A 57,533-nucleotide genomic window follows, 5' to 3' on the forward strand; every position below is an offset into this window, starting at 1 on the left:
GATCGTCGCAACCGTCGCCACCATGCGCAAGCTGCTCACTATCCTCAATGCCATCATCAGGGACGGACGACCATGGCAAAACGCTTGACAAAAAAGACAGTCGCTCTCCCCGAGGGGGAGAAGGGGATATGCCGCAAGGTCTCGACGCCCCATTTCGCGTGCCAACCTGCACTGTTTTGCCGGAGGTTTCACACCTCACGCGGTCGCGCCCCCTCAGCCCGCTCCGGCCGGAGCTCGGAAGCAACCACCAGGTCCCGCAGGAAGTTCTCGCACCAGAGCGAGACGTCGTGTGAGAGCAGATGCTCCATCATCATGCTCCAGCGCTCGCGGCGCTCCTCGAGCGACATGGCGAGGCCCTTGGCGATGGCATTGGCGGTGCCTTCGACGTCGTAGGGATTGACCAGCAGCGCGCCCTTCAACTCGCGTGCGGCGCCGGCGAAGCGTGATAGCACCAAGACACCCGGGCGATCCGGATCCTGGGCGGCGACATATTCCTTGGCGACGAGGTTCATGCCGTCGCGCAACGGCGTGACCAGCCCGATCGTCGCCAGCCGGAAAAGCCCGGCGAGCACGTTGCGGCTGATCGATCGGTTGACATAGCGGATCGGCACCCAGTCGACCGTTCCGATGGCGCCGTTGACGCGGCCGGCCTGTTCGGCGACCATCTTCTGCATCTGCTCGTATTCGGGAACTTCCGATCGCGATTTCGGCGTGATCTGCAGGAAAGTCACCTTGTTCTGGTAGGCGGGATTGCTGGTGATGAAACGCTCGAACGCTTCCAGCCGCTGAATGATGCCCTTCGAATAATCGAGACGATCGACGCCGATGATCATGTCGCGGCCTTCGATGCTGCGCCGGGTCTTCTGGACCATGACGTTGTCGGCGGCTTTTTTGGCGAATTCGGCGAAGGCTGCGGTCTCGATGCCGATCGGATAGGCGCCGGCCTTGAATATCCGCCCGTGTGAATCGAACAATCCGTTGCCGAGGTCGTCGCCAATGCCCTCGCGGCGCAGATAGCCGGCGAAATTCTGCAAATCATAGTCCGTCTGGAAGCCGACGAGATCGTAATGCGAGAGCCCACGCATGATTTCCTCGTGGACCGGCATGGTGACGAGGATGTCGGCCGGCGGCCAGGGAATGTGCAGAAAGAACCCGATCCGGTTCTTCAGTCCCATCTGGCGCAGTTCCGCCGCCAGCGGGATGAGGTGATAATCGTGAACCCAGATAATATCATCAGGCTCGATCAACGGCGCCAGTCGGTGCGCAAAGAAGCGGTTGACGCGGAAATAACCGGCCATTTCCTTCCGGCCATATTCGGCGAGATCCAGGCGGTAGTGGCAGATCGGCCAGAGAACGCGGTTTGCAAAGCCGCGATAATATTCCTCGACGTCGGTGTCGGTGAGGTCGGTCAGGGCATAGGTGATGTTGCCCTTCTGCTGCAGCGACAGCGCGCCCGGTTCCCTGTCGCCGCTCGATTCTCCCGACCATCCCATCCAGATGCCGCCGCGCTCCTGCAGGGCCGCCTGCAGCGCGACGGCCAGCCCGCCGGCAGCAGCACCCCCATCCTTGCTCGGCACGGGAACACGATTGGAAACGACGATAAGACGGCTCATAAGCTTCCTTCAGTTGAGATGAAACATGAGAACGCGATGTGACGAGCGTCCTGGAGAACCTCCGGAATCTGACGGGGGCGATGCCGGGCAGGCACCGACATCGAACGAGCCATCCGGACGAGGGGCCGCCGCATAGGCCGGCAGGAACAATGGAACGAAGCGTCGTTCCGGGCTTGATAGGCCATGTCGTCGGAAATACCCATTGCACAGAATTTGCTTGAATCTAGGGCGATTCCAGCGGAATGGAAGAATTCTTTCTACAACTTTCCATTAGAAGAACGTTTCATCCGGTTCCGCACGATGAACCCATCGCGCGGCAGGGGCTCAATCAGATCCTGCCGATGTCCGTTTTGGCAATGATGATGTTGGCGCCGATCGCGGCGTCGGCCGGTCAATGGGCGCGCCGGTCGCAGCCCACCGGCTCTAGCCACACAGATCGCCGGAGGACGGGCAGGGACAGTTGCCCGGCCTCACGGATTAAGGGTCGGCGCGCCGCCCCTCGATCGCTATTTTGCGAGTTTCGCCAGCGCCGCGACCAGCCCTTGCGTCGAGGAATCATGGCCTGCCGCGCTCTCCTTGCCCTCGACGACAGGCAGCAGGCCCGTCGCCAGTTCCTTGCCGAGCTCGACGCCCCACTGGTCGAAGGAGTTGATGCGGAAGAGCACGCCTTCGACGAAGACGCGATGTTCGTAGAGCGCGATCAGGCGGCCGAGCGCATAAGGGGTCAGCTTGTCGTAAACGAAGGTAATCGACGGCCGGTTGCCCTGGAAGACACGGTGCGGGGCGATGAAATCGGCCTTCTCGTCGTCCATGCCCTTGTCGGTCAGCTGCTTCTTGGCTTCCGCGAAGCTGCGGCCCTTCATCAGCGCTTCCGACTGGGCAAGAACGTTGGAGATCAGCAGCTGGTGCTGATGGCGCAGCTCCGGTTCGAAGGCATTGGCGGCGATCATGAACTCGGCCGGGATGATGCTCGTGCCCTGATGGATGAGCTGATAGAAGGCGTGCTGGCCGTTGGTGCCGGGTTCGCCCCAGACGACCGGGCCGGAATTGCCTTCGACCGGCGTGCCGTCGACGGTGACACCCTTGCCGTTCGATTCCATGTCGAGCTGCTGCAGATAGGCAGGAAAGCGCGACAGGCGCTGGTCGTAAGGCAGGATGGCGCGGGTCGGATAACCAAGCACATTGCGGTGGTAGAAGCCGATCAGGCCGAGCAGCATCGGCAGGTTTTCGGTAATCGGTGTCTTACGGAAGTGATTGTCGACGGCATGGGCGCCGTCAAGGAATTTGCCGAAATTCTCCGGCCCGATCGCGATCATCAACGGCAGGCCGATCGCCGACCAGATCGAATAGCGGCCGCCGACCCAGTCCCAGAAGCCGAAGACGCGGGCGCTGTCGATGCCGAAGGCGGCGACCTTGTCGAGCGCGGTCGAGACGGCGGCGAAGTGGTGCTGCACGGCCGCTTCGCCGAGCGCCTTGGCAATGAAATTGCGCGCCGTCTGCGCATTGGTCATCGTCTCGACGGTGGTGAAGGTCTTCGAGGCGACGATGAACAGCGTCGTTTCCGGCTGCACCAGCTTCAGGATATCGGCGATATGAGCGCCGTCGACGTTGGAGACGAAATGCGCGCGCGGGCCGTCATGGAAGGGGGCAAGCGCCAGCGTCGCCATGACGGGGCCGAGGTCCGAGCCGCCGATGCCGATATTGACGACGTCGGTGATCGCCTTGCCGGCGGCGCCCTTCAGCGCGCCGGAGCGGATCTCGTCGGCGAATTTGCCCATGGCGGCAAGCACCGCGTTGACATCGGGCATGACGTCCTTGCCGTCGACCAGAACAGGCGTGTTGGAGCGGTTGCGCAAGGCCGTGTGCAGAACGGCGCGCTCCTCGGTGAAATTGATCGCCTTGCCGGAGAACATCTCATCGCGCTTCTTCTCGACACCGCCTTCTTCGGCGAGCTTGACCAACAGCTTCAGGATGTCGTCATTCACCGCCGTTTTGGAAAAATCCATCAGGAGATCGTCGAGCGCGACGGAGAAGCGGGAAAAGCGCTGCGAATCGGCGGCGAAGGCGGCCCGGAGATCGGTCGCCTTGGTGGTGGCGGCCGTGCTTTTCAGCTGTTCGACGATGGCGTTCATGGGAGTCTCCTTTGGAGGCGGAAAGGGTTGCGGAAACTATTCGCTTTATCGGCCGCAAATCAAGTTCGGCCGCCGCTCCAATACGAAAAAAGCCACCCGCGGCAAGCGGATGGCCTTAAATTTCATAAGGTTGTCAAATTAGCCGCGCAGGTCCTTGCGCAGGATCTTGCCGACTGGCGACTTCGGCAGCTCGGTGCGGAATTCGATGAAGCGCGGGCGCTTGTAGTTGGTGAGATTGGCGATGCAATGGGCCTTCACCTCGGATTCCGTCAGGTTAGGGTCCTTCCTGACCACGAAGAGTTTGACCGCCTCGCCCGAATGCCCGTCCGGCACGCCGACCGCCGCGGCTTCGAGAATGCCGGCATGCATGGCGGCGACCTCCTCGATCTCGTTCGGATAGACGTTGAAGCCGGAAACCAGGATCATGTCCTTCTTGCGGTCGACGATCTTGGTATAGCCGCGCTCGTCCATGAAGCCCATGTCGCCCGAGCGGAAATAGCCGTCGGCCGTCATCACCCGCGCCGTTTCCTCCGGCTTCTGCCAATAACCGGCCATCACCTGCGGCCCGCGGATGCAGATCTCGCCGATTTCGCCGAGCGGCAGCGAATTGCCCTCCTCGTCGCGGATATCGAGGTCGGTGGAGGGCATCGGCAGACCGATCGAGCCGGTAAACTCGATCGAATCGAAGCGGTTGGCGGTGGCGACAGGCGACGTCTCGGAAAGCCCGTAACCCTCTGTAATTGCCGTGCCGGTCATCTTCAGCCAGCGTTCGGCGACCGGGCGCTGCACGGCCATGCCGCCGCCAAGCGACATGATCAGCGGGGAGAAATCGAGCTTGGCAAAATCGGCATTGTTCATCAGCGCGTTGAACAGCGTGTTGAGGCCGGGAAAGATATGCACATCAGAGTTTCCGAATTCCTTGACGAGGCCGGGAATGTCGCGCGGATTGGCGATCAGGATATTGTGGGCGCCGAGCGATATGCCCATCAGCGAATTCACCGTCAGCGCGAAGATGTGGTAGAGCGGCAGGGCGCAGAGGAAATTCAGCACTTCGGGCTGTTTCTTGCGCTCGAAGGCCGATCGCAGCCAGAGCGATAGCTGCAGCTTGTTGGCGAGCAGGTTCTGATGGGTGAGCACCGCGCCCTTGGCAACGCCTGTTGTGCCGCCGGTATATTGCAGGAAGGCGACGTCGCCACCGGCAAGCGCCACCGGCTGAATGCTCTTTTTCGCGCCTTCGCGCAGCACCTGGCTGAAGCTCTTGTGCTGCGGGATCGACCAGGAGGGGACGAGCTTCTTCACCTTGCGCACAACGAAATTGACGATCAGCCCCTTGGGGCCAAGCATCTCCCCAAGCGAGGTGACGACGACGTGGCGCAGATCGGTCTTGTTCAGGACCTGCTCGACCGTACGGGCGAAATTCTCCAGGACGAAGATCGCCTTGGCGCCGGAATCGCGCAGCTGGTGTTCGAGTTCACGCGGCGTATAGAGCGGGTTGACGTTGACGACGACGAAGCCGGCTCTGAGGATGGCATAGGTCGCGACCGGGTTCTGCAAGACATTCGGCATCATCACTGCGACGCGGTCGCCCTTGTCGAGCCCGATGCTCTGCAGCCAGGCGGCGACCTTGCGCGTCTGGTCGTCCAGCTCGCGGTAGCTCATCGCCTTGCCCATGCTGGAAAAAACCGTGCGATCGGCATAACGGGCGCAGGATTTTTCCAAGAGTTCGGCAAGCGAGGCATGTTCCAGCGGCGGCAGTTCGGCCGGAACCATATCGGGATAGGTGGCAAGCCAGGGCTTGTCTGCTTTTGCTCCGTTCGGATGGACGGAAATGCTGGTCATCGTATCTCTCTCTCCCTTGCGGCCGCCGCGCCGGCCGAGCCGCTGTCGGCTGGCCTGCAATTGACCGGAAGCATCCTCCATCTTCCTGGCCGGCAGCTTATGCCATTGCCTGAACGGTTCAAGCTGAATGACGCTATACTAACCTTGACGTAAACGTCAACATTTGCGGGTGGATTGACCGGGAACTTTGAGTCCGCCGTGACGTTGATTCTGCATACTCACCATGAGGAAACACCAAAGGAGGTGCACAATGTTGAACGAGGAAACCGACGCCACTCGCCGCGATCCGAATGTGAAGGATACGCCGTCGCTGATCGCCAGCGACCGCGTTGAAGGCACCCGCGTCTATGGCCCGGATGGCAGGCATATCGGCTCGATCGAACGCCTGATCATCGGCAAGCTCGATGGCCGCGTAGCCTATGCGGTGCTGAGCTTCGGCGGCTTCCTGGGCATCGGTGACAATCACTATCCGCTCCCCTGGGAAAAGCTGAACTACGACACCCAGCTGGACGGCTATCGCATCGACCTGACCAAGGAGCAGATCGAAGGCGCCCCGAGCTATTCGGACGATGACGACACCTGGTACAACGATAATGGCCGCCGGGTCTATGACTACTACGGCGTGCCGCCTTACTGGATGTAATCTCGTCCGATAGGCCGAACTGGAAGGGCCCCGTTGGAAACGGGGCCTTTTTGGTGTGGTATTGGTGATGGCGGGTTCTAAAGAAACCGCCCGTGGCGCTGCAGCACTTCGATCTTGTAGCCGTCGGGATCGCTGACGAAAAAGAACAGGCCGAAGAGCCTGCCGTCACGGTTGAGCTCGACCAGCTCGCCCGGTTTCAGCCCGAGTTTCAGCATGCGCTCGCGTTCCACCGCCACCTCGTGGACCGAGACGGCGAGATGGCCATAGGCATTGCCGAGATCATAGGGCTCGGTCCGGCCCTTGTTGACCGTCAGCTCCAGTTCGAAGCCGGTTTCGGCACTACTGAGATAAATCAGCGTGAAGGTTTCGAAATCGACACGGTCGGCGACCGAGAGGCCGAAGGCTTTGCTGTAGAATTCGACCGAACGCGCCTCGTCGAGAACACGGATCATGGAGTGGATCATCTTCGCCAATTCTGCCTCCCATTTTTTCGGTCACGGTAGCGGTCCCCTTACGCCGCGCGCAAGCCGATTCTTCGCGTGATCGCCGCTTCGACGAGGCCCATGGCGTCATAGATCAGCACCGCCATCAGGCCGACGATCAGCCCGCCCTGCAGGATGAAGGCGGTATTGTCTGATATCAGCCCGGCGATGATCACCTCGCCGAGACCCTTTGCCGCCACCGTCGAGCCGATCGTCGCCGTGCCGATATTGATGACGGTCGCGACCTTCAGCCCTTCGAGGATCAGCGGCAGGGCAAGCGGCAACTCGACGCGCAACAGCCGCTGCGTGGCGCTCATGCCCATGCCGTCGGCGGCATCGAGCACCTGCGGCGACACCTGCTTGAGACCGGCGACGGTGTTTTCGAAGATCGGCAAGAGGCCGTAGAGAAAAAGTGCGATCAGCGTCGGCATGGCACCGAAGCCGGTGGCGGGAACGGCAAGCGCCAGCACAGCGACCGGCGGAAAGGTCTGCCCGGCATTGGCAATCGCCCGCGACAGCGGCAGGAAGTCGGCGCCGCTGCCGCGGGTGACGAAGATGCCGCCGAGAACGGCAAGCACGGCGCTGCAGGCGATCGAGCCGATGACCAGTTGCAGATGCCCGAGCGCAAGCGAGGCAAGGCTGTTCTGCGTATAGACGGCGGGCGCATTGTTGCTGGTCAGCGGCGTCAGCAGGAAGGAAAGCCACTCGGTCCTGAACAGCAGGATCAAGAGCAGGGCGAGCGCCGCCAGGCGGAAGAGATTGGCGACGAGGAGTTTCATGCCTTGCGGCCCAGTTCGAGCAGCCGGCTCATCGAGATCGACCCGACAGCGGCCTTCTCGCCATCCTGCACGGCCGCCTCGTCGACCCCCTGCCAGATCATTTCGGCGAGCGCGTCGCGGAGACTCAGCGACTGCGGCAGGGCATAGGCGAGCCCGCTCTTGGCCGGCTCCATGCTCTCCTTCAGCGGCAGCAGCGACATCAGCTTCAGCGCCCGGTCGGAGGTGCCGGTCAGTTGCTGAACGAAGGGATCGGCGGGTTCGGTGAGGATCTTTTCTGGCGTCGAGCATTGCAGCAAGCGGCCTTGGCTCATCACCGCGATCTGATTGCCGAGATGGAAGGCCTCGTCCATGTCGTGGGTGACGAGGATGATGGTCGTGCCGAACTGTTTCTGGATCGCCAGAAGGTCGTCCTGCGCCTTGCCGCGGATGACGGGATCGAGGGCGCCGAAAGGCTCGTCCATCAACAGCAGTTCCGGTTCGGCCGCCAGCGCCCGGGCGACGCCGACGCGCTGTTGCTGGCCGCCGGAAAGCTGGTGCGGATATTTGTCGGCGAAAGTCGCCGGATCGAGGTTGAACAGTCCGAGCAGCTCTTCGACGCGCGCTGCGATGCGCGTCGAATCCCATTCGAGCAGCTGCGGCACGGTGGCGATATTCTGCGCCACGGTCCGATGCGGAAACAGCCCGTGCCCCTGGATCGCGTAGCCGATCCGGCGGCGAAGCTCCGTCACCTCGACGTCCATGACATTCTGGCCGCCGACGAAGATCTCGCCTTCGGTGATCGGCACCAGCCGGTTGACCATCCGCATCAGTGTCGATTTCCCGGAGCCCGACGTGCCGACGACGACGGTGATCGAGCCCTTTTCGACCTGCATCGAGACATTGTCGACGACGGTGGCAGCACCATAGCGCTTGGTGACGTTGCGGATTTCGATCATGCTCATGCGGCAGGCCCCCGGATGCTGTCGATGACCGCATCGAGGATGACGGCCGATGAGAAGGCGAGGAAGACGGTCGGCACGGCGCCGAGCAGGACGAGGTCCATCGCCGTCTGGCCGAGCCCCTGGAAGATGAAGATGCCGAAGCCGCCGCCGCCGATCAATGCGGCGATCGTCACCATGCCGATCGCCTGCACCAGCACGATGCGGATGCCGGTGAGAATAACCGGAAAGGCGAGCGGCATGTCGATACCAACAAGGATCTGCCGGCGCGTCAGCCCCATTCCGGCTGCGGCGTCGCGCACCGAGGGATCGACGCCCTGCAGGCCGACGACGGTATTGGCGACGATCGGCAGCAGCGAATAGAGCACCAGTGCGATCAGCGCAGGCGCCGTGCCGATGCCGCGGATACCGGCAGCGGCTGCCAGCGGCACATGGGTGGCGAGATAGCCGAGCGGCAGCATCAAGAGGCCGAAGAGCGCCAGGCTCGGGATCGTCTGGATGAGGCTCAGGCCCTGCAGCACGACCGCGCGCAGCCTGGGCACCCAGAAGCAGAGGATGCCGAGCGGCAGGCCGAGGATAATGGCGATGGCAAGCGAGCCGAGCGCCAGCAGCAGATGCGAAATCGCTTCCGTCTCGAATTGCGGCGCCCGCGTCGAAAATTCCTTCATGATCGACAGGCTGTCGAGCAGGCCGGAGGCGAGCGAGATGAAGAGCAGCGCCGTATAGGCCGCAAGCGCCGCCACCCGCATCCATGGCGCCAGCCTGATCTTCACCAGCGCATCGGAGATGACGAGCCCGATCACCGCGAACAGCACCCAGAAGCCGCCGCCGGGCGTCATGCGCGCCACGGTGCTGCCGGGCGGCGTCGCCGCACTCGAGACCATACCGATCGCAACGACCAGCGCCGCAAGGCAGAGTGTCGCGATGACAAGCCGCGCCACGGCGTTGCGAAGAAACAGCGTCGCCAAGGCCGTGAGAATGAGGAGGGCGGTCAGGATGACGACGGAAGGCTGGGGAAGCAGCTGAGCCAGCAGCATCGGTTTGCCGGCGGCGATGCGGTTGGCCTTGACGTAGATGAAGGGCATCAGTGCGGTGGCCGCAATGCCGCCGGTCACCAGAACCACGCCGAGCCGGTCCAGCCTGCGGACCGCTGAGGTTTCGTCCATCGATCCAACCTTATGGGGAAAGGACGCTCCGCCCGCTGCCGGGCGGAGCGGGCGATGATTACTTCAGGAAGCCTTTTTCCTTGAGATAGGCCTCGGCGACGGACTTTGCCGGCTCGCCGTCGACCTGGATCTTGGCGTTCAGCTTGCGCAGCTCATCGGCGCTGAGGCTCTTGAAGATCGGCGAGAGGATTTCCTCGATCTTCGGATTGGCCTTCAACACCGCTTCGCGGATGATCGCGGTCGGCGCATAGACCTGCTGCACGCCCTTGTCGTCTTCGAGAACGGTCAGTTCGGCCGCTTCGATCGCGCCGTCGGTGCCGTAGACCATGGCGGTGTTGACGCCGTTCGTCTGGTCGGCGGCCGCCTTGATCGTCGCCGCCGTGTCGCCGCCGGAGAGAACGACCATCTGGTCGGGCTTCAGCTGGAAGCCGTAGGTCGTCTGGAAGGCGGGAAGCGCGCCGGCCGAATTGACGAATTCGGAAGACGCCGCAAGCTTGGCGGTGCCGCCGCCGGCAACCCACTTGCCGAAATCCGACATGGTCTTCAGCTTGTTCGGGCTGGCGACGTCGTTGCGCACGGCGAGCGCCCAGGTGTTGTTGGCGGGCGACGGCGTCAGCCAGACGATCTTGTTGGCGTCGTAGTCGAGCTTCTTCGCCAGCTCGTAACCCTGGTCGTTGTTCTTCCAGGCGGCGTCATCGGCCTTGTTGAAGAAGAAGCCGGCATTGCCGGTATATTCCGGGTAGATATCGATTTCGCCTGCAGTAATCGCCTTGCGAACGACGGGTGTGGCGCCGAGCGCGATGCGGTCCTGCGTCTTGATGCCGTTTGCTTCGAGCGCCAGTGCGATGACATTGCCGAGCAGCGTGCCTTCGGTGTCGATTTTCGACGAGACGACGACGTCTGCGGCCTGAACCGCACCCGCCGCAAAGGCGGAGAGCGAGACGGCAAGTGCGAGTTTCTTCAGCATGGAATATCCCCTGTTTTAACACCGTTGACGTGGCGCAAGCCCCCGGCGGGAGGCGTATGCGCAGGAAATCCGCCGGCGAAGGCGACAAGGCCGCCATCATGCCGGAATTGCGTGCGTGATGGAAATAGCGTGCACGCTCGAAAAATCGATGCAGGCCCCCTCCAGTATTTGCGTCCGCGCCCTTGATTATGGCGGCGAACACGGTGCGGCGCGCGGAAAGCCATTCCCTTTTCCAGGGCCGGCGCGACTTGTTTTTGTTCCCTTGCGTGTTTCCGCGATGCTTCCGGTGCTCTTCTGCGGATAACCGCCGCCCGGATTTTTATGACGACGACGATAACCCGGCTCTGTCGAGGCAGGGATATCTTTTTTCGCGAACACATCATATCGTCCGGTTTTTAAAGCGCTTTCCGGAGCCAGCCTTTGCATCTCGGCGCCCTGTTCATAATCGGCCACGTCCTGACCTCGGCTTCGGTCCGCGAGACCGCGCGCCGCTTCCAGTTGTCGCCCTCGACCGTGTCTGCGGCCATCCGCAATGCCGAGACCGAGCTGGCGATGAAGCTGACGGAACGCGCTTCCGGCGAACTGGTGACGCTGATCGCAGGCGGCGGCGTGCTCGAGGGCCTGGAGCCGATCACGGTCGCGATCGGCGAACTCTGCCAATTCGCCGGCCAAGTCGGCGCCAGCGGGATCAATGAGGCCTGGGCCGCCCGCATTCCCGTCAAGATCGTCGCAATCGAGCGCTTTCTTGAGGTCGCCGACCAGGGCAGCATCAACCGCGCTGCCCGCCGCCTTCATCTCGGTCAGCCGCAGCTTTCGCTTCAGCTTGCCAATCTTGAGAAATTTCTCGGCTGTCGGCTGTTCGAGCGGCAGGCACAAGGCTCTATTCTTACGGAGGAGGGCAGGCGGGCCTACCAGATTTTCATGGCGATCAGCCAGGCATGGAACGATCTGAAATCGGCAGCCGACGAACGCTACCGGCGCACCGCCCGGTCGCTGCGCATCGGCTCGATCATCCCGACCGGATCGGAAAGCTGGGTGGCGCGTTGCCTCGGCCTGCTGGTCTCCGAATGGAATGCGCGCCGGAGCAACAATGCGATCTCGCTGGTCTCGATGACCGCCGACGATCTGCGCGAGGCGCTGAAAAGCGGCCGCATCGATGTGGCGATCCTGGATTCGGTCTTCGGCCTGGAAGACTTCCGCCATCGCGAACTGCTGCAGACCGATATGGTGGTGATCGCCCCGCCGCACAGCACGGAAACGACGGTCGCCGATCTCGTCGCCGGTCATGCGATCTGCATGCCGAGCCCGCGCACCGGCCTCGGTCATGCGGCCATGGCCTTCAGCGCCGAGCGCGCGCCCGACCGGCGCCTGCGCAGCCGCGATATCACCGCGGCGGATTCGCTGCCCGTGATTGTCGACCTCGTCGCCAATCACGGTTACGTTTCCTTCCTCGGCCGCGTCAGCGCCATGCCGATCGCCGGCAAGGTGCGCATCGTCGATCTCGACGAGCACCTGCCGATGTCCTATCACGTCGCCTTCAACCACCGCAAAGCCGCCGCCGATGCCTGCGCCGTCATCATCGCGGCGGCGGCAAGAATAACGTCGGAAGCCGCCGCAAATACCGACGCAGTCAGGGAGAGCGCAGCATGACGATCCTGCTGGAAGTCTGCGTCGATAGCGTCGAGGGCCTTGCCGCCGCGATCGAGGGCGGCGCCGGCCGCATCGAGCTCTGCTCGGCGCTGGAGCTCGGCGGCCTGACGCCGCTGCCGAGCCTGATGCGGATCGCCGCCCGGGCGCCGATCCCCGTCTACGCGATGATCCGCCCGCATGCCGGTCCCTTCATCTTCGGCCGCACCGACGAGGAAGCGATGCTGCTCGATATCGACGCCGTGCGCGCCGCAGGCCTCGCCGGCGTCGTCATCGGCGCCAACCGGCCGGACGGCAGGCTCGACATGCCGCTGATCCACCGCCTGAAGGCGCATGCTTCAGGCCTCGGCTCGACGCTGCATCGGGCCTTCGATCTGGTGCCGGATGCCGATGAGGCGTTGGAACAGGCGGTCGAGCTCGGCTGCGAACGCATCCTGTCCTCGGGCTGCGCGCTGAAGGCCGCGGATGGCATCGAAACGCTGAAACGCCTGTCGGCAAAGGCGGCCGGCCGCATTTCCATCATGCCCGGCAGCGGCATCCGCCCCGCCGATGTCGGCGCGATCTTGCAGGCAACCGGCGCCCGCGAGGTGCATGGGTCCTGCAGCTCGCCTATAGAAAGGGCCGACCCCCGTGCGGTCGCCTTTGGTTTCGAGGCGAAAAGCGCGAACCGGACGGATAGTGCGGTGGTCAGAGAGATGTGCAGGGCGATTGCGGCAATGGAGCGTTAGCGGTTCCGCAATCTCGGACGGAAAGCGTTTTGCGCTTTTGAAACGCGAATGCAGTGCTTTGCCGCATGGGTCCTCGGGTCAAGCCCGAGGACGACGGAGGGTGGGGGAACCTATGCGGAAAGGACCCCAAGGGCGTGGTGATTTTGTGGGAATTGCCGTCTTTATTTACGCGATTCCCACGCAAAACCGCCCCGCATTTTGCTGGAATTCTCCGAACGTCCCGCCTCTTGCCGCACGGGTTTCCCCACCCTCCGTCATACTCGGGCTTGACCCGAGTATCCACGCCGAGCACTCCACGCCCATGTTATTCGTTGTCTCCTAACCCCCAACCCGGATTACCGCCTTGATCAGCCCGCTCTTCTCATGCGCCCAGCGGGCGAGATCGCGCGGCGCATCGGCAAGTGTCGTGCGATGGGTGATCAGTTTATCCACCGGCACCAGTCCCTTCGCGATCGAATCCGCCACATGCTCGAAATCGGCCTGGGTGGCGTTGCGGCTGCCGATCAGCATCATCTCGCGTTTGTGGAATTCCGGGTCGGAGAAGCGGATGTCGTCCTTGACGACGCTGACCAGCACCAGCGCGCCGCCATGGGCGACGAAGGAGAAGGCTTTTTCCATCGACGGGCCGTAACCCGTCGCGTCGAAGACCACGTCGAAACCGTCGCCATCGGTTTTTTCCCGCACGGCCTCGGCTGTCCCTTCATTGGCGACGATGCCGGAGGTAAAGCCGAAGCGTTCGGCCGCCATCTGCAGCCGCTCGGCGCTGGTGTCGAGCAACGTCACCTCATGCCCGGCGATGCGCGAGAAGATCGCCGTCCCGAGGCCGATCGGCCCGGCGCCGATGACGAGCGACCGCGCGCCGGCGCCGGCCAGCGAGCGGCGCACGGCATGGGCACCGATCGCCAGGAACTCGACTGTCGCCACAGCCTCCAGGCTCAGCCCCTCGGCGGGATAGAGATTGCCTGCCGGAACCGAAATCTCCTCGCAGAAGGCGCCGTCGGTATGGACGCCGAGCACCTTGATGTCGGTGCAGCAGTTCGGCTTGCCCTGGCGGCAGGCGATGCATTGGCCGCAGGAGAGATAGGGGTTGACGATGACCGGTGTGCCGGCCGCCCAATCCACGCCGTCGCCGGCTTCCAGCACGGTCGCCGAGATTTCGTGTCCCATCACCCGCGGGTATTCGAGGAAAGGGTGTTTGCCCTCGAAGATATGATAATCCGTGCCGCAGATGCCGACATGGCTGACGGCAAGCCGCAGCCAGCCGGGCGCCGGTGCGGCGGGGGATGGCCGTTCGACGACCTCGAGCACGCCGGGCTCCCGGCAAATAACTGCTTTCATGACAGGTCTCGCATTCCTGGAAATTAAAGAAGCCGGCCTGCTCGACCGGCTTCTCGATGTTTCTCAACTGCTCTTGCGGCGGCGCAACTGGTCGAAGAAGACGATCACGATGATCAGCAGACCGGTGATGATGCGCTGCCAGAAGGAGTTGACGTTCAGAAGATTGGCGCCGTTGTTGATGGTGGCGAGGATGAAGGCGCCGATCAGCGGGCCGTGCACCGAACCGACCGCGCCGAACAGGCTGGTGCCGCCGATGACGGAGGAGGCGATCGCCTGCAGTTCCCAGCCGTCGGCCTGCGTCGCATTACCGATGGCGATGCGCGAGGCGAGCAGCACGCCGACGAAGGCGGCGAAGCCGGCCGAGAGAATATAGGCAAGGTAGATCATGCCCTTGACGTTGACGCCGGAGAGGCGCGCCGCTTCGGCATTCGAGCCGACGGCGAAGAGATAGCGGCCCCAGCGGCTCAGATGCAGGAAGACGAAGGAGGGCACCGCCACCAGGATGACCATCCAGAACAGGCTCGGAATGCCGAGGAAATCGGCGCGGGCGAAATTGCTGAAGCTTTCGTCGGTGATGCTGATTGTCGAGCCGTTGGTGATCAGCAGGCCGATGCCGCGCAGCGACGTCAGGGTCGCCAGCGTGATGATGAACGGCGGCAGGCCCATATGGACGATGCCGAAGCCGTGGAAGGCGCCGATCGCGACGCCCATGGCGAGCGTCAGCAGGATCGCCGCCCAGAGCGGCACGCCCGCCTGCAACAGCCAGGCGATGATGACGGTGCAGAAACCGACGATCGCGCCGACCGACAGATCGATGCCGGCGGTGATGATGACGAAGGTCTGGCCGAGCGCCAGGATCGCCGTCATCGCTCCTTGACGCAGCAGGTTGGAGATGTTGAGCGGCGTCCAGAAGCTGGCGGTGACGAAGCCGAGCACGATCCAGAGGAAGATCAGCAGGCCGATCAGGGTCAGGCCGAACAGGATGTTCATTTTCCGGCGTGGCGGTGGCGCGACGATTTCGGTGGGGGTGGCAGTCATGAATTTTCTCCCTCTTAGAGAATTTCCGTTTTCCGAATGACCGAAATTCTCTATCTCTTTGTTCTCACGCAATTTCCGAACGCAAAACCGCAGCGCACTTTTGCTGGAATTGCTTGTGCTCAGACGCCGATCGCTTCGCTGAGCACTTGCTCATGCGTCGCCGCGTGGAAATCATGGCTGGCGACGAGCCGGCCGCCGCGGAAGACGTGCAGCCGGTCGGCCAGTTCGTAGACCTCGGGCAGGTAGGAGGAAATCAGAATGATGCCGGCCCCCTCCTTCAGAAGTTTGGCGAACAGCCGGTAGATTTCCGCCTTGGTACCGACGTCGACGCCGACGGTCGGCTCATCGAAGATGAACAGCCTTGCGCCGTGGCTCAGCCACTTGCCGATGACGATCTTCTGCTGGTTGCCGCCGGACATGCTGGAGGCCGGCACGCGCCGGCTCGGCGTCTTGATGCTGAGATCGCGGATCTGCCTGTCGGCATTGGCCGATTCCCGCGTATGACTGATCACCGGTCCTTGGCTGAGGCGCCCGAAGACCGGCAGGTTAATGTTGAGGCCGATCGGCAGGTTGAGGCAAAGCCCCTGATCGCGACGGCTTTCCGGCGCCAGTGCAATGCCGAGCTCCATCGCCGTGCGTTCATTGCGGATATCGACACGTTTACCCATCCAGTGGATTTCGCCTGAACTGATCGGCTGGCGTCCGTAGAGGCCGAGCGCAAATTCGCTGCGGCCGGCGCCGATCAACCCGTAGAGACCGACGATCTGTCCGGCCTTGACGCTGAGCGACACGTCCTCGAAACCCGGACCCGAAAGACCCTTGACCTCGACGATCGTCTCGCCGAAGCCGATCTCTTCCTTGTGGTAGATCTGCTCGATCGAGCGGTTGATCATCAAAGCGATCAGCTCGGCATCGTTGGTCTCGCCGATCAGCCGCGTGCCGACATGCGTGCCGTCGCGCAGCACAGAGACACGGTCGGCCAGTTCGAACACTTCCTCCATGCGGTGGCTGATATAGACGATGGTGACGCCTTCGCCCTGCAGGCGGCGGATCAGCTTGAACAACTGCGCCGATTCCTGGCGCGTCAGATAGGCGGTGGGTTCGTCGAAGATCAGGAACTGCGTGCCGCGCATCGCCGCCCGTGCCGTTGCCACCAGCTGCTGCTGGCCGATCGTCAGCGAGCTCAGGAGCGCGCCGGCCGGCAGACCGAAGCCGAGATCGTCGAGCACGGCCTGCGCCATCTTCTCCATCTGCTTCTTGCGCATCAGGCCGTAACGGTTGACCTCGTCGCCGAGGAAAAGGTTGGCGGCGACCGTCAGGTGCGGGCAGAGGACGACTTCCTGGTGCACGGCGTTGATGCCGCGGGCAATCGCCTCGTTCGGCGTCGACAGCGCGACCGGATGGCCGCACCACAGCACTTCGCCGGCCGTGCGGGTGATGACACCGGTGAGCAATTTGATGAGGGTGGATTTGCCGGCGCCGTTTTCGCCGACGATGGCGTGGATCTCTCCGGCCAGGAAGGTCAGCGTCGCCGGCTTCAGCGCCTGCACATGACCGTAATTCTTCTGCAGGCCTTTCAGTTCGAGGATAGCCGATCCGGCGGGAATGCGATTGGCTTCTTTCAGCGTGGCGCTGTCATCATGGCGATGACTGACCTCTTCCAGTCCGATCATGGACCTCTCCTCCTCTTGTCGCGTCTGCTCCATCCCTGCTGAACCATACCATGGCCCCTGATAACCTGGATAGAAAAGGCCGCGCCGGTTTTTGAGCCGGCGCGGCCGCTTGTCGCCTTACTTGATCTTCGGGTTCAGGAGCGCGTCGATCTTCGGATCGGCCATGTTCGCCTTGGTGACGAGATTGGCGCCGGTATCGACATTCTCAGGAACCTTTTCGCCCTTGGAGACGGCAAGCGCGGTCTTGATGCCGTCATAGCCCATGCGATAGGGGTCCTGAACGACGAGGCCGGCGATCGCACCGTCCTTGAGGAAGCCGACCGTCTTGTCGTCGCTGTCGAAGCCGATGACCTTGATCTTGTCGCCGAGCTTGTTTTCGGCGATCGCCTGGCCAACGCCCTGCGCCAGGATGAGGTTCGAGGCGAAGACACCGACGAGGTTCGGATTGGCGGTGATCAGGTCGGTCATCATGTTGAGGCCGGTCGTTGCCTGGCCGTCACCATACTTGTCGGCGATGACCTTCAGGCCGGGATGCTTGGTCTTGATCTGATCCAGGAAGCCTTCGCGGCGCTGCTCCAGCGAGCCGACGCCGGGAAGATTGGTGAGGATGACGATGTCGCCTTCTTCCTTGCCGGTCATCTCCTTGATGGCGGCGGCAAGACCATCGGCGGCGATGCGGCCGCCCTGGACGTTGTCGGTCGTCAGGAACGACTTGAACGCCTTGGAGTCGGCGCCTGAGTCGATGCCGATGATCGGAACCGACTTGGCGGCTTCATCGATCGGCTTGCCGAGCGCCTTGAATTCCGTCGGCGAGATGACGATGGCGGCCGGCTTGCCGGCAACGGCGTTCTCAAGAATGCTGATCTGGCCGTTGATGTCGGATTCGGCCTGGGCGCCGAGTTCCGGCACGTTGACGCCGAGATCCTTGCCGGCCTTGCGGGCGCCGGCCAGAACGATCTGCCAATAGAAGGACGTCGTGTCCTTGACGATGATCGGGATCGTCACATCGGCGGCAAAGGACGTGACCGGCATCGCCGTGGCGATGACGGCGGCGCCTGCCAGCGCGGTAAAGGCGCGGCGGGACAGAAGGGATTTCACGATGCTCATAAGGGTTCTCCTCTCAGGATGCGTTCTCCTCCAATAAACCGAACCGCTGAACGCTGGCGGATGGTTTTTATCGATAAAAAACATTTGCAGGGAGAAGCTAGCCGAGGCGCAAACAAATTGCAAGTGCGTCAACAGGGCTTTTTTGTTTCCGTAAACTCCCTACAAATAGCTGATTTCATTTCAATACAACCATAACCTAAAATAGGTGTCAGGCGAGATCGACCTCGTGCGGATGCACGACGCCCTTTTTCAGAATCAGGTTGCCATACAGCCGGAATTCCGTCGTCGCGACGATATAGGCGGCCTTGCGGGCCATCGCATAGAAGGCGAAGCGCTCCACCGGCACGATGGTAAAATCGCCGGCGCGCCTGGAGACGATCTCTTGGAACTCGGCGCAGACCACGGGCACGGCCCGGGGATCGCCGACCACCTCCATCCGCCATGCGGTCTCCGGCACGAAAGTGTCGAGCGGCATGTGGGTCAGGATGGCCTCGGCCATGTCGGTGGCGCTGACGCCGTCGGCGCGAATGACCGGCGGGCCCATCGAGCCCGAGGGAAAATTGGCGTCCGCTATGACGATATCGTCGCCATGGCCCATGGTCTTCAGCGCATGAAGCAGGTCGGGACCGAGCAGCGGATGAATACCCTTGAGCATGGCGTCTCCTTCAGACTCTGACCGCATCGGCGCCGAGCGGCGGCGCGACCAGCGTATAGGGCTCAAATTCGCCGTAGATGCTATCGGGCAGCGGCGGCTCGACGGTCTCCATGTTGCGTGTCAGGCTCGAAGGCTTCGCCGTGCCGATCAGCACCGAGGCGACGATCGGATCGCGCAACGGAAACTGCATGGCGGCAGCGGCGAGCGGCGCCCCATGCCGCTTGGCGATCGCCTCCATCGCGCCGACCTTGGCAAGCACGTCCTCGCTTGCCGGCATATAGTCGAAATGCGAGCCGGGCACAGGGCCGGTGGCGAGAATGCCGGAGTTGAAGACGCCGCCGATCACGAGCGAGGTCCCCTTCTGCCGGCAGAGCGGCAGCAGTTCGGCGACCGCCGAACGGTCGAGCAGCGTATAGCGGCCGGCAAGCAGGATGCAGTCGAGATCGGCATGGCGCATCACGTCGAGGCAGACCGGCACTTCGTTGACGCCGAGGCCGAAGGCGGAGATCGCACCGGAAGATTTCAGTTCTTCCAGCGCCTTCACGCCGGAATCGAGCAGTTGCTTCTGGTAGACCGCGTTCTTTGCTGCACCATGCGTATAGACGCCGATATCGTGCACATAGAGAATGTCGATGCGGTTGAGGCCGAGGCGGGCATAGCTGAACTCGACCGAGCGCATGATGCCGTCATAGGAATAGTCGTAATCGGCATCGAAGGAGAGCGGGTCGACATAGCTGTAGTCAGGCACGGTTCCCGTCGGCACCGGCCGCAGCAGCCGGCCGACCTTGGTGGAGAGCACGTAGGACCGATCCGGCTGAACGCGCAGGAAATCGCCGACCCGCCGTTCCGCAAGGCCGAGCCCATACCAGGGGGCGACATCGAAATAGCGGATGCCGCTGTTCCAGGCTGCCTGCAGCGTTTCCATCGCCTGCTCGCGCGGGCAGGCCCGGTAGAGACCGCCCAAGGGCGCCGCCCCATAGCTGATTTCGGTCACTTCGAGCTTGGTCCTGCCGATCCGTCTCGTCTTCATCACGCCTCCTCGCCAAGCTTTCGGGATTTTCTATTTCAGATCAGAGCGTTGCGCCGAGATGCCAGGGCACGAATTCATTGTCGCCGTAGCCGAAGAGTTCGCTCTTCGTCCTTTTGCCGGAGGCCGTCTCGATGATCAGGTCGAAGATCTCGCGGCCCTTGCCGCTGATCGTCGCATCGCCGGTGGCGATCGTGCCGCAATCGATGTCCATGTCTTCTTCCATTGCCGCATAGAGCGCCGAATTGCTGGAAAGCTTCAGCGACGGCGCCGGCCGGCAGCCGAAGCAGCTGCCGCGGCCGGTGGTGAAGGCGATCATATTCGCCCCGCCCGCCACCTGGCCAGTCGCCGAGACAGGATCGTAGCCTGGTGTGTCCATGAAGACGAGGCCGGGGGCGGTGACCCGCTCGGCATAACCATAGACCGCCGTCAGCGGCGAGCGCCCGCCCTTGGCGACGGCGCCGAGCGATTTTTCCAGAATGGTGGTCAGGCCGCCGCGCTTGTTGCCGGGCGAGGGGTTGTTATCAAGCGAGGCGCCGTGCAGCGCCACATACTCCTCCCACCAGGCGATTTTCTCGTCGAGCTTCTTAGCTACTTCGTCGCTCACTGCGCGACTGCGCAGCAGATGTTCCGCACCATAGATTTCCGAGGTTTCCGACAGGATCGCCGTGCCGCCGGCCGCCGCCAGAAGATCGGCCGCCACGCCGAGCGCCGGATTGGCGGTGATGCCGGAAAACCCGTCCGAACCGCCGCATTGCAGGCCGATGATGATCTCGCCGATCAGGATCGGCACGCGTTTTTCCCTGCCGACGTCGGCCGCGATTTCGCGCAGAACGCCCATGGCGCGCTCGACCGCCCGGCGCGAGCCGCCGGCATCCTGAATGTTGAAATGCCGTTTGGAGGCGCCCGCACCGCTCTGGCCGTACAGCGTCAGCTGGTTGACCTCGCAGCCGAGGCCGATCATCAGCACGCCGCCGAAATTCACATGTCTGGTATAGCCGGCCAGAGTCCGGTGCAGCACGTTCATGCCGTCGCCGGTCGAGCTCATGCCGCAGCCCTGGTCGTGCACGATCGGCACGAAACCGTCGATGCCGTCATAATGCGGCAGGATCGTCCGGTTCGCCTCGTCGGCGATCGCCCGGCAGACCGTGGTCGAACAGTTCACGCTGGCGATGATGCCGATATAGTTGCGCGTCGCTGCCCGCCCGTCGGCGCGGCGATAGCCCATGAAGGTGCGCGCCTTGTCTTCGCCGGTCGCTGCTTCCGGCGCCGAATTGGCGGTCGCGGCAAGCCGGTCGTTTTCGAAATGCAGATTGTGGCTGTGCACATGGTCGCCGGCCTTGACCTCGGCCGTAGTGCGGCCGATCGCCTGGCCGTATTTCACGACGGGGGACCCGAGCGGAATATCCGCGATCGCCACCTTATGGCCGGGATCGATTTTCTGAGAGGCCACGATGCCGGCAACCGTCGAACCCGGCGCGATGGCGGCCGTCGCGACCGCGACATTGTCGCCCGCCGACAGGATGATCCAAGGCTGTTTGTCCAAACTCATCTCTCCAGAAGCATCACGCGGTTTTCGAATGGCACATGCGCATTGATTTTGTTTTTTATCTACAATAAACATTTTCAAGTCAACGGGAATATTGATCCTGTGGACGAGGACGGCGATGCGCCGCAGGCGCGTGGAAATACGCTAATGGTCGTTTGAACACGCTGCGGTGTCTAACTCTCTTCCGCCTTTCGGCGGAATGGCGTTCTGGCACGCGGGCGGAAAGCGGGGGTCGGATGGCAAGGCAGAACACGGTCTTCAAGGAAGCCTATAACAGGTATGCTGTGGCCCTGCGCACGGATACCGCGCTGCCCTCGGAGCCGGAGATCGCCGCCCAGCTCGGCGTCAGCCGTTCCACCGCGCGCGCCATCCTCACCCGTCTGAGCGAGGAAGGTATCATCCGCTGGAACAAACGCCAGAAGACCGTGCTGCGCCAGCCGACCGACCGCGACCTCTTTCCCTCGGAAGAAACGGATTCCCTGCACGACATCATCGAGCGCAGCTTCATGCAGCGCATCCTTTCCGATGATGCCGCGCCCGGCATGCAGATCAACGAGCTGGAGCTTGCCCGAGAGATCGGCACCGGCACGACGAGCGTGCGCGAATTCCTGATCCGTTTCTCCCGCTTCGGCCTCATCGAGAAGCGGCCGAACAGCCATTGGACGCTGAAAGGCTTCACCCGCGAATTCGCGCTCGAACTCGCCGATGTGCGCGAGATGTTCGAGCTGCATTCGGCTGCCGAATTCGGCCGGCTTCCCCGCGACAATCAGGCCTGGACCGATCTCGCCACTATGCGCGAGGAGCATCTCGCCATGCTCGCCGACATCAACCAGCGCTTCAAGGATTTCTCCGTCCTCGACGAGCGTTTCCACCTCTTGATCCACCGCGCCTCGAAGAACCGCTTCATCGCCGATTTCTACGACGCGATCGCCATCATCTTCCATTATCACTACCAGTGGAACAAGACTGCTGCCCGCGAGCGCAACGAGCGCGCCATCCACGAACATCTCGATTACATCGCCGCACTCGAATCCGGCGACCAGGCGGCCATCGAGAAAGCCTGCCGCGTCCATCTGCGCTCCGCCCGCCAGACCCTGCTGCAATCCCTGCCGCAGATCGCGACGGAGAGCGTGTGAGGAGCGTAAGAGAAGGGCAACCAAAGCCGTGCCGTGCAGCCCCCTCATCCGACCCTTCGGGCCACCTTCTCCCCGAGGGGAGAAGAGGGAGAATGCCGCTTCGCCACGGGTCCCATTAAACGGAGTGCCTTTAAGCAGACAGGTTTTTTTGGGCAGTGTCGGCACGCCTTGCTCCCTCTTCTCCCCTCGGGGAGAAGGTGGCCCGAAGGGTCGGATGAGGGGGCCACACGGCAGGACCAACGACGATTAGTCTATCTCACATTTATAATTCCACCATGCCATGTCGGCAAAACTCTGGGTTGATCCCGCTGCAGTGTCAGCGCTATTGAAATAATTCCTCGATACGCCTGGTCGACGCATCCACGCCCGCGATCAGCGATGGTCATCAATGGAAAGCAGGTTCCGATGGAAAACACCTCTGCCTCCGCCAGCGATACCGAATGGACGCTGGCTGATTTCCTCAGCACCTATCGCTATTGGGCAGTCTTCCTTTCCTCGCTTCTCATAGCCGTCGCCGGCCAAGGTCTGAGCACGGTCTTTCCCGTGATCTCGCAAATGGCGGGCAGCAGTGCTCAGACGATCGGGATCTTCTATTTCGGCTCCACCCTCGGCTGGGTCGTCGGCGCCTTTCTGGCCTTTATCGTCGCGGGCCGCCATGGCCGGTCGGCACTGATCACTCCCATTCTCGTCTGTGCTGTCGTCGCCGTCGCTTTTCTGCCGGCGCCTGCCTTGTGGGGGTCGCCGGGCTCTTTGCTCTTCTTTGGCCTGATTCTCGGCGCCCTCCGGGCGGTCTTCCCGCTCGCGAGCGCGATATTCCTGGTGGGCGGGCGACCGGGCAAAATCGACTTCGGCTGCGCTCTCACGCTGATGTCGACGACGATCCTGATCTCGGCCTTTGCGCCGGTCGGCGCGTCGTGGTTATACGGGCTCGATCTCGGCGCCGTGCCGGTCGTTTCTGCCTTTCTGGCCTGCCTGCTCCTCGCCGTCGTCTTGCTGGTGCCGGCCGGCAACCTCGCCTTCGACGACGCGCCGCGTCCCCGCCACAAGCCGATTGCGACGCGGCGACGCTCGCCTCTTCTCGTTGCCGTCATCCTGATCACCCCGCCGATCCTGATTCTGCTGGCGGCGGTCGGCATTCGTCTGTTTCAGGCAAATGATGTCGGCATCAGCGGTTCTTCGATCGCGCTGCTCCTGACACTTCTGGTCTTCGCCATTGCCGTGGCCGGTTTTATCTATCTTGCTTATTGGGTCTATCGCATCCACGGCGAGCTTGCGGGCGCAGCACCATCGCCGCGACTGCTGACGCCGCTTGCCGCCATGCTGATCGCGATCCTCGTACCGCTCGGATTGCCGGTTCTCGTCATGACCCTTGGCGATCTCCTCAACGAGCGGGCTCGCGACAGAGGCCGGGGAAACGTCGTTTCGATTGCCTGGCTCGGCATCTGGAGTTTCATCGTTCCGCCGGTCGCCATCGCGATGATCCAGAACGCGGCGAATGACAGCTATGTCGTCGGCGCGGACAAGGCGTCGTAACAGCGCCCGTGCGGCTGCTGCGCCTCGTCCCCTTGAGACCTGCGATGCCGCCTCCGGCATCGGCCTCATGAAACCTTTCGAATTGTAAGCCGTTGTCTGGCTTATGACCGACGCTAAACTCAACCCGAAATCGGTCGACGGCACCGAGGAGCACGGTGCCGAGAAGTCGCGCCCCGAGAAGGCATCGACTGTCGAGGCCGCGCCGCCGCCAGCCATCGAACCCAGTCCGGAGCTCACGCCCGAGGAGGCCGAGCAGGCGCGCAAGCGATATTTGCTGAAACGTTTCTGGATCAGCGCCCGCCATTACTGGGGCAGCAGTGGCGACAGGCTCGCCTGGCCGTGCTCGATCGGTCTGCTGGTAATGATCTGCATGAATGTCGGTTTCCAATATGGGATCAATCGCTGGAACCGCGGGATCTTCGACGCCATCGAGCGGCACGACGCCGGCACCGTCTATTACCTGAGCGCCGTCTTCGTGCCGCTCGTGCTCGGAAGCGTCGCCCTCGTCACTGCGCAAGTCTATGTCCGCATGATGATCCAGCGCCGCTGGCGCTCCTGGCTGACGGCGGCGGTGATCGCGCGCTGGCTCGCCAACGGCCGTTATTATCAGCTGAACCTGATCGGCGGCGATCACAAGAATCCCGAGGCGCGCATCTCGGAGGATTTGCGCATTGCCACCGAAGCGCCGGTCGATTTCATCGCCGGCGTCATTTCCGCATTTCTGGCGGCCTCGACCTTCATCGTCGTGCTGTGGACCATCGGCGGAGCGCTCGAGCTGCCGGTCGCAGGGGCGACCATCACCATTCCCGGCTTTCTCGTCGTCACTGCGGTTCTCTATGCCGTGATCACCTCAACCGTGATCGCGATCATTGGCCGTCACTTCGTCCAGGTCTCCGAGGTCAAGAACCAGGTGGAGGCCGAGCTCCGCTACACGCTGACCCGTGTGCGCGAAAATGGGGAGAGCATCGCCTTGCTCGGCGGCGAGGAGGAGGAGCGGAGCGATCTCGACAAGACATTTTCCAACGTGCTCAAGCAATGGGCGCTGCTTGCGCGACAGCACATGCGCACGACCTTCGTGTCGCACGGGTCGATGCTGATTGCGCCCGTCGTGCCGCTCCTGCTGTGCGCGCCGAAGTTTCTCGCCGGCGGCATGACGCTCGGCGAGGTCATGCAGGCCGCCTCCGCCTTCGCCATCGTTCAGCACGCCTTCGGCTGGCTGGTCGACAACTACCCGCGTCTTGCCGACTGGAACGCCTGTGCGCGGCGCATTGCCTCGCTGATGACGTCGCTCGACGGCCTCGAGCGCGCCGAACAGAACGATGCGCTGAGACGCATTAAGCACAGCGAAACCCAAGGCAATGCGATCCTCAATCTGAACGATCTCTCCGTGTCGCTCGACGACGGCACCGCCGTGGTCAAGGAGACCCATGTCGAGATCGTGCCGGGCGAGCGGGTGCTGGTGGCCGGAGAATCCGGCTCGGGCAAGAGCACGCTGGTGCGCGCCATCGCCGGTCTCTGGCCGTGGGGCCACGGCAGCGTCGATTTCCACGCCGACCGGCGCTTGTTCATGTTGCCGCAGCGGCCCTATATCCCGTCCGGCACGCTTCGCCGCGCCGTCGCCTATCCCCGCGCCGCCGACAGCTGGACGCCGGAGGAGATCACCGCGGCGTTGACCAAGGTGGGACTGGATTATCTCAACGAAAAGATCGAGGAAGACGCGCCATGGGATCAGATCCTGTCCGGCGGCGAAAAGCAGCGGCTCGCCTTTGCCCGGCTGCTGCTGCACAATCCCGATATCATCGTGCTCGACGAAGCCACCTCGGCGCTGGATGAGAAGAGCCAGGACAGCATGATGGAGATGGTGATCGACGAAATGCCGACAGTGACCATCATCAGCGTCGCCCACCGCGCCGAGCTCGAAGCCTTCCATAGCCGCAAGATCACCCTGGAACGGCGCGAGGGCGGCGCGAAGCTCGTCAGCGATATCGATCTTGGCCAGCGCAAGGGAAGGCGCAACCTGATCCTGCGCGTTCTGGACAGCCGCCGCTCGGCGCTGCCATGAAGAACGCAACGGTCAATGCGAGGCCGCTTCGCTGGCCACCGCCGGCTCTTCGCGTTTGCGGCCATGGCCGACCGGGATCAGCCAGGTGGTGAAGAATGTCAGGACGGCCACGACGACCACGCCCCAGAAGCTCCAGTGCAGGGCCGCATTGAAGACGCCGCGGATCGCCGGGTCGGCGGCGAGCGCCGAGAGCCCGGTCGGCTGGTTCAGCGCATTGTGCAGGGCCGCCGCCGTCTCGCCGCTCGCATGGTGGCTGATGCCGGCGTTGAGGATGGCGCCGAGCACGGTGGCGCCGAGCGTATTGCCGAGGCTGCGGGCGAAGATGATCGAGGCGGTGGCGCTGCCGCGCATCGACCATTCGACGCTGTCCTGGACCAGCACGATGCTGGTCAGGCTGATCAGTCCCATGCCGAAGCCCATGAAGAAGGAGCCGGCGCCGGCCAGAACCGGTGAGCTTTCCGGCGTCAGGAACAGCAGGAAACAGGCGCCGAACGGAAACATCAGGCTGCCGACGCGCAACGTCCGGCGAATGCCGAAAGCCTTGTAGAAGCGGCCGGAAAGAATGACGGCCATGGGCCAGCCGACGATCAGCATGGTGAGCGTGAAGCCGGCAACGATCGGCGAGCGGCCGAGCACGCCTTGCACATAGATCGGCAGGATAGTGGAAAGCCCGATCAGCGCCATGCCGGCAAGCAGCGTCGCCGCATTGCTGGTGGCGATCAGCCGGCGGCTCCAGAGCGCGATCGAAATGATCGGCTCCGGCGCCCGTTTCTCCTGGGCGAGGAAGAGCAGCCCCGCGACGACGAAGACGGCGAAAAGCGACAGCAGGATTGAGGCGCCCGCATCGGTTTCCGTCAGCATGACGAGCAGGGCGACGATCGAGACCGAAAACAGCACCGACCCGAGATAATCGATCCTTGCCTGCTGGTGCGCAACGTCCTCCTTCAGGAAGATCATGAAGGCAACAATCGAGACGATGCCGATCGGCAGGTTGATCCAGAAGATCCAGGCCCAGGAGATATTGTCGACGATGATGCCGCCGGCAAGCGGCCCGATGACGGCCGAGGTCGCCCAGACGGTCGCCATCGCGCCCTGCACCCGGCCGCGTTCCTCGAGCTTGAAGAGATCGCCGATGATCGTCATCGTCACCGGCTGGATGGCGCCGGCACCCAGCCCCTGCAGCAGCCGGAACAGCACCAGCGACATCATCGACCAGGCAAAGCCGCAGAGCGCCGAGCCGGCGAGGAAGATGATAATCCCGCCGATCAGCACCGGCTTGCGCCCGAAAATATCGGAAAGCTTGCCGTAGATGACTGTCGTCGTCGACTGCGCCAGCAGGAAGGCCGAAAACACCCAGCTGTAATAGGAAAATCCGCCGAGCTGGCCGACGATGCGCGGCATGGCGGTCGCCACGATCGTCGCCTCGATGGCAACCATGAATGTCGCGAGCATGATGGTCGCGACGACAAGCACGCGGTTCGAGCGATGCGCTGCATTCGACATGACGATCCTCTTCGGGTGCTCCGCGGACGCCGGAAAATATCGGCAGGCTGGCTGAGGTGTGGGGCGATGCGCCATGTGCGGAGGATGCAGTCGTTCTACGACCTGAAAGCCAGTCGGTAAAGCAATTCTCGTGGCAGCCATCGTTTTTGCGCGACGTCAGCCGAAATAAAGGCCCGGCGCGATCGCGGCCGGGCCCTCATTCTATCGGAGGCGGACGCTCGCCCTTCCTCACTGCTGGCATGCCTCGCTGAGTGAACCGGTGCCGGCGGTGCAGCCCGGCACCTGCTGAAGATCCGGATTGACGCCGCCGCGATTGATCGTGCTGCGACCGCTATTCAGATCGACGCCGCCAGAGCCGGAGGTGTTGCCGATGGTGCTGCCGGTCGTACCGGGATCGGTGCCGACAGAGCCGGTGCCGGCCGAGCCCGTACCGACGGATCCGGTACCGGCCGAACCCGCGCCCGAGCTCCCCGAGCCGCCGATGACAGGCGCCACCGAAAGCCGCCCACTGGAATTTGCACCGCCGGTCGTCTGCGCCAGCGCCGAGCCGGCAAGGCCGATCGAAAGAAGCGATATCGCGATGAGTTTACAGGACATGGTTTTCTCCATCCTTGTTGTCTCAGAGGGGAGAACCTGTCCGGCGGCGGCATTGTTCCTTGCGGATAGTTCGCAATCGAAAGGACGCAACGGCCGCCCTGATACCCCGCCCTCCATGGCCTGTACCCTCCTAAGTTGCGCTGCAGCCCAGTAAAATTAGCTTAACGCTGTCCGTTGCCGTCGAAGATACTACCTCAAGCGGCGGGCCGGGTGCGCGGCCTTTAGTGCAACTAATTTCACTGTCGACCCTGTCCATGACACTAGGGAGACGGTGGAGGCAGCATGCCCATCCAAGTAGACGAGAAAAAATCGCTGAAGGCTGCGCCGATCGCCGTCTTAATGACGCTGGTGCTGGTTTCGGTGATTTTGGCCCTCGGCTGGCGCTGGATTCTCTTTGTTTTCGTGGCACTTGCGGCAGGGGCCGGATGGCATTTGAGCCTGTGAAAAGGGGCTGTCAATCGATACTTTTACCGCGAATAAATCTTGTGATACGCAAGCCTGCGGGGAACTAGGAATCCATGAAACATTTCAGCGTGTTGAGAGAAGGTCGCGTAAATCGGCGGGTTGCTGAAGCCTTAACAGCCGGTACTGTCTCGGTACCGGGCCTATTGCAGGAATCAAACGATTCTGTTTAATGCGTAGCAGTAGCAGGCGGTTTTTTCTTTTTGTTAAGGAGAAATGCGCCGATGCAGGAAAATGAAAACTCCCTCATCCTTGATTTCAAGAACAGGACTGCAACGGCCAAGGGTCGGTTCGCTATTCTGTCCGTGCTAGCGTTCGTGTTCGTATTCGTGGGTGGCGTCACCTACTTCGGCGGAACTCAGCTGATGGATCGTTTTTCGCCACAGGCCACAGCCTCGATCGCAAAATAAACCCCGCCGTAGCGGGGATTGTGATGTCGCGGTGGCAGAGCAAACGGCCAAATGGTCCTAGCGCTCCATCATCATCCCCCGTTGCTGGACACGGTGGGCTTTCCCGTGAGCCTCGACCGAATGTTCACATGGCGTGGCCGTTGTCGATCTTGGTCGTTTCCGTGCTTGTATATAGCTAGGCCGGAACAAAATAGCTTGGCACACCGAAAGGGTGTACCAAGCAATATTCGTTATTCGGCAGCTTCCTTGTGGTCCTGCTGTTCGGTATCCGGAAACGCCTTCTTCCAAAGGTAGTCAGTGGACTGCCCGGCATAACTCGCAGCCGTGAAGATCGCGGCTGTCCTCCTTAAGAACCTTCAGCCACACTCTGCGCTCGGCTGACCATGCCTTGACCTCTGTGAATTACTGGATTGAGTTTCGGGAAGCTTCCACGGTAGCCGATGTAAGAGACGTGAAGCGGCAGGAGAAGTTTCACGATTTCCTGACAGCAAAGGGTATGCGTAACAGCAGCGCCAATCGTGTGCTGGCTGTTGGCAAGGCTGCTATCAATCGAGCATTCAAGCGTGGCGAGCTAAGCAGCGTTCCACACAATTCTGATGAAGAAACAGGATGCCGGTCCACACGGCGACACGAACTATCTTAAGAACGCTTGTGCTGCGTTAGACGCTCTTGTGCGTGAAGTCGTCGCCAACGCGCCAGTTACGCGCCACCTTGTTTCTCCGGCAAACGAAAGCAAGGCCAAAAACACAGTGGTTTCAGAGGGAAATGGTGCCGCTTACGTGACTCGAACACGTGACCCCATCATTACGAATGATGTGCTCTACCGACTGAGCTAAAGCGGCATTTGGCGGCCGAAGCGTGCGGCCTGCGATTTGCATGGCGCTGATACAGGCATTGTCCGAAGATTTCAAGCACCCTGTCATGCCTTTGGCAAAAAAGAGGGCAGGCTGTTGAAGACCGCCCTCAGAGTGCCAGCCGGGCGCGGGCGGCCTTATATTCTGCCTCCAGCCGGTCGACGAGTTTGGCCACCGGCTCGACGGCCTTGACGGCGCCGATGCCCTGGCCGCTGCCCCAGATATCCTTCCAGGCCTTTGCGCCGCCGGTCGCCTGTTCGAAATCCATCTTCGACGGGTCGGCGACGGGCAGGTTGTCGGGGTCCATGCCGGCGGCGAGGATCGAGGGCTTGAGATAGTTGCCGTGCACGCCGGTGAAATAGTTGGAATAGACGATGTCGGCGGCCACACCGTCGACGATCGCCTGCTTGTAGGCGTCGGCAGCGCGCGCCTCTTGCGTGGCGATGAAGGGTGAGCCGATATAGGCCATGTCGGCGCCCATCGCCTCGGCGGCGAGAATGGCGCCGCCGGTCGAAATCGCGCCGGCAAGCAGCAGCGGCCCGTCGAACCATTCGCGGATTTCCTGGATCAGCGCAAAGGGCGACAGCGTGCCGGCATGGCCGCCGGCGCCTGATGCCACCGCGATCAGCCCGTCGGCACCCTTGCGGATCGCCGAATGGGCATGGCGATTGTTGATAATGTCGTGCAACACGATGCCGCCATAGGAATGTACGGCGGCATTGACCTCCGGCACGGCGCCGAGCGAGGAGATGACAACAGGCACCTTGTATTTGACGCAGAGCGAGAGGTCATGCTCCAGCCGCTTGTTCGACATGTGGACGATCTGGTTGACGGCAAAGGGGGCCGCCGGCCGCTCCGGATGGGTGGCGTCGTGGCGGGCGAGCTCCTCGGTGATCTCGGCCAGCCATTCGTCCAGCTGGCTTTCCGGCCGGGCGTTCAGCGCCGGAAAGGCGCCGACGACGCCTGCCTTGCATTGCGCCAGCGTCAGCGCCGGATGCGAAATGATGAACAGCGGCGAGCCGATCACCGGCAGTCTGAGTTTGTCCTTGAGGATCGGGGGCAGGGCCATGGTTCACCGCTCGCATTGACGTTTACGAAAACGTCAATCTCATAACAGAGAAGAAAAGCCGATAAAAGAGCGGCTGCCATGCCTTCGTCGATTTCCGCCCGATATATCAGGCCCGCAGAACGGATAATGCACGTCGCCCGGAAGTGTGCAGCGGTTCCGGGACAACGACATGCATAAAAACAAGGAACTAAAGCGCGTGGCATGAATCAAATTTGATGCGACGCGCTTTAGTGAAGGGCCGCACGTCCGTGAAAGCTGGCGAATATCGCCTAAGATCAACGGCGGGCGGGCCTGCAAGGCTTGCGGTTTGCCGCACTTGCCGCTACCGAATTTTGATGGAGAACGGCGGGGATTGCGGTCCGAGGCCGGATTCAAGGTGAAGGACGTGACGTGAGCGGATTAGAAACGGCCATCAGAACAGCGCTCGAAAATGCCGATCGCGACAATCCGGAAGTTCGAGCGAGGATCTACCAGTCGGCCCGCCAGGCGCTGGAAGCCGGCCTGCGCAAGCAGGATATTACCGATGCTGACGCCGTCGCCCATCACCGCCACCGCCTGGAAAGCACCATTCACGCCATCGAAGGCGAGGAGCGCGACCGGCTCCACCCTCGCCAACGGCCGCCCGAGGTGCCGGTGCCGCCGGTCGTCGAAATGCCGGCGCCGCCGGTTCATCGCGGCGACGTGACCGATATCGGCAGCCTGATCGACAGTCCGGTGGCCGCGGGCGAGGCCCGCTCTCCCGAGGTGGTCATGCACCGCAGCGACGAGTCGAGCCTCGACAACGTCCGCGCCGGCAATGCCGATCATCTCGCGGCCGCCCCGGCCGGCGAGGAGCGGCTGACGCGCGGCGAGCGTGCGACCAGCATGGATTTCCGCCCGGAGCGGGCGGCGGGCCGCCGCAAGCCGCGCAAGTTCTTTTCGCGGCTCCTCGTCTGGTGCGTGCTCTTTGCCTTCATCGGCATCGGCGCCTGGTGGGCCTATACCTCGGGCCTGCTGTTGACGGCGGCCGAGCGCGACACCAGCGTCGCCAATCCGCCGGCGAGCACCCAGCCGGAGGATTTCACCGGCAATGACGACAGCGCCGGCGATGGCGCCACCCACACCGATCAGCCGGTGACCATCGATCCGCAGAACAGTTTTTCGGCCGACTGGATCCCGGTGTTCAAGCCTGAGGAGGCCGATAAGATCAAGAGCGGCCCGCGGGCCCGCACCGAAAACATCACCGAGAATGACGGTCCCGCCGTGCGCCTGATTTCCGAAAGCGGCGCGGCTGACGGCAATATCTCTGTCAGCGTTCCGGCCTCGGTGCTGCAGCAGCTTGCCGGCAAATCCTCGACCATCGCGCTGACGCTGCAATCGACCACCGACGAGCCGACGCAGGTGACGGTCGAATGCAATTTCCAATCGCTCGGCAATTGCGCCCGCCATCGCTTCACCGTCACCCGCGAAAAGTCGGATGCGCTGCTGCAGGTGAAGTTCGACCGCTCGCTCGCCCCGAATTCGCCGGGCACGCTGACGATCAACAGCGATCTCGACGGCAAGGCGCGCGGCATCAACCTCTTCGCCATCCGCATCCTGCCGGGGCAGTGACCGGCTTTTTACAGCGCCGCGTCGGAAAAGCGCGGCGCTGTCCGGCAATTATGCAGCCGGGCGGCGGACGACCTATTTCAGGAAGCCGGGGCCGGAGCCGATGATCTCCTCGTCGACCTCGCCGATCGCCGCCTTGTCCTTGCCCTCATAGTCCATCCTGTTCAGCATGTGACGGATGAGCTGCAGACGCGCACGCCGCTTGTCATTGGCGCGGATGACGGTCCATGGCGCGAAATCCGTATGGGTTTCCTTCAGCATCCGATCGCGTTTTTCGCTGTAATCGCCCCATTTCGTCAGCGCCGCGATGTCCATCGACGACAGCTTCCAGACCTTCAGCGGATCGTGCCTTCGGTCATGGAACCGCTTGATCTGCATCTCCCGGCCGATATCGAGGTAGAATTTGAAGAAGAAGATGCCCTCATGGGCGATGATCTTTTCGAGCTGCGGCGCCTGTTTGAGGAAGCCTTCATATTGCTGCGGCGTGCAGAAGCCCATGACCGGCTCGACGCCGGCGCGATTGTACCAGGAGCGGTCGAACAGCACGAACTCGCCCGATGTCGGGAACTGCGCGACATAGCGCTGGAAATACCATTGCCCCTGTTCGCGTTCGGTCGGCTTGGTCAGTGCGACGACGCGGGCAAGGCGCGGGTTCATATGCGCCGAGGAGGCCGAGATCGCGCCGCCCTTGCCGGCCGCGTCCCGCCCCTCGAACAGCGCCATCACCCGTTTGCCTGATGCCTGCAGCCAGAACTGCATCTTGACGAGTTCCACCTGCAGCTTTTCCAGCTGTTCAAGATAGTCCTCTTCATTGAGTTTCTTCCTGTAGGGAAATGCGCCGGATTCCAGCGCATGTTCCTCCACCCAGTCCGGCAGAACCGGATCATCGACGTCGAAGACGCGCTTCTTGCCGCGGATATCCAGTTCCACGGCCCTGCTTTCGACATCCTCGCCCATATGCTCCTCCTGCGCTGGTGGCCATCTTGCCGCAGGCGAACATATTTGCCATTGAAAATCAAATCTTTCGCGGGCCGCCGGCAATATTTCTCAAGGCTTGGGCTGCGGTCTTTCGCTTCGGGCGCGCCAGCCGAAAACTTCTGTCATGAATTGCCGCTATCAGGCAGAGTTCCAATATAAAGAAAAACGAATCGACGCCGCGAGGCCCACTTGCCAGACGAAATCCCGTGGAGAAAAAGCCTGTTGGCGCGCATCCGGCGCGAACGGCCGGTGCTGCTTGCCGCCATCCTCAGCGCCTTGATTGCTCTTGCCGCCGGCATGAACAAGTGGGGCGTGCTCGTGCTCCTGCTCGTCATGATCTTTACCGCGCTGTTCAACGAGGCGCCGGTGCTCAAGGTGGAGCCGGCCGAGCCGGAGGAGACGGAGCCGGAAGCGCCGCCGAGCCGCCTGCCTGACATTTCCGCCACGCTTGCCGGCCTCGATATTCCCGTCATGGTGCTGTCGGAAGACGCCTCGGTGCTCTTCCAGAACCGCGCCGCCGAAAAGGCCTTCGGCGAAGTGGCGCTCGGCGCTCATATATCGGCCCGGCTGCGCTCGCCCGGCGTGCTCGACATGGTGCGCGAAACCATCGCCACCAATGCGCCGAACCAGATCGAGCATTCCGAGCGGCTGCCATCCGAGCGCGTCTATATCGTCCGCAGCGCGCCCGTCGAATTCAAGGCCGACGGCCAGAGCGAGCGGTTTTTCATCCTCTCCTTCCGCGATATATCGGAGGTTCGCCGCATCGACCGCATGCGCTCGGATTTCGTCGCCAATGCCAGCCACGAGCTGCGCACGCCGCTCGCCTCGCTGCGCGGCTTCATCGAAACCATTCAGGGGCCGGCGAAGAACGATCAGAAGGCGCAGGCGCAGTTCCTGGGCATCATGTTCGATCAGACGACACGCATGAGCCGGCTGGTCGACGACCTCTTGTCGCTCTCGCGGCTGGAGCTGAAATCGCATATCGCCCCGGATGAGAAGGTCGACCTGGTGCCGCTGCTCGGCCATGTCCGCGACTCGCTGGTGCCGCTGGCCAGAGACGTCGGCGTCGATATCAACCTGCATCTGCCCGACGGCAAGGTCGAGGTGCTGGGAGATCGCGACGAGCTCGTCCAGGTCTTCGAGAACCTGATGGAAAATGCCTGCAAATACGGCCAGGAAGGCAAGGTCGTCGACGTCCGGCTGAAGAATGGCGCCGGCAGGCCCGTCGAGGTCAGCATCATCGACAAAGGGCCGGGCATCCCGGCCGAGCACGTGCCGCGTCTGACGGAACGCTTCTACCGCGTCAGCATCGAGGACAGCCGCTCGAAAAAAGGCACCGGCCTCGGCCTCGCCATCGTCAAACACATCCTCACCCGCCACCGGGCGCGGCTGATCGTCAAATCCGAAGTCGGCAAGGGCACAGATTTTACCGTGCGGTTCTGATGGGGACGTGCCATACGAGACAGCTGAGTTAAGTCCCCTCTCCCAGTAAAACGGGGGAGGGTTAGGGCCTCCAATTTTAGATGCGCCCGCAGTTTCTGCAACGAGAGGTAGATTGAAGGGTCCGACTTTGCCGGTTCTCGACATTCGTTCCTCGGTGCTTTTGAGAATTACGCCTACTTTCAATAACTTAGTCTGTCACAAATGTTTCACGGATTTGACATAAAAGGACGGGGCTTACAGCGCTAAGAGAGTCCCGCCGATGAAAAAAGGCATGCGAGGGCCTCTCTAGAGGCCGCACTCACACAAGCCCAATACCCGGGAGATTCTAATGAACACCTTCAAGCTCACCGTTGCCGCGCTCGCCGCAACCGCAGCTTTCGCTGGCGCTGCCGTCGCCCGTGACCAGATCCAGATTGCTGGTTCGTCCACCGTCCTGCCTTACGCAAAGATCGTTGCCGAGTCCTTCGGCGAGACCTTCACCAACTTCAAGACCCCGGTCGTCGAATCCGGCGGTACGGGCGCTGGTCTGAAGGAATTCTGCAAGGGCGTCGGCGAAGACACGATCGACATTGCCAACGCTTCGCGTCCTATCAACAAGAACGAAGCCGAAGCCTGCAAGGCTGCCGGCGTGACCGACATCCAGGAAGTCAAGATCGGTTATGACGGCATCGTCTTCGCGACCGACTCTTCCAACCCCGATGTCGCCTACGTTCCCGCCGACATCTACAAGGCCCTCGCAGCCCAGGTCGTCGTCGACGGCAAGCTCGTCGCCAACCCCTACAAGAAGTGGTCGGAAGTCAACCCGAAGCTCCCGGCTGTTGACATCGCCGCCTACATCCCGGGCGAAAAGCACGGCACCCGCGAAGTCTTCGAACAGAACGTTCTCGCCGCCGGCTGCAAGGCTTCGGGCGCAACCGACGTCATCGCCAAGGAAATCTCCGACAAGGCTGCCCAGGGCAAGGCTTGCGTCGCAGTCCGCAAGGACGGCGCTGCAGTCGACATCGACGGCGACTATCCGGAAACCCTGGCACGCATCGCCGCCAACAAGACCGGCGTCGGCGTATTCGGCCTTTCCTTCTATGAAAACAACGCCGACAAGCTCAAGGTCGCAACCGTGAACGGCATCGTTCCGTCCACCGAAACGATCGCCAACGGCACCTATCCGGTTTCCCGCCCGCTGTTCTTCTACGTCAAGAAGGCACATCTCGGCGCCGTTCCGGGCCTGAAGGAATACGTCAACTTCTTCGTATCCGACCAGATGATCGGCCCCGAAGGCCCGCTGGCTGAATACGGCCTCGTTGCCGCTCCGGATGCCGAGCGCGAAGCGATCCGCAAGGCTGTCGAAGCCGGCAAGTCCATGTAATAACTTTGCCGGCGCGGTGCTCTCTGAGCCCGCGCCGGCATTGCTTTATGCCCCTGCGCGCCGGCATGTCCGGTGCAGGGTTGAATTCCTTCTCCATGATTGGAAGCCGAAGGCAGGCTGATGAAGCCGCCGGCTTTTTGGGGGCCATGGGCCTGGGGACGTAACGAATGAGCACATCCGTCATACTTCTGTGCCTTGCGGTGATCGGCGCCGCCGCCTATCTGGTCGCGCGCAGCCGTGCCTCAGCACTTGCCGGGGGCAGATCCTCCGCACTGCATTCACGGCCGGCCTATTACGGCGCCTATGCGGCGATCTGGGCCGTTCTTCCTGCCCTCATCGTTCTCTGCGTCTGGCTCTCCGTCAGCCCCGGCATCATCCAGTCTTCCGTTCGCGGTGCTTTTCCTGACGAGGTCAAGGCCCAGGCCACAGTCGAGCAGGATCTGAGCTATTCGATGGTAGCGACGGTCGCCCGCGGCCTGACGATGCTGACTTCGGATGAAATCGCGGCGGTCGCAAACGATCCGGCGGCGCTGCAGGCCAAGCTCAGCGAGAAAGGCGTGCCGCTCGCCGGCCAGCCGCAGCCTTACATGGTCACTGCCGCCAAGACGCTCAACGCCATGAGTCTGACGAGCCGCATGGCCATGACCGCGATCGTCTTCGTTCTGGCCGTCGCCGGCGCCTTATACGCGCTGCGCTCCATCGCGCCCCGCTTCCGCGCCCGCAACCGCGTCGAGCGCGTCATGCTCTGGGCGCTGCTGCTCGCCTCCTCGATCGCCATCCTGACAACGATCGGCATCGTCTTGTCGATGCTGTCGGAGGCCACGCGCTTCTTTGCCGCCGTTCCCGCCGGCGAGTTCTTCTTCGGCACCGTCTGGGATCCGCGCTTTGCCGGCGCCGGCAGCTCGTCCTTCGGCCAGTTCGGCCTGATCCCGCTGCTGCTCGGCACGCTCTATATCGGCCTGGTCGCCATGCTGGTCGCCGTGCCGGTCGGGCTCTTCGCCGCCATCTACATGGCCGAATACGCCTCGCCGAAGGTGCGCGGCGTCGCCAAGCCGCTTCTTGAGGTGCTGGCCGGCATTCCGACGATCGTCTACGGCTTCTTCGCGCTCGTCACCGTCGGTCCGTTCCTGCGCGATTTCTCCGCTCAGATCAGCGGCCTGCTCTCCGGCAACTATGCGAGCTTCATCCAGGCGCAGAGCGTTCTGACGGCCGGTATCGTCATGGGCATCATGCTGATCCCCTACGTGTCCTCGCTGTCGGATGACATCATCACCGCCGTGCCGCGGGCTCTGCGTGACGGTTCGCTCGGTCTCGGTGCCACCCGCTCCGAAACCATCAAGAAGGTGGTCTTGCCGGCAGCCCTTCCGGGCATCGTCGGCGCACTGCTGATGACGGCCTCGCGCGCCATCGGCGAAACCATGATCGTCGTGCTGGCCGCCGGTGTCGCCGCCCGCATCCAGATCAATCCTTTCGAGCCGATGACGACGGTGACCGTCAAGATCGTCAACCAGCTCACAGGCGACCTTGAGTTCACCTCGCCGCAGACGCTGGTTGCCTTCGCCCTCGGCATCACCCTGTTCTGCATCACGCTTTGCCTCAATATCTACGCGCTCTACATCGTGCGCAAATACCGGGAGCAGTACGAATGACGGATATTGTTTCTCCCACCGCCGGCACCGTTTCCAAGGCGCCAGCGCGCCGCGATATCGGCATCAAGCGCCGCTACGCCGCCGAGCGCCGGTTCCAGGCCTATGGCATCGCCGCCATCACCTTCGGTCTCGTCTTCCTGTTCATCCTGCTATGGACGGTGATCGGCAAAGGCTACACTGCCTTCCAGCAGACGGCGATCACCCTGCCGATCGAATTCTCCGAGAAGACGATCGATCCTGATAACAAGCGTGCGAGCGATCCTTCGGTGCTGGTCGCCGCCAATTACCCGGTTCTGCTGCGCGACGCGATCGTCAAGCAGCTGAACATCAATGCTTCGAGCAAGCCTGACGTGCGCGAGGCGACCGCCATGCTCTCCAAGAGCGCGCCGATCCAGCTGCGCGATATGGTCGTCGCCGACCCCTCGCTCATCGGCAAGACGGTCAATGTCTCGCTGCTCGCCGACGCCAATATCGACAGCGCCAACAAGGGCCAGATCGATCTCTCCGTCGATGAGAAGAACCGCAAGGTCAACGACAAGCAGGTGACCTGGATGAACCAGCTGAAGGCGAGCGGCGCTCTTCAGAAAGAGTTCAACACCGGCCTGTTCGTCAACGGCAACTCCAGCCGTCCGGAAGCTGCCGGCCTCGGCGTCGCCCTCATCGGCTCGCTCTACCTGATGCTGATCGTGCTGGCGCTGTCCCTGCCGATCGGCGTTGCCGCCTCGATCTATCTCGAGGAGTTCGCGCCGAAGAACAAGCTGACGGACCTGATCGAGGTCAACATCAACAACCTCGCCGCCGTTCCCTCGATCGTCTACGGTCTGCTCGGCCTTTCCGTCTTCATCAACTTCATCGGCCTGCCGCGTTCAGCCTCGCTGGTCGGCGGCCTGGTGCTGACGCTGATGACCCTGCCGACGATCATCATCGCCACCCGCGCAGCACTGCGCGCCGTGCCGCCGTCGATCCGCGCCGCAGCGCTCGGTCTCGGCGCCTCGAAGATGCAGATGGTGTTCCACCACGTCCTGCCGCTTGCCATGCCCGGCATCCTGACAGGCACGATCATCGGCCTGGCGCATGCGCTCGGCGAAACCGCGCCGCTGCTCCTGATCGGCATGGTCGCCTTCGTCGCCAACGCGCCGGCCACGCCGCTCGAGCCCTCGACGGCCCTGCCGGTGCAGGTCTATATGTGGGCGAACGAGGCCGAACGTGCCTTCGTTGAGCGTACTTCGGGTGCCATCATCGTCCTGCTCCTGTTCCTGATCGTCATGAACATGGGCGCCATCCTCTTGCGTCGTCGCTTCGAGCGCCGCTGGTAAACGGAGTTACATCATGAACATGTTGACGGAAGCTGCAGTTGAAAAGGCGCTGGATCAGAAAATGAGCAACGTCCCGTATAAGATGATCGGCCAGGATGTCTCGGTTTACTACGGCGAGAAGCGCGCGCTTTTCGATGTGAACCTGAACATCCGCGAAAACACCGTAACCGCGCTGATCGGCCCTTCGGGCTGCGGCAAGTCGACCTTCCTGCGAAGCCTCAACCGAATGAACGACACTATCGAGGGCTGCCGCTTCGCCGGCAAGATCACCCTCGACGGCGACGATATCTATGATCCTGACATCGATGTCGTCGAACTGCGCGCCCGCGTCGGCATGGTTTTCCAGAAGCCGAACCCGTTCCCGAAGACGATCTATGAAAACGTCTCGTACGGCCCGCGCATCCATGGCCTGGCCAAGTCGAAGGCCGATCTCGACCAGATCGTCGAGGTGAGCCTGCAGCGCGCCGGCCTCTGGAACGAGGTCAAGGACCGCGTGCACGAGTCCGGCACCGGCCTCTCCGGCGGCCAGCAGCAGCGCCTGTGCATTGCCCGTGCCGTCGCCGTCAGCCCTGAGGTCATCCTGATGGACGAGCCCTGCTCGGCGCTCGACCCGATCGCCACCGCCAAGGTCGAGGAGCTGATCCACGAGCTGCGGGAGAACTACACGATCGTCATCGTCACCCACTCGATGCAGCAGGCGGCGCGCGTGTCGCAGCGCACCGCCATGTTCCACCTCGGCAACCTCGTCGAGGAGAACGACACCGACAAGATGTTCACCAATCCGGACGATCCGCGCACCCAGGACTACATCATGGGTCGCTTCGGCTGATTGCGGCCATCCGAAGCCTTCCCGTTATTCGAGGACAAAGCCCCATGGCATCGACACATATTTATTCTGCCTATGATGATGATCTGAAGTTCCTCTCCAGGCGGATTTCCGAAATGGGCGGCCTGGCCGAGCAGATGGTCGCCGAATCCGTTCGGGCGCTGGTCAACGGCGACACGGCGCTGGCGCAGAAGGTCATTTCCGACGATGTGATCCTCGATCACGCCGAACGCGAAATCGGCGACAAGGCGATCGTCACCATCGCCCGTCGTCAGCCGATGGCCTCGGACCTGCGCGAAATCATGGGTTCGATCCGCATCGCCGCCGATCTCGAACGCGTCGGCGACCTCGGCAAGAACACCGCCAAGCGCGTCATCGCCGTGCAGAGCACCGGCGTTCCGCGCAAGCTCGCCCGCGGTCTCGAGCACCTGTCCGAACTGGCACTCGTCCAGCTCAAGGAAGTGCTCGACGTCTATACGACGCGCGCCGCCGACAAGGCGACCGCCATCCGCGAACGCGACAACGAGATCGACGCGATGTACACCTCGCTGTTCCGCGAACTCCTGACCTATATGATGGAAGATCCGCGCAACATCACGAGCTGCACGCATCTTCTCTTCTGCGCCAAGAACATCGAGCGCATCGGCGATCACGCCACCAATATCGCCGAGACGATCTACTACATGGCAACCGGCGCCCAGCCGGAGGGCGACCGTCCGAAGGACGACAGCGCCAACACCGTCGGTGCCGCCACGGAATAACCGTGCCGGACCAGCTCATTGCGTGCGCGCCCGCCCGGGCGCGCAAAGAGGTCGCAGCCAATTTCTGATTTTGCGCGGGATCCCTTGCTTAAATCACCCCCGGTTTAAGGATCGTGCGCGAGGAGACGGACACGCATGATCCCGAGAGTTGCAGTTGTTGAAGACGAAGAAGCCCTCAGCGTGCTTCTCCGCTATAATCTCGAAGCGGAAGGCTTCGAAGTCGATACCATCCTGCGCGGCGACGAGGCCGAAATCAGGCTTCAGGAACGAACGCCCGATCTTCTCATCCTCGACTGGATGCTGCCCGGCGTCTCCGGCATCGAACTCTGCCGGCGCCTGCGCATGCGGCCGGAAACCGAACGGCTGCCGATCATCATGCTGACGGCGCGCGGCGAGGAGAGCGAACGTGTCCGCGGGCTGTCCACCGGTGCCGACGATTACGTCGTCAAGCCGTTCTCGACCCCCGAACTCGTTGCCCGCGTCAAGGCCATGCTGCGCCGCGCCCGCCCGGAGGTGCTGTCCTCGGTGCTGAAATGCGGCGATATCGAGCTCGACCGCGAAACCCACCGCGTCCATCGCAAGAGCCGCGAAGTCCGCCTCGGCCCGACCGAATTCCGCCTCTTGGAATTCCTGATGTCGTCGCCGGGCCGCGTCTTTTCCCGCTCGCAATTGCTCGACGGCGTCTGGGGCCACGATATCTATGTCGACGAACGCACTGTCGACGTCCATGTCGGCCGCCTGCGCAAGGCGCTGAACTTCTCCAACATGCAGGACGTCATCCGCACGGTCCGCGGCGCCGGCTATTCGATGGAAGCCTGAGCGGGTTTCTATTTTTTGTGCCGGTGTCCGCCCCCTCACCCTAACCCTGTCCCCGTAAACTGGGCGAGGGGACGTGCCCTGCTAGAGGCCAGCGAGGGACGGAGACGTTGCGGCACTTCCCCTTCGCCCCGCTTACGGGGAGAAGGTGGCGGCCGGATGAGGGGCAGCTACACCCAATCCACTCGCATAACAAAACGGGCCACTCGGCCCGTTTTCGCATTTTCCAGCAATGGTTGTCCGCTCAGCTGACCCGCGCTGCCGCCCGGCGCCGTTCATTGATCGGCTGATAGGCAAGCTTCTGGTGATAGCTGCAATAGGGCGAATTGTCCGGGGACTCGCAGCCGCAGAAGTGGAAGTCGTCCTTGAGCGGATCGCCGACCGGCCATTTGCAGGTGCGTTCGGTCAGTTCCGTCAGGCCGAGGCGGCGGGAAATCGGGACGACCACATTGCCCTTCGGAACATATTCCATTTCCTCGACGGCATCGATCTCGATCTCTTCCTTCAGCATCGTTGCGCCCTGCTGGCGGGTCACGGTGCGGGTGGTGATCCGGGAGGCGTAGTTCGGCGCGCGCGGCGCCGATGTCTGGCGCTTCGGCGTGCGCGCCGCGGTGGCTGTGCCGCCGGCCTTGGCGCGGCCCGGCAGGCTCAGCCGGTGCACTTTGCCGATAACGGCGTTTCGGCTCACGCCGCCAAGTTGTGCCGCGATCTGGCTGGCGCTCAGCCCTTCGGACCACAGCTTCTTGAGTTTCTCGACCCGCTCGTCTGTCCAGTTCATGCCCTGTCTCCACCTTTTGCGTTGGTGATGGCAGAATCCCTCACCGTTGTCCCGGAAGCCTCCGAAACAAGAAACGCTTGATCAATTTTGGTGACTAGTTCCGCCGCATGCAGTCTAGTAATTGAACTTTAACCTAGTGTGAGGCTGACTCCGTGACAAGAGTCGCGGGAATCCGGATGAATCGAATTCGTAGTTTTCCCCAACTTGCTGCCCCTGCGTGTCATTTCTGCAATAATGCCTGTTGAAGGCTATAATGCCGCTGTACAAGCTTGCTGCATCCGCTAAGGGCGCAGTTTTGTTGACATTGCAGCGCGAAAAGGAAATAGTACCGATCGCCGCCGAAAGGCGGCATTTTTGATTTTTCGGGCCTGGTTTTCTTAGCCGGAGTCCGTGTTTGACAACAATGATCGGGAGACCCGCGCCATGGCCGAAGCCGCGCCGCTTTATGACACCTATTCTCGTGCCCCGCTGCGGTTCGAGCGAGGCGAGGGCGTATGGCTGATCACCGAAGGCGGCGAGCGTTATCTCGATTTCGGCGCCGGCGTCGCCGTCACCTCAGTCGGCCACGGCAATCCGCATGTGGTCGCCGCCTTGAAGGAGCAGGCCGACAAGGTCTGGCACCTCTCCAACATCTATGAGATCCCCGGCCAGGAGCGCCTGGCCAAACGGCTGACGGATGCGACCTTTGCCGACAAGGTGTTCTTCACCAATTCCGGTGCCGAGGCGCTCGAATGCGCGATCAAGACGGCGCGCCGCTATCAGTTTTCCAAGGGCCACCCCGAGCGCTTCCATATCATCACTTTTGAAGGCGCCTTCCATGGGCGCACGCTTGCGACGATCGCCGCCGGCGGCCAGGAGAAATATCTCGAAGGCTTCGGCCCCAAGACGCCAGGTTTCGATCAGGTGCCGTTCGGCGACATCGAAGCGGTGCGCGCTGCCATCACCGATGCCACGGCGGCAATCCTCATCGAACCGGTGCAGGGCGAGGGCGGCGTGCGTCCCGCCACGGCTGAGTTCATGAAGGCGTTGCGCCAGATCTGCGACGAGAAAGGCCTGCTGCTGATCCTCGACGAGGTCCAGACCGGGGTTGGCCGCACCGGCAAGCTCTTCGCCCATGAATGGTCGGGCATCACGCCCGACATCATGGCTGTCGCCAAGGGCATCGGCGGCGGCTTCCCGCTCGGCGCCTGCCTTGCCACATCAGAGGCCGCCTCCGGCATGAAGGCCGGCACCCATGGTTCGACCTATGGCGGCAATCCGCTGGCCATGGCCGTCGGCAGCGCCGTGCTCGATGTCATTCTCGCCGACGGCTTCCTGGAACATGTGCGCGACGTCGCGCTGGTCTTCCGTCAGGGGCTGGCCTCGCTGGAGGACCGTTATCCCGATGTGATCGAGGATGTGAGGGGCGAGGGCCTGCTGCTCGGCGTCAAGGCGGCCGTCCCCTCGGCCGAACTGCTGCAGGCGATCCGCGCCGCGCATCTGCTCGGCGTGCCGGCCGGCGACAACGTCATCCGCCTTCTTCCGCCGCTCGTCGTCACCGCCGAGGAAGCCCGCGAGGGTCTCGCCCGCCTCGAGCGCGCCGCCGAGAGCATCCGCGCCTCCAAGGTCAAGAAGACGGCTTGAAGGGATTGCCGCCTTCGGGCGCACGACAGGTAAGAACATGGCTCCTAAACACTTCCTCGATCTTTCGGCCGTCACATCGGCCGACCTCAGAACCATCATGAACGATGCGCTTTCCCGCAAGCAGGCCTTCAAGGCCGGCCAGGGCGACAAGCCGCTCGCCGGCAAGATGCTGGCGATGATCTTCGAGAAGCCGTCGACGCGCACCCGCGTCTCCTTCGACGTCGGCATGCGCCAGCTCGGCGGCGAAACGCTGTTTCTGTCCGGCACCGAAATGCAGCTCGGCCGCGCCGAGACGATCGGCGACACCGCCAAGGTGCTGTCGCGTTATGTCGATGCGATCATGATCCGCACCACCGAGCACTCGCGCCTGCTGGAGCTTGCCGAGCATGCGACCGTGCCTGTCATCAATGCGCTGACGGATGATACCCATCCCTGCCAGATCATGGCCGACATCATGACCTTCGAAGAGCATCGCGGCCCGATCAAGGGCAAGACCATCGCCTGGACCGGCGACGGCAACAATGTGCTGCATTCGCTGGTCGAGGGGGCCGCGCGTTTCGGCTACCGCATGAACATGGCCGTACCCCTTGGTTCGGAGCCCAAGGATCACTATCTGAACTGGGCCCGCAATGAGGGCGCCGAAATCATGCTCTGCCATGATGCCGACCGTGCGGTCGAAGGCGTCGATTGTGTGGTGACCGATACCTGGGTCTCCATGAATCAGGAACATCGGGCCCGGGGTCACAACGTCTTTCAGCCTTATCAGGTCAATGCGGCCTTGATGGCCAAGGCCGGCAGCGATGCATTGTTCATGCATTGCCTGCCTGCCCATCGCGGCGAGGAAGTGACGGATGAGGTGATCGACGGCCCGCAATCCGTGGTCTTCGATGAAGCGGAAAACCGTCTTCACGCGCAGAAGTCGATTCTTGCTTGGTGCCTGGGCGCGATCTGAACCATAATCGGACGCCGCGCGCGAACAACGCGCGGCCGCGCGAGCGAAGGGCACCCTTGCTCATCGCTTGAAAACTAGGAGTGAAAGCCATGGCAGAAGCTGCAGCCGCCCTCGGCCAGTTCGATTTCGCCGGCGATGACCATGTCGTCCCTTTCCAGGTGGAGGGTCTGGATGTGCGCGGCCGCGCCGTCCAGCTCGGCCCGATGCTCGATGCGATCCTCGAGCGCCATCATTATCCCGCGCCCGTTGCCCGGCTGCTTGCCGAAGTCGTCGTGCTGACGGTGCTGCTCGGCACCTCGCTGAAGTTCGACGGCAAGTTCACCGTGCAGACCAAGGGCGATGGCCCGGTCGATCTTCTCGTCGCCGATTTCTCCACGCCGGAAAATGTCCGCGCCTATGCCCGTTTCGATCAGGCGCTGCTCAACAAGGCGGTTGAAGCGGGCGAAACCGAGCCGGAACAGCTGCTCGGCAAGGGTGTGCTCGCCTTTACCATAGACCAGGGCAAGTTCGCGCAGCCCTATCAGGGCATCGTCGCGCTCGACGGCACCTCGCTCGAGGAGATCGCCGGTGTCTATTTCCGCCAGTCGGAGCAGATCCCGACGCGCGTGCGCCTGGCTGCGGCCGAGCTCTTCGATCGCGACGATGCCGGCAAGCCGCGCCATCGCTGGCGGGCCGGCGGCCTCGTCGCCCAGTTCCTGCCCGAAGCGCCTGAGCGCATGCGCCACCCGGATCTCCACGGCGGCGACGGCGACAATGGCGACCGCCCGCATGGCGAGGACGACGCCTGGGTCGAAGCCCGCTCGCTGGTCGAGACCATCGATGCCGACGAGCTGACCGACCCGCTTGTCGGCACCGAGCGGCTCCTGTTCCGCCTGTTCCACGAGCGCGGCGTGCGCGTCTACGAACCGCGCGCCGTCTTCGACCGCTGCAGCTGCTCGCGGGACAAGATCAAGGGCGTGCTGAAGGGCTTTTCGGCCGAGGAGATCGAGGAAAGCCAGGAAAACGGCGAGATCGCCGTCACCTGCGAGTTCTGCTCGACCACCTACCGCTTCGAGCCGACCGAGCTTCAGCCGGCTGAGTAGGCTCGGTTGAGGACACGTCGAACAAATACAAAAGATTAGCGATGATCCAGCACAGTGACTCGACTTTCGGTAGTCACTGTGCACCTATTATCCAACTGGTTCTTTGGGGATGGGGCCTTCATGCGCTTTTTGTATTTCGTACTCGCATTCATGGCTGCGATGCCACGAATTGGCTTGGCTGATGACGAGACAATCCAATGGAAAGAGGTCGGGGGCTGGAGCGTGGCTGTCGACCCGACTTTAGACAATGGCTGTTTTGTTCTGACTTCCTTTGATGACGACACCATTTTTCGTCTTGGCTTCAATTTCCGAAAAAAGGACAACCCTCTTTACATTCTGCTCGGAAATCCAAACTGGAAATCCTTGGAGAAAGGTAAGCATTATCCCATCGAACTCTCGTTCGACCAGTCTAAACGGACGGTTGATGCGAGAGGTCTGGATCTCGCTGGCCTCAAATCATTATGGATTGATTTCAAGGATCCCGACTTGGTTGAGGCGTTCGCTGGTAAACTGAGTTTCCGCGCCAGCTTTAGAGGCAAGCAGATTGTTGCCCTCGGTCTGAAAGATTCCGCCCGGGCAGCGGATGAGTTGCTCGCCTGCCAAAAGGCGGTAAACGATGCGGTCGCAAAACAGCCGGCGCCGCCACAATCAACAGATCCGTTCGAAGCAAAGCCGGGCACGCAGGCCTCGGATCCTTTTGACCTTTAGCAGATTGATGACTGGGCAAGCCCGAGGATCCACGACCGCGGGTACGGCGTCCATGTCGGTACTGACTGGAAGGCTGCATCCGGCCGCAGCCGCCGCATCCACGCGCAGTGCTTGCCGCATGGGTCCTCGGGTCAAGCCCGAGGACGACGGAGAGTGGGAAGAAACGAGCGGCAAGAGGCGATACGTCTCGGAATTCCAGCAAAATGCGCAAGCGAATTTGCGTGAGAAGCACGTAAAGCAAACCCCACTTCCAACAAAACCGCTGCGCACTTTTGATGAAGTTGTTCCCGGCCTCTCGCCTCTTGCTGGTCGTTGTCCCCACGCTCCGTCGTCCCCGGGCTTGACCCGAGGACCCATGCGGCAAGCACGGCGTTCGTGTTCGCACTGACGAAGCGACCGCGAACCTGCGCGCTCAATTCAGCACGCGCAGCAGCCCCGGTGAATCCAGCGAGAAGGCGGGGATGTCGACGTCGAACAGCTCGCCTTCGTCCGTTTCCATCTGGTAATGGCCGAACATCAGCCCGGAGGGCGTATCGAGCGGGCAGCCGGAGGAATATTCATAGGTGTCGCCGGGGCTGAGCCGCGGCTGTTCGCCGACGACGCCGGGGCCGGTCACCTCGTCCACCTGCCCGTTCTGGTCGGTGATGTTCCAGTAGCGGTTGATGAGGCGAACGGCGACGCCGGAATTGTTGCTGATGACAATCCGGTAACCCCAGACATAGCGATCGTCTTCCGGATCGGATTGCTCCTCCAGATAGAATGGTTCGACGACGACTTCGATATCTCTAGTCAGGGCGCGATACATGCCTTGCACCTTAGTCAAGATATGTTACCCGTATCTTATAAGAAGGCCCTATCCGTCAACAAACGGAACGTTGATCGGCGATGAAACAGCCGTGATCGCATGGGTTTCGATCGTTAAGCCTAATTGTCGGTATTATTTTACTTGGCAGCGCCGGGGCGCCGTCCCCGCGGCCGAACCCGGAGGCTCGGCCGCCAATGCTGTCGATCAGGCCGAGACCTTGGCAAGCGCCTTGGCGAAATCGTCGATCAAGTCGTCCGTATCCTCGATGCCGGCCGAAAGACGAACGGTGCCCGGCGAGATGCCGAGTTCGGCGCGCGCCTCTTCCGTCAGGTTCTTGTGGGTCGTCGTCGCCGGATGGGTGATCAGGCTCTTGCTGTCGCCGAGATTGTTGGAGATCTTGATGATATCGAGCGCGTTCTGCAGCGCGAAGGCCGCCTCCTTGCCGCCCTTCAGCTCGAAGGCGACGAGGGTCGAGCCGCCGGTCATCTGCCTGGCGATGATGTCGGCCTGCGGATGGTCCTTGCGGCCGGGATAGATCACCTTGGCGACCTTGTTCTGCTCGGCCAGGAAATCGGCGATCTTCGCGGCATTCTGCGTCTGCTGACGCACGCGCAGCGGCAGCGTCTCGATGCCCTTCAAGAGCGTCCAGGCGTTGAACGGCGACATGGCCGGGCCGGTATGGCGGAAATAGTCATGCAGGTTCTCGTCGATCCAGGCCTTGTCGGCGAGCACGACGCCACCCAGGCACCGGCCCTGGCCGTCGATATGCTTGGTGGCGGAATAGACGACGATATGGGCGCCGAGTTCCAACGGCTTCTGGAAGAGTGGCGTGGCGAAGACGTTGTCGACCACGACCTTGGCGCCCACCTGGTTGGCGAGCTTTGCCACACCGGCGATATCGACGATCTCGAGCGTCGGGTTGGTCGGGCTTTCCAGGAAGAACACCTTGGTGTTCGGCCGGATTGCCTCTTCCCAGTTCTTCAGGTCGCGGCCGTCGACCAGCGTGCATTCGATGCCGTATTTCGGCGCCAGCGTTTCCACCACCCAGCGGCAGGAGCCGAAGAGGGCGCGCGCGGCAACGATATGGTCGCCCGCCTTGACCTGGCAGAGGATCGCGGCACTGACGGCGGCCATGCCGGACGCGGTGGCGCGGGCGTCTTCGGCACCTTCGAGCATGCACATGCGCTTTTCGAACATGTCGTTGGTCGGGCTGCCGTAGCGGGCGTAGATGTAGCCGTCGGTCTCGCCCTTGAACCGGGCTTCGGCCGCCTCGGACGTGTCATAGACGAAACCCTGCGTGAGATAGATTGCCTCGGACGTTTCGCCATATTGCGAACGCAGCGTGCCGCCATGGACGAGTTGGGTTGCCGGGCGCCAGGTCTTGCTCATGCCATCACCTTCACATAACAAAAAAACCGGCCGCAAAAGCAGACCGGTTTCATAACCCGGTCTTTTTAGCCACTTGTTTAACGTGGCTGCAAGCCGACCGGCCAAATCACCACGGGATAATTCTGCAATACTGCTGTTAGCTGCTTGCGTCAATTCCCCGTATTTGGTTTTGTCGGCGCAAAAGATGGATGGGGCATGATGGCTCGCGAAACTGGAATTCTGGCGGACCGCGCGATCGCAGCGCTGTTTGAAACGGGGCGTCTTAACTCCGAGCGGGAGCTGGACCGCGATCAGATCCAGCCGGCAAGTCTCGACCTGCGACTGGGGAGCAAGGCCTTTCGCGTGCGTGCCAGTTTCATGCCGGGGCCTTCGCATCTCGTGTCGGACAAGCTCGACCGGCTCAGCCTGCATGTGATCGATCTGTCCCAGGGCGCGGTGCTCGAAACCGGCTGCGTCTACATCGTGCCGCTGATGGAGAGCTTGGCACTGCCGGCCGATATGTCGGCCTCGGCCAATCCGAAAAGCTCGACCGGCAGGCTCGATATCTTCACCCGCGTCATCACCGATTACGCCCAGGAATTCGACAAGATCCCATCAGGCTATTCCGGTCCGCTCTATCTCGAAATCAGCCCGCGCACCTTCCCGATCGTCGTGCGCCGCGGCTCGCGCCTGTCGCAGATCCGCTTCCGCGTCGGCCAGTCCCTGCTCGGCGAGCCGGAACTGTTGAAGCTGCACGAAAGCGAGACGCTCGTCGCCAGCAAGCAGCCGAACGTGTCGGGCGGCGGCATCGCGCTGTCGATCGATCTCAGCGGCGACAAGGACGGCCTGATCGGCTATCGCGGCAAGCACCACACCGCCGTCGTCGATGTCGACGAGAAGGACCAGCACGACATCTTCGATTTCTGGGAGCCGCTCTATAGCCGCGGCCGCAACGAACTGATCCTCGATCCCGACGAGTTCTATATCCTCGTCTCGCGCGAGGCCGTGCATGTGCCGCCGGATTATGCCGCCGAGATGACCCCCTTCGATCCGCTGGTCGGCGAGTTCCGCGTCCACTACGCCGGCTTCTTCGATCCGGGCTTCGGCCATGCCCCGGCCGGCGGCCGCGGCAGCCGCGCCGTGCTCGAAGTGCGCAGCCACGAAGTGCCCTTCATCCTCGAGGACGGCCAGATCGTCGGCCGCCTCGTTTACGAACACATGCAGGAAAAGCCCGCCAGCCTCTACGGCTCCGGCCTCGGCTCCAACTACCAGGCCCAGGGCCTGAAACTCTCGAAACACTTCCGCATCTGAGGCGCCGCGCCGACGCGACTTGACAGCGGCCCCCTTCTGTTGGAAATCTCAGCGCATCGCGGGTGTAGCTCAATGGTAGAGCAGCAGCTTCCCAAGCTGAATACGAGGGTTCGATTCCCTTCACCCGCTCCAGCTCCTCATCGCAACCGAAATCTCATTCTTCGTCTCTGCCGCCAGCGATGTGCTTGACTGCACCGGCAGCGGTCTCAAGCAGACGCTCCGCCATGGCCTGATCGGTCATGATGCGAGAAATGGTCACGGCGCCCACCATGAGGGAGAGGACGATCATGGCTTTGTCATAAGGTTTCGTGCCATCCGATGCCGGGAGCAGTTCGTCGAGGATCTGAAGGTGGGCTTCTATCCCATTCTGGAATGGAGCTCGTACCGCTTCACTCTGACGCGCCGCGTCGGATCCGAGCGCGGCCAAGGGGCAGCCATCGCCTTTCTCTTCCTGGTGCCCGGTCGAAAGATACATGCCGACAACCGCTCCGAAGGGATCGGCGCTTCCGGCGGCAACCCTCGACCACCGGCGAACGGCGCTCTCCATCGCTCGCCCGGATGCCAGCGCTGCAAGATCGTCCTTTGATTCGAACTGCTTGTAGAATCCGCCTTGCGTGAGGCCGGCACCTTTCATCAGATCTTTCAGCCCGATGCCGTCGAAGCCATGCTCCCGGAAGAGCCGGCTTGCGACATTGATCACCGTTTCACGATTGGCCTCGGCCTGAGCGCGACTGACTCTCATAGCGATCTCCAATTAGATTTCATTTGACATCTATAGCCGAATTAGAGTTAGATCGCAATCTAAATGAATAGCTGCGCCCGTCAATAAGGCTTAATGACATGAACCGCAAAATTCTCCTCGCCTCTCTCGGCCTCCTGGTGGCTGCCGGCGCCACGGCGTTTATCCTTGTCGGCGAGCCCTCGGAAGGAAGCGCGCAAGCCGCCGACCCCCGCATCGCGCCACCATTCGTCAAGCTGGTGGACGCAAAGAGCCCGGAGACAGCCGCACGCACCTTCACCGGCACCATCGCCGCTCGCGTGCAGAGCAATCTCGGTTTTCGTGTGCCCGGCAAGATCATGCAGCGCTATGTGGATGTTGGCGTACAGGTCAAGGCCGGCCAGCCCCTGATGCGCATCGACGAGACCGATCTGCGTCTCGCACTGACTGCGAAACGAAACGCGGTCGCTGCAGCCGAAGCTGTGCTGATCCAAGCGCAAGCAGACGAGAAACGCTACGCCGCTTTGGTGAAAAACGGATTGGCCGCGACGCCGCAGCGCTATGAACAGGCAAAGGCAGCACTGGATACCGCGACCGCCCAGCTTGCCGCGGCGCAAGCGGACGCGAAGGTCGCTGAAAACGAAACCGCTTATTCCGTCCTGGTGGCCGACACGGATGGAACCGTCGTCGAAACGCTCGGAGAGCCGGGACAAGTCGTGACGGCGGGACAAACCGTCGTCCGGCTCGCACAGGCTGGCCCACGGGAAGCGCTGGTGTGGCTTCCGGAATTCTTGAGGCCGCAAATCGGTGAGATAGCCGATGCCAGTATCTATGGAAAGGAAGGCGGGCCAGACAAGGCGCGGCTTCGACAGATCTCCGACGCCGCCGATCCTCAAACCCGCACCTATGAAGCGCGCTGGGTTCTGGATGGCGCCGCAGCGTCGGCCCCGCTTGGCGCGACGGTGACGATCAGAATCTCAAACAGTAGTGGCCAATCGCATGCCGCGGTGCCCGTCGGCGCCGTTTTGGACGATGGCAGTCGAACCGGCATCTGGGTTTTCGATCACAAATCTTCGACCGTTCACTTCAGGCAGGTGAAGATAGAACAAATAGGTGAGGAGTTCGCGGTGGTTTCCAACGTGATTGCAGGCGAGCCGATCGTCGCTCTTGGCGCCCATTTGCTGCAGGACGGCGCCAGCGTTCGAACCACGGTGGAACAAGCAGAGGCGGCGAACTGATGAACTTGAATCTATCCGCGCTCGCCGTCCGCGAACGGGCCGTTACGCTGTTCTTCATCATTCTGCTGGCCGCCGCCGGCGCCTATGCATTCGTCAAGCTCGGGCGTGCGGAAGACCCCTCCTTCACCATCAAGACCTTGACCGTGACAACCGTCTGGCCAGGTGCGACAGCGCGCGAAATGCAGGATCTTGTCGCTGAGCCGCTGGAGAAACGCCTACAGGAACTCACCTGGTACGATCGCGTCGAAACGACAACGCGGCCGGGATACGCCTTTCTGACTGTGACGCTGAAGGACAGCACGCCGTCCACGGCGGTCGAAGAGGAATTCTATCAGGCCCGAAAGAAGCTTGGGGACGAGGCCCGCAATCTGCCCCAGGGCGTTTTCGGTCCTTTCGTCAACGACGAGTATTCCGATGTCAGCTTCGGTCTTTATGCGCTGAAGGCCAAGGGCATGCCGATGCGCGAGCTGGTGCGCCAGGCCGAGGTGATCCGCCAGGATCTTCTGCATGTGCCTGGAGTCAAGAAGATCAACATCCTCGGTGAGCGGCCCGAACAGATCTTTGTCGAATTTTCCTATGCGAAGCTCGCCACCCTCGGCATTTCGGCACAGGACATCGCGGCCGCTCTGCAGCGGCAAAACGCCGTGACGCCGGCGGGATCGATCGATACGCGCGGGCCTCAGGTGTTCATTCGCTTCGATGGCGCCTATGACAGCATCCAGGCGATCGCCGACACGCCGATCGCCGCAGGCGGACGCACCTTGAAGCTCTCGGATTTTGCCGACGTGCGGCGCGGTTATGAAGATCCGGCCACCTACCTCATTCGCCATGATGGCGAGCCTGCGATCATGCTCGGCGCGGTGATGCAACAGGGCTGGAACGGTCTGGAGCTCGGCAAGGCGCTGGAAGAAAGATCCGCCGCGATCGCAAAGACCTTGCCGCTCGGCATGACGCTCGCCAAGGTCAGCGACCAGGCCGTCAATATCCAGGAAGCCGTCGGCGAGTTCATGCTGAAATTCGCCATGGCGCTCGGCGTCGTGTTGTTCGTCAGCCTCGTCAGCCTTGGTTGGCGCGTCGGGATCGTCGTGGCGCTGGCCGTTCCGCTGACACTTGCCGTCGTCTTCCTCATCATGCTGGAGACCGGCCGGTTCTTCGATCGCATCACCCTTGGTGCTCTCATCCTGGCGCTCGGCCTTCTCGTCGACGACGCCATCATCGCCATCGAGGTGATGGTCGTAAAGATGGAAGAGGGGATGGATCGCATCAAGGCGGCCGCCTATGCCTGGAGCCATACGGCAGCCCCGATGCTATCAGGCACGCTGGTGACGATCATCGGATTGATGCCGGTCGGCTTTGCCCGATCAACCGCCGGCGAATATGCCGGCAACATCTTCTGGGTCGTGGGCTTTGCGCTGATCGTATCCTGGATTGTCGCGGTGATCTTCACGCCCTATCTCGGCGTCAAGATGCTGCCGGCGATCAAGCCGGTCGAGGGTGGCCATCACGCCATCTACAACACCCCGAACTACCGGCGCCTGCGGCGGGTTATCGAGTTCACCGTGCGCCACAAGTTCGTCACGTGTGCGGTGGTCGCCATCACGATGGGCGCCTCCGTCGTTGGAATGGGAGCGGTGAAACAGCAGTTCTTCCCGACGTCGGACCGCCCCGAAGTCCTCGTCGAAGTCCGCATGCCCGAAGGCACCAGCATCGAGACGACGACGGCGGCGGTGGAGAAACTCGAACACTGGCTGCAGAAACAGCCGGAGGCCAAGACCGTCACCAGCTATGTCGGGCAGGGCGCTCCCCGTTTCTTCTTTGCCATGGCCCCGGAATTGCCCGACCCGTCTTTCGCCAAGATCGTCGTGCTGACCCCTGACGCTCACACACGCGAGGACTTGAAGCATCGGCTCCGTGCGGCCATTTCGGATGGGCTCGCCCCTGAAGCCTATGTCCGCGTCACGCAGCTCGTCTTCGGTCCCTACACGCCCTTTCCGGTCGAGTTCCGGGTCACCGGCCCCGATCAGGAGCAATTGTACCAGATCTCCGAAAAAGCTCTCGAGATCATGAAGAGCGTGCCGGATGTGCGCCAGGCAAACCGCGATTGGGGCAACCGCACGCCGGTGCTGCGCTTCGTTCCCGACCAGGATCGGCTGAACCTGATCGGCCTGTCACCGGCCGAAGCGGCCCAGCAGATGCAATTGCTGCTGAGCGGAATTCCGATTACCGAGGTTCGCGAGAATATCCGCAGCGTGCCTGTCGTCGCGCGCAGCGCTGGCGGCAACCGGCTTGATCCGTCGAGGTTGGCAGACTTCTCGCTGATGAGCCGGGATGGGCGGCAGGTCCCGCTCGATCAGATCGGCCACTCCGAAATCCGGTTTGAAGAACCGATCCTGAAACGTCGCGATCGAACGCCTGTTGTCACGATCCGTTCCGATATCAACGAGGCGTCGCAGCCGCCGGAGGTCTCGCAGCAGGTTCTGAAGGCGCTTCAGCCGCTGATCGCCTCGCTTCCTGTGGGATATCGTATCGAGATGGGCGGAAACATCGAAGAATCCCTCAAGGCCAACGCCGCCCTCGTCAAAATCTTCCCGGCGATGGTTGCCGCCATGCTGATCGTCATCGTGCTGCAGGTCCGCAGCCTGTCGACGATGACCATGGTCATGCTGACGGGGCCGCTCGGTCTTGCCGGGGCCGTTCCGGTTCTGCTTCTCTTCAATCAGCCCTTCGGCTTCAATGCCATTCTCGGACTGATAGGATTGGCCGGAATTCTGATGCGCAACACCCTGATCCTGACGGAACAGATCAAGGAGAATAAGGCAGCCGGTCTCGACGATTATCACGCCGTCATCGAGGCGACAGTGCAGCGGACGCGTCCCGTCATCCTGACAGCCCTTGCCGCCGTCCTCGCTTTCATTCCTCTCACCCATTCGGTGTTCTGGGGGTCGATGGCCTATACGCTGATCGGCGGCACGGCGGTCGGCACCGTGATGATCCTGCTTTTCCTTCCTGCCCTTTACGCGACATGGTTCCGCATCAAGCCGACGAAAAATGACAGTCAGGAAAACGCACCGAAGGACGTGGAGTTACCAACAGCGATGGCTGCCGAGTGACCTTCCGGAGGCGGCGATGATGTTTGCGGATCCGAGCGGAAGTGACCTTGAGCAGTCGCGGACGCGGATTCTTGAGGTGGCGGAAAAGCATTTTCGGCGGATCGGCTATCATAAGACGTCCGTCGCCGACATCGCCTCGGAGCTCGGCATGAGCCGCGCGAATGTTTATCGCTTCTTTCCGTCATGGACGGCAATCAACAGCTCCGTCTGCGGACTTGTTGTCAAGGAGGTTGCTGAAATCGCTCTGGCGATTGCCCGAACAGATGCGCCGGCGAGCAAAAAGTTGGTTGATCTTTTGACCGCCATTCACCGGCACAGCACGAGAATATTGGTGGAGGACAGACGCATGCACGAGCTGCTCGTCGCCGCCATCGATGGAAGTTGGGCAACCATCAACGCGCATAACGAGCAAATCCTGGCAATCCTCAAAGCACTTGTCCGCGAGGGCCAGCGATCGGGCGAGTTCAAGGTTGACGACGCCGACGAAGCTGCACAGGGCATCATCACCGCGTTCTTGCCGTTTTTCCATCCGATTCTGGTAGAGCAACGGGTTCAGGAGGCAGAGGCCACCGCGGTGAGCCTGGATGCGCAAATCCGCTTCATCATGAAAGCTCTCGGCAAATCAGATCCGCGCGCCGCCGCTCATCCCAGCGATTGTGAAGATCGGAATCATCGGCGCCGGAAATATCGGCGCAACTCCGGGCGGGCGGGCACTGGCGCTATCTGATCCGAGGTCCTCAGGCTTGCCGCTGAGCTTATTAGCAAAAAGCGCTTGATTTTATATTTCGATTGACATCTAAAATAGATAGATGTCAATCAACATCTTATGTGCTTATTTGTGAAGCAGCGCCTGCGCGTTGAGCGATTGATGTCATGTCCTGAAGATCCTTTGGGGGTGAAAAGTTCTGACCCTTCTATTGAGCACGTAATCAACCACTCGCGCCAAACCGAGGAGCATGCATGTCTAACAATAGAGTTGTCGTCATCACCGGAGCATCCTCAGGGATCGGCGAAGCGTCAGCCCGCCTTCTTGCACAAAACGGCTTCCAGCTCTTTGGAGGCGTGCGTAACCCGCAGCGCGCCAATGCCATTCCCGGCGTGCGCTATGGGACTGTCGATGTGACTGATGACGCCTCCGTCTCCAATTTTGTTGAATGGGTTTTGTCCGAAGCGGGCAAGATCGACATCCTGATCAACAATGCCGGCGTTTCGTTGGTCTGCCCTGTCGAAAACACGTCGCCCTCCGAAGCTCAGCGGTATTCGATGCCAACGTTTTCGGGCCTTTGCGCATGATCCGCGCTGCTTTGCCCTCTATGCGCCGCCCGGAGCGGGCTCATCATCAATATCAGTTCGGTCCTGGGCTTCCTGCCTGCACCGTTCATGGGAATATATGCCAGCAGCAAGCATGCACTCGAAGGACTGTCGGAGTCGCTCGATCATGAGATTCGCGAGTTCAACGTGCGCGTGGTGCTCCTTGAACCGACCTTTACGAACACCAAGCTCGACGTAAACGCGGCACAAACCGCAGCACCCCTGGGTGCTTACGCAACACAGGCCGATGCGACCATCAAGGCGGTACAGGCCCAGATCAGAACCGCGCCGTCTGCGCTTGCAGTCGCAGAGAAAATCCTGGCCACAATCAACGGTCCATACCGAATGCGCCAACCGGCCGGAGGCCAAGCAACGCTGCTCAGCCGGCTACGCAGGTTCATGCCGGCAAGCGCAGTCGACAGCAGCCTGCGAAAGACATTCGGCTTCGGCAAACGAAGCGCCTCCTGAATTTCGCTTAAACTTTCGGACGTCGTCGGTTTCAACGGTATCATCAGGGTTCCCCGCGGGGTCGCCGACGTCAGCTATCTCTTGAGCCAACGCCGCATTTGAGCGCTCGAGGGCAAAGCCATCCCAACCCAGACCTAATCCCAAAGAACCGGATCGGCTTGTATCGCCGATGCGCGATGATCAGGCTTCTGTCGGGCTGGATGATGTAGGTTTCTTCCACCTGCCGGCCGTACTGGTCGATGAAATCATGCGGAAAGGCCGAACCAGCAGGCGATTTGGTGAGCTTGCTGCGCGGTTGACCGTTGTAGGTGATGCTTCCGGGGATGGGTTCGAGGCCCGGTCCGCTGTAGCTGACGGTGCTGCATCCCGCGAGAA

The 57,533-nt window shown here is 62.1% G+C and carries 48 protein-coding genes, 2 tRNA genes, 2 pseudogenes and 1 riboswitch (1 of these 53 running past the window's edge); of the genes and pseudogenes, 26 read left to right on the top strand and 26 right to left on the bottom strand.

Annotated elements, in window-relative coordinates; all coding sequences use genetic code 11:
- Positions 1-188: 188 nt before the first annotated feature.
- From otsA to K6M89_RS28355, 3 genes are all read right to left on the bottom strand, one after another.
- A complete protein-coding gene (otsA, locus tag K6M89_RS28345) occupies positions 189-1,613 on the bottom strand; it encodes an alpha,alpha-trehalose-phosphate synthase (UDP-forming) (protein ID WP_222141733.1) in 1,425 nt (474 codons plus the stop codon).
- Positions 1,614-2,119: 506 nt separating this feature from the next.
- Entirely contained in the window at positions 2,120-3,745 is a 1,626-nt protein-coding gene (pgi, locus tag K6M89_RS28350) for a glucose-6-phosphate isomerase (RefSeq protein WP_222141734.1), read from the bottom strand.
- A gap of 138 nt (positions 3,746-3,883) precedes the next feature.
- On the bottom strand, positions 3,884-5,584 hold the full coding sequence (locus K6M89_RS28355) for a long-chain fatty acid--CoA ligase (protein ID WP_222141735.1): 1,701 nt from the start codon (positions 5,582-5,584) through the stop codon (positions 3,884-3,886).
- Positions 5,585-5,834: 250 nt separating this feature from the next.
- On the opposite strand from K6M89_RS28355, the gene K6M89_RS28360 reads away from it, so the two are divergent.
- Positions 5,835-6,227, top strand: coding sequence for a PRC-barrel domain-containing protein (locus K6M89_RS28360; RefSeq protein WP_222141736.1), 393 nt, complete (start codon positions 5,835-5,837; stop codon positions 6,225-6,227).
- A gap of 77 nt (positions 6,228-6,304) precedes the next feature.
- Here K6M89_RS28360 and K6M89_RS28365 read toward each other — a convergent pair whose 3' ends face one another.
- From K6M89_RS28365 to K6M89_RS28390, 6 genes are all read right to left on the bottom strand, one after another.
- Positions 6,305-6,700: a VOC family protein gene (locus K6M89_RS28365; protein ID WP_222141737.1), complete on the bottom strand. Its 396-nt coding sequence runs from the start codon at positions 6,698-6,700 to the stop codon at positions 6,305-6,307.
- A gap of 38 nt (positions 6,701-6,738) precedes the next feature.
- On the bottom strand, positions 6,739-7,488 hold the full coding sequence (locus tag K6M89_RS28370; protein WP_222141738.1) for an ABC transporter permease: 750 nt from the start codon (positions 7,486-7,488) through the stop codon (positions 6,739-6,741).
- On the bottom strand, positions 7,485-8,429 hold the full coding sequence (locus K6M89_RS28375) for an ABC transporter ATP-binding protein (RefSeq protein ID WP_222141739.1): 945 nt from the start codon (positions 8,427-8,429) through the stop codon (positions 7,485-7,487). Before K6M89_RS28375 ends, K6M89_RS28370 begins: the two co-directional genes overlap by 4 nt.
- Positions 8,426-9,592: an ABC transporter permease gene (locus tag K6M89_RS28380; protein ID WP_222141740.1), complete on the bottom strand. Its 1,167-nt coding sequence runs from the start codon at positions 9,590-9,592 to the stop codon at positions 8,426-8,428. Before K6M89_RS28380 ends, K6M89_RS28375 begins: the two co-directional genes overlap by 4 nt.
- 58 nt (positions 9,593-9,650) lie before the next feature.
- On the bottom strand, positions 9,651-10,559 hold the full coding sequence (osmF, locus tag K6M89_RS28385; protein ID WP_097579597.1) for a glycine betaine ABC transporter substrate-binding protein OsmF: 909 nt from the start codon (positions 10,557-10,559) through the stop codon (positions 9,651-9,653).
- 186 nt (positions 10,560-10,745) lie between these two features.
- Complete coding sequence (locus K6M89_RS28390) at positions 10,746-11,012, bottom strand: acetyltransferase (protein WP_312038603.1); 267 nt, start codon at positions 11,010-11,012, stop codon at positions 10,746-10,748.
- On the opposite strand from K6M89_RS28390, the gene K6M89_RS28395 reads away from it, so the two are divergent.
- Both K6M89_RS28395 and K6M89_RS28400 read left to right on the top strand, forming a co-directional pair.
- A complete protein-coding gene (locus tag K6M89_RS28395) occupies positions 10,980-12,209 on the top strand; it encodes a LysR family transcriptional regulator (protein WP_222141741.1) in 1,230 nt (409 codons plus the stop codon). The genes K6M89_RS28390 and K6M89_RS28395 overlap by 33 nt on opposite strands.
- The gene (locus tag K6M89_RS28400; RefSeq protein ID WP_222141742.1) at positions 12,206-12,934 is read left to right on the top strand and encodes a copper homeostasis protein CutC; all 729 of its coding nucleotides are present in this window, start codon (positions 12,206-12,208) and stop codon (positions 12,932-12,934) included. Before K6M89_RS28395 ends, K6M89_RS28400 begins: the two co-directional genes overlap by 4 nt.
- Positions 12,935-13,252: 318 nt before the next feature.
- On the opposite strand, the gene K6M89_RS28405 is transcribed toward K6M89_RS28400, so the two are convergent.
- The 7 genes from K6M89_RS28405 to K6M89_RS28435 form a co-directional block, all read right to left on the bottom strand.
- Positions 13,253-14,272: a zinc-binding alcohol dehydrogenase family protein gene (locus K6M89_RS28405; RefSeq protein ID WP_222141743.1), complete on the bottom strand. Its 1,020-nt coding sequence runs from the start codon at positions 14,270-14,272 to the stop codon at positions 13,253-13,255.
- Positions 14,273-14,335: 63 nt separating this feature from the next.
- Positions 14,336-15,310, bottom strand: coding sequence for an ABC transporter permease (locus K6M89_RS28410; RefSeq protein WP_038686652.1), 975 nt, complete (start codon positions 15,308-15,310; stop codon positions 14,336-14,338).
- 119 nt (positions 15,311-15,429) lie between these two features.
- Complete coding sequence (locus tag K6M89_RS28415; protein ID WP_222141744.1) at positions 15,430-16,983, bottom strand: sugar ABC transporter ATP-binding protein; 1,554 nt, start codon at positions 16,981-16,983, stop codon at positions 15,430-15,432.
- 117 nt (positions 16,984-17,100) lie between these two features.
- Positions 17,101-18,090, bottom strand: a complete 990-nt coding sequence (locus tag K6M89_RS28420) for an ABC transporter substrate-binding protein (protein WP_097579602.1) — start codon at positions 18,088-18,090, stop codon at positions 17,101-17,103.
- Positions 18,091-18,298: 208 nt separating this feature from the next.
- Entirely contained in the window at positions 18,299-18,745 is a 447-nt protein-coding gene (locus K6M89_RS28425) for an RbsD/FucU family protein (protein ID WP_222141745.1), read from the bottom strand.
- Between the two features lie 10 nt (positions 18,746-18,755).
- Positions 18,756-19,775 carry an aldo/keto reductase gene (locus tag K6M89_RS28430; protein WP_222141746.1) on the bottom strand — a complete coding sequence of 340 codons (1,020 nt, stop codon included), beginning with the start codon at positions 19,773-19,775 and terminating at the stop codon, positions 18,756-18,758.
- 40 nt (positions 19,776-19,815) lie between these two features.
- Positions 19,816-21,318, bottom strand: a complete 1,503-nt coding sequence (locus K6M89_RS28435; protein WP_222141747.1) for a UxaA family hydrolase — start codon at positions 21,316-21,318, stop codon at positions 19,816-19,818.
- Positions 21,319-21,557: 239 nt separating this feature from the next.
- Between K6M89_RS28435 and K6M89_RS28440 the strand changes: the two genes are divergently transcribed.
- From K6M89_RS28440 to K6M89_RS28450, 3 genes are all read left to right on the top strand, one after another.
- Positions 21,558-22,457, top strand: a complete 900-nt coding sequence (locus tag K6M89_RS28440) for a GntR family transcriptional regulator (RefSeq protein ID WP_097579606.1) — start codon at positions 21,558-21,560, stop codon at positions 22,455-22,457.
- Positions 22,458-22,862: 405 nt separating this feature from the next.
- Entirely contained in the window at positions 22,863-23,990 is a 1,128-nt protein-coding gene (locus tag K6M89_RS28445) for a hypothetical protein (protein WP_222141748.1), read from the top strand.
- Between the two features lie 103 nt (positions 23,991-24,093).
- Positions 24,094-26,052, top strand: coding sequence for an ABC transporter ATP-binding protein/permease (locus K6M89_RS28450; RefSeq protein ID WP_222141749.1), 1,959 nt, complete (start codon positions 24,094-24,096; stop codon positions 26,050-26,052).
- Positions 26,053-26,064: 12 nt separating this feature from the next.
- Here the strand turns inward: K6M89_RS28450 and K6M89_RS28455 are convergent, their stop codons facing one another.
- Together K6M89_RS28455 and K6M89_RS28460 are read right to left on the bottom strand one after the other, a co-directional pair.
- A complete protein-coding gene (locus tag K6M89_RS28455; protein WP_222141750.1) occupies positions 26,065-27,555 on the bottom strand; it encodes an MDR family MFS transporter in 1,491 nt (496 codons plus the stop codon).
- Between the two features lie 228 nt (positions 27,556-27,783).
- A complete protein-coding gene (locus K6M89_RS28460) occupies positions 27,784-28,164 on the bottom strand; it encodes a hypothetical protein (RefSeq protein ID WP_222141751.1) in 381 nt (126 codons plus the stop codon).
- A gap of 270 nt (positions 28,165-28,434) precedes the next feature.
- Here K6M89_RS28460 and K6M89_RS28465 point away from each other — a divergent pair, with 270 nt between their 5' ends.
- The gene (locus K6M89_RS28465) at positions 28,435-28,596 is read left to right on the top strand and encodes a hypothetical protein (RefSeq protein WP_222141752.1); all 162 of its coding nucleotides are present in this window, start codon (positions 28,435-28,437) and stop codon (positions 28,594-28,596) included.
- Positions 28,597-28,838: 242 nt separating this feature from the next.
- Positions 28,839-29,024, top strand: coding sequence for a hypothetical protein (locus tag K6M89_RS28470; protein ID WP_222141753.1), 186 nt, complete (start codon positions 28,839-28,841; stop codon positions 29,022-29,024).
- A 766-nt stretch (positions 29,025-29,790) separates the two neighbouring features.
- Here K6M89_RS28470 and K6M89_RS28475 read toward each other — a convergent pair.
- Both K6M89_RS28475 and K6M89_RS28480 read right to left on the bottom strand, forming a co-directional pair.
- A tRNA-Thr gene (locus tag K6M89_RS28475) sits at positions 29,791-29,866 on the bottom strand.
- 121 nt (positions 29,867-29,987) lie between these two features.
- On the bottom strand, positions 29,988-30,947 hold the full coding sequence (locus K6M89_RS28480) for an NAD(P)H-dependent flavin oxidoreductase (protein WP_222141754.1): 960 nt from the start codon (positions 30,945-30,947) through the stop codon (positions 29,988-29,990).
- A 390-nt stretch (positions 30,948-31,337) separates the two neighbouring features.
- Between K6M89_RS28480 and K6M89_RS28485 the strand changes: the two genes are divergently transcribed.
- Positions 31,338-32,537 carry a regulator gene (locus K6M89_RS28485; RefSeq protein WP_222141755.1) on the top strand — a complete coding sequence of 400 codons (1,200 nt, stop codon included), beginning with the start codon at positions 31,338-31,340 and terminating at the stop codon, positions 32,535-32,537.
- A 72-nt stretch (positions 32,538-32,609) separates the two neighbouring features.
- Here the strand turns inward: K6M89_RS28485 and ppk2 are convergent, their stop codons facing one another.
- The gene (gene ppk2 / locus K6M89_RS28490) at positions 32,610-33,491 is read right to left on the bottom strand and encodes a polyphosphate kinase 2 (RefSeq protein ID WP_222141756.1); all 882 of its coding nucleotides are present in this window, start codon (positions 33,489-33,491) and stop codon (positions 32,610-32,612) included.
- Positions 33,492-33,734: 243 nt separating this feature from the next.
- On the opposite strand from ppk2, the gene phoR reads away from it, so the two are divergent.
- The 7 genes from phoR to phoB all read left to right on the top strand — a co-directional run bounded on the left by phoR (position 33,735) and on the right by phoB (position 41,689).
- Positions 33,735-34,955: a phosphate regulon sensor histidine kinase PhoR gene (phoR, locus tag K6M89_RS28495; protein ID WP_222141757.1), complete on the top strand. Its 1,221-nt coding sequence runs from the start codon at positions 33,735-33,737 to the stop codon at positions 34,953-34,955.
- A gap of 328 nt (positions 34,956-35,283) precedes the next feature.
- The gene (locus tag K6M89_RS28500) at positions 35,284-36,318 is read left to right on the top strand and encodes a substrate-binding domain-containing protein (protein WP_222141758.1); all 1,035 of its coding nucleotides are present in this window, start codon (positions 35,284-35,286) and stop codon (positions 36,316-36,318) included.
- Between the two features lie 167 nt (positions 36,319-36,485).
- Positions 36,486-37,967 (top strand): phosphate ABC transporter permease subunit PstC, encoded by a 1,482-nt coding sequence (gene pstC, locus K6M89_RS28505; RefSeq protein ID WP_222141759.1) that lies wholly within the window; start codon positions 36,486-36,488, stop codon positions 37,965-37,967.
- On the top strand, positions 37,964-39,283 hold the full coding sequence (gene pstA / locus K6M89_RS28510) for a phosphate ABC transporter permease PstA (protein ID WP_097579628.1): 1,320 nt from the start codon (positions 37,964-37,966) through the stop codon (positions 39,281-39,283). The genes pstC and pstA overlap by 4 nt, the downstream gene beginning before the upstream one ends.
- Before the next feature lie 13 nt (positions 39,284-39,296).
- Complete coding sequence (gene pstB, locus K6M89_RS28515) at positions 39,297-40,112, top strand: phosphate ABC transporter ATP-binding protein PstB (protein ID WP_222141760.1); 816 nt, start codon at positions 39,297-39,299, stop codon at positions 40,110-40,112.
- Between the two features lie 44 nt (positions 40,113-40,156).
- Complete coding sequence (gene phoU, locus K6M89_RS28520) at positions 40,157-40,870, top strand: phosphate signaling complex protein PhoU (protein ID WP_222141761.1); 714 nt, start codon at positions 40,157-40,159, stop codon at positions 40,868-40,870.
- 135 nt (positions 40,871-41,005) lie between these two features.
- Positions 41,006-41,689 (top strand): phosphate regulon transcriptional regulator PhoB, encoded by a 684-nt coding sequence (phoB, locus tag K6M89_RS28525; RefSeq protein ID WP_004672768.1) that lies wholly within the window; start codon positions 41,006-41,008, stop codon positions 41,687-41,689.
- A 241-nt stretch (positions 41,690-41,930) separates the two neighbouring features.
- On the opposite strand, the gene K6M89_RS28530 is transcribed toward phoB, so the two are convergent.
- The gene (locus tag K6M89_RS28530; protein ID WP_222141762.1) at positions 41,931-42,464 is read right to left on the bottom strand and encodes a GcrA family cell cycle regulator; all 534 of its coding nucleotides are present in this window, start codon (positions 42,462-42,464) and stop codon (positions 41,931-41,933) included.
- 423 nt (positions 42,465-42,887) lie between these two features.
- Here K6M89_RS28530 and K6M89_RS28535 point away from each other — a divergent pair, with 423 nt between their 5' ends.
- The 4 genes from K6M89_RS28535 to K6M89_RS28550 all read left to right on the top strand — a co-directional run bounded on the left by K6M89_RS28535 (position 42,888) and on the right by K6M89_RS28550 (position 46,829).
- Positions 42,888-44,087, top strand: coding sequence for an aspartate aminotransferase family protein (locus K6M89_RS28535; RefSeq protein ID WP_222141769.1), 1,200 nt, complete (start codon positions 42,888-42,890; stop codon positions 44,085-44,087).
- Positions 44,088-44,124: 37 nt separating this feature from the next.
- Entirely contained in the window at positions 44,125-45,039 is a 915-nt protein-coding gene (argF, locus tag K6M89_RS28540) for an ornithine carbamoyltransferase (protein WP_039617741.1), read from the top strand.
- An 89-nt stretch (positions 45,040-45,128) separates the two neighbouring features.
- Positions 45,129-46,121, top strand: coding sequence for an Hsp33 family molecular chaperone (locus tag K6M89_RS28545; protein WP_038686708.1), 993 nt, complete (start codon positions 45,129-45,131; stop codon positions 46,119-46,121).
- A 120-nt stretch (positions 46,122-46,241) separates the two neighbouring features.
- Positions 46,242-46,829: a hypothetical protein gene (locus tag K6M89_RS28550; RefSeq protein WP_222141763.1), complete on the top strand. Its 588-nt coding sequence runs from the start codon at positions 46,242-46,244 to the stop codon at positions 46,827-46,829.
- A gap of 412 nt (positions 46,830-47,241) precedes the next feature.
- Here the strand turns inward: K6M89_RS28550 and apaG are convergent, their stop codons facing one another.
- Positions 47,242-47,634 (bottom strand): Co2+/Mg2+ efflux facilitator ApaG/CorD, encoded by a 393-nt coding sequence (apaG, locus tag K6M89_RS28555; RefSeq protein WP_009988717.1) that lies wholly within the window; start codon positions 47,632-47,634, stop codon positions 47,242-47,244.
- 204 nt (positions 47,635-47,838) lie between these two features.
- A complete protein-coding gene (locus K6M89_RS28560; protein ID WP_222141764.1) occupies positions 47,839-49,023 on the bottom strand; it encodes an O-succinylhomoserine sulfhydrylase in 1,185 nt (394 codons plus the stop codon).
- 44 nt (positions 49,024-49,067) lie between these two features.
- Positions 49,068-49,146: riboswitch (SAM riboswitch) on the bottom strand.
- A 72-nt stretch (positions 49,147-49,218) separates the two neighbouring features.
- Here K6M89_RS28560 and K6M89_RS28565 point away from each other — a divergent pair.
- Both K6M89_RS28565 and K6M89_RS28570 read left to right on the top strand, forming a co-directional pair.
- Positions 49,219-50,313: a 2'-deoxycytidine 5'-triphosphate deaminase gene (locus K6M89_RS28565; protein WP_170964838.1), complete on the top strand. Its 1,095-nt coding sequence runs from the start codon at positions 49,219-49,221 to the stop codon at positions 50,311-50,313.
- 58 nt (positions 50,314-50,371) lie between these two features.
- Positions 50,372-50,445: transfer RNA gene (locus K6M89_RS28570), tRNA-Gly, on the top strand.
- Between the two features lie 22 nt (positions 50,446-50,467).
- On the opposite strand, the gene K6M89_RS28575 is transcribed toward K6M89_RS28570, so the two are convergent.
- Entirely contained in the window at positions 50,468-51,055 is a 588-nt protein-coding gene (locus K6M89_RS28575; protein ID WP_222141770.1) for a TetR family transcriptional regulator, read from the bottom strand.
- A 98-nt stretch (positions 51,056-51,153) separates the two neighbouring features.
- On the opposite strand from K6M89_RS28575, the gene K6M89_RS28580 reads away from it, so the two are divergent.
- From K6M89_RS28580 to K6M89_RS28595, 4 genes and pseudogenes are all read left to right on the top strand, one after another.
- Positions 51,154-52,269, top strand: a complete 1,116-nt coding sequence (locus K6M89_RS28580) for an efflux RND transporter periplasmic adaptor subunit (protein WP_222141765.1) — start codon at positions 51,154-51,156, stop codon at positions 52,267-52,269.
- The gene (locus K6M89_RS28585; RefSeq protein WP_222141766.1) at positions 52,269-55,379 is read left to right on the top strand and encodes an efflux RND transporter permease subunit; all 3,111 of its coding nucleotides are present in this window, start codon (positions 52,269-52,271) and stop codon (positions 55,377-55,379) included. Before K6M89_RS28580 ends, K6M89_RS28585 begins: the two co-directional genes overlap by 1 nt.
- 16 nt (positions 55,380-55,395) lie before the next feature.
- Complete coding sequence (locus tag K6M89_RS28590; protein WP_222141767.1) at positions 55,396-56,106, top strand: TetR/AcrR family transcriptional regulator; 711 nt, start codon at positions 55,396-55,398, stop codon at positions 56,104-56,106.
- A gap of 233 nt (positions 56,107-56,339) precedes the next feature.
- A pseudogene (locus K6M89_RS28595) lies at positions 56,340-57,158 on the top strand (oxidoreductase).
- A 139-nt stretch (positions 57,159-57,297) separates the two neighbouring features.
- Here the strand turns inward: K6M89_RS28595 and K6M89_RS28600 are convergent.
- A pseudogene (locus K6M89_RS28600) lies at positions 57,298-57,533 on the bottom strand (hypothetical protein) (its annotated part continues 37 nt past the right edge of the window); the annotation flags it as partial.

The organism is Rhizobium croatiense (assembly GCF_019793465.1).
GTDB classification, from domain to species: Bacteria; Pseudomonadota; Alphaproteobacteria; order Rhizobiales; family Rhizobiaceae; genus Rhizobium; species Rhizobium croatiense.

Bases quoted from the DNA above. Each gene is read 5' to 3' on its own strand.
- K6M89_RS28560 (WP_222141764.1), bottom strand. From the start codon at position 49,023: ATGAGCAAGACCTGGCGCCCGGCAACCCAACTCGTCCATGGCGGCACG.
- K6M89_RS28405 (WP_222141743.1), bottom strand. From the start codon at position 14,272: ATGAAAGCAGTTATTTGCCGGGAGCCCGGCGTGCTCGAGGTCGTCGAA.
- K6M89_RS28410 (WP_038686652.1), bottom strand. From the start codon at position 15,310: ATGACTGCCACCCCCACCGAAATCGTCGCGCCACCGCCACGCCGGAAA.
- K6M89_RS28370 (WP_222141738.1), bottom strand. From the start codon at position 7,488: ATGAAACTCCTCGTCGCCAATCTCTTCCGCCTGGCGGCGCTCGCCCTG.
- K6M89_RS28565 (WP_170964838.1), top strand. From the start codon at position 49,219: ATGATGGCTCGCGAAACTGGAATTCTGGCGGACCGCGCGATCGCAGCG.
- K6M89_RS28535 (WP_222141769.1), top strand. From the start codon at position 42,888: ATGGCCGAAGCCGCGCCGCTTTATGACACCTATTCTCGTGCCCCGCTG.
- ppk2 (WP_222141756.1), bottom strand. From the start codon at position 33,491: ATGGGCGAGGATGTCGAAAGCAGGGCCGTGGAACTGGATATCCGCGGC.
- K6M89_RS28550 (WP_222141763.1), top strand. From the start codon at position 46,242: ATGCGCTTTTTGTATTTCGTACTCGCATTCATGGCTGCGATGCCACGA.
- K6M89_RS28445 (WP_222141748.1), top strand. From the start codon at position 22,863: ATGGAAAACACCTCTGCCTCCGCCAGCGATACCGAATGGACGCTGGCT.
- phoB (WP_004672768.1), top strand. From the start codon at position 41,006: ATGATCCCGAGAGTTGCAGTTGTTGAAGACGAAGAAGCCCTCAGCGTG.
- pstB (WP_222141760.1), top strand. From the start codon at position 39,297: ATGAACATGTTGACGGAAGCTGCAGTTGAAAAGGCGCTGGATCAGAAA.
- K6M89_RS28420 (WP_097579602.1), bottom strand. From the start codon at position 18,090: ATGAGCATCGTGAAATCCCTTCTGTCCCGCCGCGCCTTTACCGCGCTG.
- K6M89_RS28500 (WP_222141758.1), top strand. From the start codon at position 35,284: ATGAACACCTTCAAGCTCACCGTTGCCGCGCTCGCCGCAACCGCAGCT.
- K6M89_RS28455 (WP_222141750.1), bottom strand. From the start codon at position 27,555: ATGTCGAATGCAGCGCATCGCTCGAACCGCGTGCTTGTCGTCGCGACC.
- pstA (WP_097579628.1), top strand. From the start codon at position 37,964: ATGACGGATATTGTTTCTCCCACCGCCGGCACCGTTTCCAAGGCGCCA.
- K6M89_RS28415 (WP_222141744.1), bottom strand. From the start codon at position 16,983: ATGATCGGACTGGAAGAGGTCAGTCATCGCCATGATGACAGCGCCACG.
- K6M89_RS28440 (WP_097579606.1), top strand. From the start codon at position 21,558: ATGGCAAGGCAGAACACGGTCTTCAAGGAAGCCTATAACAGGTATGCT.
- K6M89_RS28585 (WP_222141766.1), top strand. From the start codon at position 52,269: ATGAACTTGAATCTATCCGCGCTCGCCGTCCGCGAACGGGCCGTTACG.
- K6M89_RS28430 (WP_222141746.1), bottom strand. From the start codon at position 19,775: ATGAAGACGAGACGGATCGGCAGGACCAAGCTCGAAGTGACCGAAATC.
- osmF (WP_097579597.1), bottom strand. From the start codon at position 10,559: ATGCTGAAGAAACTCGCACTTGCCGTCTCGCTCTCCGCCTTTGCGGCG.
- K6M89_RS28355 (WP_222141735.1), bottom strand. From the start codon at position 5,584: ATGACCAGCATTTCCGTCCATCCGAACGGAGCAAAAGCAGACAAGCCC.
- K6M89_RS28450 (WP_222141749.1), top strand. From the start codon at position 24,094: ATGACCGACGCTAAACTCAACCCGAAATCGGTCGACGGCACCGAGGAG.
- K6M89_RS28470 (WP_222141753.1), top strand. From the start codon at position 28,839: ATGCAGGAAAATGAAAACTCCCTCATCCTTGATTTCAAGAACAGGACT.
- K6M89_RS28530 (WP_222141762.1), bottom strand. From the start codon at position 42,464: ATGAACTGGACAGACGAGCGGGTCGAGAAACTCAAGAAGCTGTGGTCC.
- phoU (WP_222141761.1), top strand. From the start codon at position 40,157: ATGGCATCGACACATATTTATTCTGCCTATGATGATGATCTGAAGTTC.
- K6M89_RS28545 (WP_038686708.1), top strand. From the start codon at position 45,129: ATGGCAGAAGCTGCAGCCGCCCTCGGCCAGTTCGATTTCGCCGGCGAT.
- K6M89_RS28465 (WP_222141752.1), top strand. From the start codon at position 28,435: ATGCCCATCCAAGTAGACGAGAAAAAATCGCTGAAGGCTGCGCCGATC.
- K6M89_RS28380 (WP_222141740.1), bottom strand. From the start codon at position 9,592: ATGGACGAAACCTCAGCGGTCCGCAGGCTGGACCGGCTCGGCGTGGTT.
- K6M89_RS28425 (WP_222141745.1), bottom strand. From the start codon at position 18,745: ATGCTCAAGGGTATTCATCCGCTGCTCGGTCCCGACCTGCTTCATGCG.
- K6M89_RS28375 (WP_222141739.1), bottom strand. From the start codon at position 8,429: ATGAGCATGATCGAAATCCGCAACGTCACCAAGCGCTATGGTGCTGCC.
- argF (WP_039617741.1), top strand. From the start codon at position 44,125: ATGGCTCCTAAACACTTCCTCGATCTTTCGGCCGTCACATCGGCCGAC.
- pgi (WP_222141734.1), bottom strand. From the start codon at position 3,745: ATGAACGCCATCGTCGAACAGCTGAAAAGCACGGCCGCCACCACCAAG.
- apaG (WP_009988717.1), bottom strand. From the start codon at position 47,634: ATGTATCGCGCCCTGACTAGAGATATCGAAGTCGTCGTCGAACCATTC.
- pstC (WP_222141759.1), top strand. From the start codon at position 36,486: ATGAGCACATCCGTCATACTTCTGTGCCTTGCGGTGATCGGCGCCGCC.
- K6M89_RS28590 (WP_222141767.1), top strand. From the start codon at position 55,396: ATGATGTTTGCGGATCCGAGCGGAAGTGACCTTGAGCAGTCGCGGACG.
- K6M89_RS28400 (WP_222141742.1), top strand. From the start codon at position 12,206: ATGACGATCCTGCTGGAAGTCTGCGTCGATAGCGTCGAGGGCCTTGCC.
- K6M89_RS28580 (WP_222141765.1), top strand. From the start codon at position 51,154: ATGAACCGCAAAATTCTCCTCGCCTCTCTCGGCCTCCTGGTGGCTGCC.
- K6M89_RS28360 (WP_222141736.1), top strand. From the start codon at position 5,835: ATGTTGAACGAGGAAACCGACGCCACTCGCCGCGATCCGAATGTGAAG.
- K6M89_RS28460 (WP_222141751.1), bottom strand. From the start codon at position 28,164: ATGGAGAAAACCATGTCCTGTAAACTCATCGCGATATCGCTTCTTTCG.
- otsA (WP_222141733.1), bottom strand. From the start codon at position 1,613: ATGAGCCGTCTTATCGTCGTTTCCAATCGTGTTCCCGTGCCGAGCAAG.
- K6M89_RS28480 (WP_222141754.1), bottom strand. From the start codon at position 30,947: ATGGCCCTGCCCCCGATCCTCAAGGACAAACTCAGACTGCCGGTGATC.
- K6M89_RS28575 (WP_222141770.1), bottom strand. From the start codon at position 51,055: ATGAGAGTCAGTCGCGCTCAGGCCGAGGCCAATCGTGAAACGGTGATC.